Origin of the sequence: Halomonas sp. BN3-1, assembly GCF_003056325.1 — a bacterium.
GTDB lineage: Bacteria > Pseudomonadota > Gammaproteobacteria > Pseudomonadales > Halomonadaceae > Halomonas > Halomonas litopenaei.
The window spans coordinates 169611-227281 of record NZ_PYVV01000002.1; the positions used below are offsets into that span (position 1 = coordinate 169611).

General features: G+C 59.7%; 47 protein-coding genes and 2 pseudogenes (1 of these 49 only partly in view). 41 read left to right on the plus strand and 8 right to left on the minus strand.

The window, feature by feature from the left end:
* Positions 1-182 precede the first annotated feature (182 nt).
* Positions 183-770 (plus strand): glycerol-3-phosphate acyltransferase, encoded by a 588-nt coding sequence (locus tag C9F12_RS04180; protein WP_045991857.1) that lies wholly within the window; start codon positions 183-185, stop codon positions 768-770.
* Positions 771-849: 79 nt separating this feature from the next.
* Here the strand turns inward: C9F12_RS04180 and tsaD are convergent, their stop codons facing one another.
* On the minus strand, positions 850-1878 hold the full coding sequence (gene tsaD, locus C9F12_RS04185; protein ID WP_108448074.1) for a tRNA (adenosine(37)-N6)-threonylcarbamoyltransferase complex transferase subunit TsaD: 1029 nt from the start codon (positions 1876-1878) through the stop codon (positions 850-852).
* Positions 1879-2267: 389 nt separating this feature from the next.
* Here tsaD and rpsU point away from each other — a divergent pair, with 389 nt between their 5' ends.
* The 3 genes from rpsU to rpoD all read left to right on the plus strand — a co-directional run bounded on the left by rpsU (position 2268) and on the right by rpoD (position 6644).
* Positions 2268-2483 carry a 30S ribosomal protein S21 gene (rpsU, locus tag C9F12_RS04190; protein WP_013333229.1) on the plus strand — a complete coding sequence of 72 codons (216 nt, stop codon included), beginning with the start codon at positions 2268-2270 and terminating at the stop codon, positions 2481-2483.
* A 198-nt stretch (positions 2484-2681) separates the two neighbouring features.
* On the plus strand, positions 2682-4496 hold the full coding sequence (dnaG, locus tag C9F12_RS04195) for a DNA primase (protein ID WP_108448075.1): 1815 nt from the start codon (positions 2682-2684) through the stop codon (positions 4494-4496).
* 312 nt (positions 4497-4808) lie between these two features.
* Positions 4809-6644, plus strand: a complete 1836-nt coding sequence (rpoD, locus tag C9F12_RS04200; protein ID WP_108131339.1) for an RNA polymerase sigma factor RpoD — start codon at positions 4809-4811, stop codon at positions 6642-6644.
* Positions 6645-6860: 216 nt separating this feature from the next.
* On the opposite strand, the gene C9F12_RS04205 is transcribed toward rpoD, so the two are convergent.
* Positions 6861-7508 (minus strand): hypothetical protein, encoded by a 648-nt coding sequence (locus C9F12_RS04205; RefSeq protein WP_108448076.1) that lies wholly within the window; start codon positions 7506-7508, stop codon positions 6861-6863.
* A 179-nt stretch (positions 7509-7687) separates the two neighbouring features.
* Positions 7688-8611: a LysR substrate-binding domain-containing protein gene (locus C9F12_RS04210; RefSeq protein ID WP_108448077.1), complete on the minus strand. Its 924-nt coding sequence runs from the start codon at positions 8609-8611 to the stop codon at positions 7688-7690.
* A 239-nt stretch (positions 8612-8850) separates the two neighbouring features.
* On the opposite strand from C9F12_RS04210, the gene C9F12_RS04215 reads away from it, so the two are divergent.
* From C9F12_RS04215 to C9F12_RS04385, 36 genes are all read left to right on the plus strand, one after another.
* Positions 8851-10230 carry an L-serine ammonia-lyase gene (locus C9F12_RS04215; protein WP_108448078.1) on the plus strand — a complete coding sequence of 460 codons (1380 nt, stop codon included), beginning with the start codon at positions 8851-8853 and terminating at the stop codon, positions 10228-10230.
* Between the two features lie 335 nt (positions 10231-10565).
* Positions 10566-11342: an ABC transporter ATP-binding protein gene (locus tag C9F12_RS04220; protein WP_045991864.1), complete on the plus strand. Its 777-nt coding sequence runs from the start codon at positions 10566-10568 to the stop codon at positions 11340-11342.
* Positions 11339-12091, plus strand: coding sequence for an ABC transporter ATP-binding protein (locus tag C9F12_RS04225; RefSeq protein ID WP_045991865.1), 753 nt, complete (start codon positions 11339-11341; stop codon positions 12089-12091). The genes C9F12_RS04220 and C9F12_RS04225 overlap by 4 nt, the downstream gene beginning before the upstream one ends.
* A 139-nt stretch (positions 12092-12230) precedes the next feature.
* Complete coding sequence (locus C9F12_RS04230; RefSeq protein WP_108448079.1) at positions 12231-13478, plus strand: ABC transporter substrate-binding protein; 1248 nt, start codon at positions 12231-12233, stop codon at positions 13476-13478.
* Between the two features lie 70 nt (positions 13479-13548).
* Positions 13549-14436 (plus strand): branched-chain amino acid ABC transporter permease, encoded by an 888-nt coding sequence (locus C9F12_RS04235; protein ID WP_045991867.1) that lies wholly within the window; start codon positions 13549-13551, stop codon positions 14434-14436.
* 1 nt (position 14437) lies between these two features.
* Positions 14438-15424 carry a branched-chain amino acid ABC transporter permease gene (locus C9F12_RS04240; RefSeq protein ID WP_045991868.1) on the plus strand — a complete coding sequence of 329 codons (987 nt, stop codon included), beginning with the start codon at positions 14438-14440 and terminating at the stop codon, positions 15422-15424.
* Between the two features lie 894 nt (positions 15425-16318).
* Entirely contained in the window at positions 16319-16735 is a 417-nt protein-coding gene (locus C9F12_RS04245) for a hypothetical protein (protein ID WP_162816382.1), read from the plus strand.
* A gap of 142 nt (positions 16736-16877) precedes the next feature.
* Positions 16878-17630 carry a hypothetical protein gene (locus tag C9F12_RS04250; RefSeq protein ID WP_045991870.1) on the plus strand — a complete coding sequence of 251 codons (753 nt, stop codon included), beginning with the start codon at positions 16878-16880 and terminating at the stop codon, positions 17628-17630.
* Between the two features lie 45 nt (positions 17631-17675).
* A complete protein-coding gene (gene tssB / locus C9F12_RS04255) occupies positions 17676-18206 on the plus strand; it encodes a type VI secretion system contractile sheath small subunit (protein WP_108448081.1) in 531 nt (176 codons plus the stop codon).
* Positions 18207-18221: 15 nt separating this feature from the next.
* Positions 18222-19712, plus strand: a complete 1491-nt coding sequence (tssC, locus tag C9F12_RS04260; protein WP_045991872.1) for a type VI secretion system contractile sheath large subunit — start codon at positions 18222-18224, stop codon at positions 19710-19712.
* A gap of 94 nt (positions 19713-19806) precedes the next feature.
* Positions 19807-20268: a type VI secretion system baseplate subunit TssE gene (tssE, locus tag C9F12_RS04265; protein WP_240184164.1), complete on the plus strand. Its 462-nt coding sequence runs from the start codon at positions 19807-19809 to the stop codon at positions 20266-20268.
* Complete coding sequence (tssF, locus tag C9F12_RS04270) at positions 20268-22103, plus strand: type VI secretion system baseplate subunit TssF (protein WP_108448083.1); 1836 nt, start codon at positions 20268-20270, stop codon at positions 22101-22103. The genes tssE and tssF overlap by 1 nt, the downstream gene beginning before the upstream one ends.
* The gene (tssG, locus tag C9F12_RS04275) at positions 22067-23170 is read left to right on the plus strand and encodes a type VI secretion system baseplate subunit TssG (RefSeq protein WP_108448084.1); all 1104 of its coding nucleotides are present in this window, start codon (positions 22067-22069) and stop codon (positions 23168-23170) included. Before tssF ends, tssG begins: the two co-directional genes overlap by 37 nt.
* Positions 23167-25833 (plus strand): type VI secretion system ATPase TssH, encoded by a 2667-nt coding sequence (gene tssH / locus C9F12_RS04280; protein ID WP_108448085.1) that lies wholly within the window; start codon positions 23167-23169, stop codon positions 25831-25833. Before tssG ends, tssH begins: the two co-directional genes overlap by 4 nt.
* 10 nt (positions 25834-25843) lie before the next feature.
* On the plus strand, positions 25844-26452 hold the full coding sequence (gene tssJ, locus C9F12_RS04285; protein ID WP_045991877.1) for a type VI secretion system lipoprotein TssJ: 609 nt from the start codon (positions 25844-25846) through the stop codon (positions 26450-26452).
* Positions 26453-26471: 19 nt separating this feature from the next.
* Positions 26472-27815: a type VI secretion system baseplate subunit TssK gene (gene tssK, locus C9F12_RS04290; protein WP_108448086.1), complete on the plus strand. Its 1344-nt coding sequence runs from the start codon at positions 26472-26474 to the stop codon at positions 27813-27815.
* Positions 27812-28573 (plus strand): type IVB secretion system protein IcmH/DotU, encoded by a 762-nt coding sequence (gene icmH / locus C9F12_RS04295; protein WP_108448087.1) that lies wholly within the window; start codon positions 27812-27814, stop codon positions 28571-28573. Before tssK ends, icmH begins: the two co-directional genes overlap by 4 nt.
* Before the next feature lie 12 nt (positions 28574-28585).
* The gene (locus tag C9F12_RS04300; RefSeq protein WP_108448088.1) at positions 28586-32677 is read left to right on the plus strand and encodes a type VI secretion protein IcmF/TssM N-terminal domain-containing protein; all 4092 of its coding nucleotides are present in this window, start codon (positions 28586-28588) and stop codon (positions 32675-32677) included.
* Between the two features lie 31 nt (positions 32678-32708).
* On the plus strand, positions 32709-33674 hold the full coding sequence (gene tagF / locus C9F12_RS04305; protein WP_108448089.1) for a type VI secretion system-associated protein TagF: 966 nt from the start codon (positions 32709-32711) through the stop codon (positions 33672-33674).
* Positions 33671-36139 carry a type VI secretion system membrane subunit TssM gene (gene tssM, locus C9F12_RS04310; protein WP_240184165.1) on the plus strand — a complete coding sequence of 823 codons (2469 nt, stop codon included), beginning with the start codon at positions 33671-33673 and terminating at the stop codon, positions 36137-36139. The genes tagF and tssM overlap by 4 nt, the downstream gene beginning before the upstream one ends.
* Before the next feature lie 199 nt (positions 36140-36338).
* Positions 36339-36884, plus strand: coding sequence for a type VI secretion system tube protein Hcp (locus C9F12_RS04315; RefSeq protein WP_045991880.1), 546 nt, complete (start codon positions 36339-36341; stop codon positions 36882-36884).
* A gap of 71 nt (positions 36885-36955) precedes the next feature.
* Positions 36956-37222 (plus strand): hypothetical protein, encoded by a 267-nt coding sequence (locus C9F12_RS04320; protein ID WP_108448090.1) that lies wholly within the window; start codon positions 36956-36958, stop codon positions 37220-37222.
* Positions 37223-37246: 24 nt separating this feature from the next.
* Positions 37247-38365 (plus strand): type VI secretion system protein TssA, encoded by a 1119-nt coding sequence (gene tssA / locus C9F12_RS04325; RefSeq protein ID WP_108448091.1) that lies wholly within the window; start codon positions 37247-37249, stop codon positions 38363-38365.
* Positions 38362-39546 (plus strand): hypothetical protein, encoded by a 1185-nt coding sequence (locus C9F12_RS04330; protein WP_162816385.1) that lies wholly within the window; start codon positions 38362-38364, stop codon positions 39544-39546. The genes tssA and C9F12_RS04330 overlap by 4 nt, the downstream gene beginning before the upstream one ends.
* A gap of 11 nt (positions 39547-39557) precedes the next feature.
* Entirely contained in the window at positions 39558-39836 is a 279-nt protein-coding gene (locus C9F12_RS04335) for a PAAR domain-containing protein (RefSeq protein ID WP_108448093.1), read from the plus strand.
* Between the two features lie 70 nt (positions 39837-39906).
* Positions 39907-42570, plus strand: coding sequence for a type VI secretion system Vgr family protein (gene tssI, locus C9F12_RS04340; protein ID WP_108448094.1), 2664 nt, complete (start codon positions 39907-39909; stop codon positions 42568-42570).
* 3 nt (positions 42571-42573) lie between these two features.
* Positions 42574-43539, plus strand: coding sequence for a DUF4123 domain-containing protein (locus C9F12_RS04345; protein ID WP_108448095.1), 966 nt, complete (start codon positions 42574-42576; stop codon positions 43537-43539).
* Positions 43536-46913, plus strand: coding sequence for a T6SS effector BTH_I2691 family protein (locus tag C9F12_RS04350; protein WP_162816386.1), 3378 nt, complete (start codon positions 43536-43538; stop codon positions 46911-46913). The genes C9F12_RS04345 and C9F12_RS04350 overlap by 4 nt, the downstream gene beginning before the upstream one ends.
* A complete protein-coding gene (locus C9F12_RS04355) occupies positions 46913-47836 on the plus strand; it encodes a tetratricopeptide repeat protein (RefSeq protein WP_108448097.1) in 924 nt (307 codons plus the stop codon). Before C9F12_RS04350 ends, C9F12_RS04355 begins: the two co-directional genes overlap by 1 nt.
* Positions 47837-48183: 347 nt before the next feature.
* On the plus strand, positions 48184-48438 hold the full coding sequence (locus C9F12_RS04360) for a hypothetical protein (protein ID WP_108448098.1): 255 nt from the start codon (positions 48184-48186) through the stop codon (positions 48436-48438).
* 57 nt (positions 48439-48495) lie between these two features.
* Positions 48496-48858, plus strand: a complete 363-nt coding sequence (locus tag C9F12_RS22455; RefSeq protein WP_162816387.1) for a hypothetical protein — start codon at positions 48496-48498, stop codon at positions 48856-48858.
* Entirely contained in the window at positions 48851-49759 is a 909-nt protein-coding gene (locus tag C9F12_RS04365; protein WP_108448099.1) for a tetratricopeptide repeat protein, read from the plus strand. Before C9F12_RS22455 ends, C9F12_RS04365 begins: the two co-directional genes overlap by 8 nt.
* A gap of 381 nt (positions 49760-50140) precedes the next feature.
* Complete coding sequence (locus C9F12_RS04370) at positions 50141-50554, plus strand: hypothetical protein (protein WP_108448100.1); 414 nt, start codon at positions 50141-50143, stop codon at positions 50552-50554.
* Between the two features lie 228 nt (positions 50555-50782).
* Positions 50783-51715, plus strand: coding sequence for a tetratricopeptide repeat protein (locus C9F12_RS04375; protein ID WP_108448101.1), 933 nt, complete (start codon positions 50783-50785; stop codon positions 51713-51715).
* Positions 51716-52162: 447 nt separating this feature from the next.
* The gene (locus C9F12_RS04380) at positions 52163-53200 is read left to right on the plus strand and encodes a DUF6708 domain-containing protein (protein WP_108448102.1); all 1038 of its coding nucleotides are present in this window, start codon (positions 52163-52165) and stop codon (positions 53198-53200) included.
* A 376-nt stretch (positions 53201-53576) separates the two neighbouring features.
* Positions 53577-54626: a DUF6708 domain-containing protein gene (locus C9F12_RS04385; protein ID WP_162816388.1), complete on the plus strand. Its 1050-nt coding sequence runs from the start codon at positions 53577-53579 to the stop codon at positions 54624-54626.
* A 77-nt stretch (positions 54627-54703) separates the two neighbouring features.
* Here the strand turns inward: C9F12_RS04385 and C9F12_RS04390 are convergent.
* The 4 genes and pseudogenes from C9F12_RS04390 to C9F12_RS04405 form a co-directional block, all read right to left on the minus strand.
* Positions 54704-55031 (minus strand): annotated as a pseudogene (locus C9F12_RS04390) (IS30 family transposase); the annotation flags it as partial.
* A gap of 23 nt (positions 55032-55054) precedes the next feature.
* A complete protein-coding gene (locus C9F12_RS04395; protein WP_342586462.1) occupies positions 55055-55906 on the minus strand; it encodes an IS3 family transposase in 852 nt (283 codons plus the stop codon).
* The gene (locus C9F12_RS04400; protein ID WP_045995248.1) at positions 55870-56181 is read right to left on the minus strand and encodes a DUF1153 domain-containing protein; all 312 of its coding nucleotides are present in this window, start codon (positions 56179-56181) and stop codon (positions 55870-55872) included. The genes C9F12_RS04395 and C9F12_RS04400 overlap by 37 nt, the downstream gene beginning before the upstream one ends.
* Before the next feature lie 56 nt (positions 56182-56237).
* Positions 56238-56384 (minus strand): annotated as a pseudogene (locus C9F12_RS04405) (IS30 family transposase); the annotation flags it as partial.
* 188 nt (positions 56385-56572) lie between these two features.
* On the opposite strand from C9F12_RS04405, the gene C9F12_RS04410 reads away from it, so the two are divergent.
* Entirely contained in the window at positions 56573-57472 is a 900-nt protein-coding gene (locus C9F12_RS04410; protein ID WP_108448105.1) for a tetratricopeptide repeat protein, read from the plus strand.
* Between the two features lie 96 nt (positions 57473-57568).
* Here the strand turns inward: C9F12_RS04410 and C9F12_RS04415 are convergent, their stop codons facing one another.
* Positions 57569-57671, minus strand: the final stretch of a protein-coding gene (locus C9F12_RS04415; RefSeq protein ID WP_108448106.1) for a LysR family transcriptional regulator. The gene runs 827 nt beyond the window's last position; the window shows 103 of its 930 coding nt (coding positions 828-930); the start codon falls outside the window, past its right edge; it ends in the stop codon at positions 57569-57571.

Here is a 57671-nt window from a genome sequence, read left to right on the forward strand (position 1 = left end):
TCCCGGCCGCTAAGCAAGAACCGGGAAAAGCAGGTGTGACAAGGCGCCCGATTGTACTTGAGCCGCCCCCCGGGAAACAGGCCGCGGGTGACTCGCGAGTGCTCGTACTGGCAAACTACGACGGAATGCCCTTGAGTGTGGCATCTTTCGCCAGCACCGGTTGCGTCGGGTCAGGAGTCGCCATGGGTTCATCGTTGGAAGTGATACTGCCCTTGACCGCTCTTGCCTACCTGAGCGGCACCTGGCTGGGCGCCATCAGCGTCTGCCGCTGGGCCGGGCGCCCGGATCCGCGGCTCAGCGGCTCCTGCAATCCTGGCTTCTCCAATGTGCTTCGCCAGCACGGCGTGCCGCTGGCGCTGGCGACGCTGGCGATCGACGCCCTGAAAAGCTGGCCGGTGCTGCTGCTCGGCCTGTGGCTCGAACTGCCGCCCTGGGGGCTAGGCCTGGTAGGGCTCGGTGTGCTGCTGGGCCACTGCTACCCGGCGTGGTATCGCTTCCGTGGTGGCAAGGCGGTGGCCAGCGCCTTCGGCGTGATGCTGTTGTTGACCCCTGGGGTAGCCCTGGTCAGCGCCGTGATCTGGGCGCTGCTTGCCTGGTGGGCGCACACCGCGGCGGTGGCCTCATTGACCAGCGCCACCCTGGCCCCGCTGCTGAGCCTGTGGCTGGCGCCGGACTTTGTCTGGGTAGTGCTGGTATTCGCCGGTCTTGTGGTGGCCCGCCACGCCATCAATATCGGCCGGTTGCGCCAGGGCAAGGAGCCCCACCTGTAAAGCGACCGGCTCGATGGGGCAGGCAGGGCTCCTGGGCGTATAGAGAGCGCAATCATGGCCCTTTCTTCTTGCTAGTCGACTACGGCGCGCTGAGTTGATCCATCGGCCAGCGCGGCACCGCCTTCATCTGACCCACGGTATCGCGTTCTCCCGCCAGCAGGCGCTGAGCACCGGCATAAGCGATCATGGCCCCGTTGTCGGTGCAGAAGCGGCCGCGAGGGTAGTAGGCGCGAGCCCCCTGTTTTCGCGTCGCTTCTTCCAGCTTGGCGCGCAGGCGCACATTGGCACTGACACCGCCGGCCACCACCAGGCGGGTGAGCCCGGTCTGCTTGAGGGCCCGACGGCACTTGATCGCCAGGGTGTCGGCGACGGCTTCCTCGAAGGCCCTGGCGACGTCGGCGCGGGCCTGGTCGTCGAGCTGGCCAGCCTGTTCTAACTGACGAATGGCGGTCAGGGTGTGGGTCTTGAGCCCCGAAAAGCTGAAGTCGAGACCCGGGCGATCGGTCATCGGCCGGGGGAAGCGGAAGCGGCCCGGGTCGCCGCCCTCGGCCAGGGCAGCTACCCGCGGGCCGCCGGGGTAATCGAGGTCCAGCATCTTGGCAGCTTTGTCGAAGGCTTCGCCGGCGGCATCGTCCACCGATTCGCCCAGCAGTTGATAGCACCCGATGCCGTCAACCTGGACCAGCTGGGTGTGGCCGCCCGAGACCAGCAATGCCACGAAGGGAAAGGCCGGAGGCTCGTCCTCGAGCATGGGAGCGAGCAGGTGTCCTTCCATATGGTGAACGCCGAGCACCGGAATGCCGAGTGCGCGGGCCATGCCGTGGGCGGTGCTGGCGCCGACCATCAGCGCGCCGACCAGCCCGGGGCCTGCCGTGTAGGCGATGGCGTCCAGCTGGGTGCGTTCGAGCTGTGCTCCAGAGAGCACCTGGTCGATCAGCGGCAGCAGGCGCCGGGTATGGTCGCGAGAGGCGAGTTCCGGCACCACACCGCCGTAGTCCGCGTGCATCGCCACCTGGCTATGCAACGCATCGGCCAGCAAGCCGCGGTCGGTGTCGTAAAGGGCGACGCCGGTCTCGTCGCAGGAGGTTTCGATGCCTAGTACGCGCATGGATCGGGCTCGGGAAACGGTGAAAGGGGGGAGTATTCTACGCCGATTTGGCTTCCGCTGCATAAGCGACGGGCTCCCTTTCGGCGGCCGCGGCGCGCCTTGTGGCAGGCAAGCAGCGCTGGTGGCGGGTGCAGATTGAAGGGTGAGCGAGACGAAAGCATTTGCAAGAAAGCGGGATGGTCACTAAAATACTGTCCGCTGCAAGACTGGGTCGTGCATCCAGGGCTCGCTTCCCCCGTCTCTGTTCCGTTTCAGGTCATGCCCGCAGGGTTCCTGCGCTGAGCTGTTGTCAGCTCAAGGGTTGGCCGGACAAGGAGTGGTGCGGGGTATTGGCCTTGAAGGTGTGCGTACAAACCGAACTCAAGTTACCCAAGGTAGGTGAGTGCTTAATGCCTTCTGTCAAAGTACGTGATAACGAGCCGTTTGACGTCGCTCTGCGTCGCTTCAAGCGTTCCTGTGAAAAAGCCGGCGTTCTGTCCGAGGTTCGTCGTCGTGAGCAGTACGAGAAGCCGACTGCCGAGCGCAAGCGCAAGGCTGCTGCCGCTGTCAAGCGTCACGCCAAGAAGCTCCAGCGCGAGCGCAAGCGTTTCGAACGGCTCTATTGATCCGTACTTGAGTCGAGCGCGGTCCGCCGCCCTCGGTTCAGGAGGACGCCAAGCGGCCGCCATTGAGGTGGCCGCTTGTTTTTCTGACGTTTGTCGCCGACTCCCGCTTCGCTTCTCTTGCTCCTGCTAGTGCATTGTCTAGCGCGTTTCAGTCTAGACTAGCGCGCTTCAGTCGAGAGAGCTCCTGTCGAGCAGAATATGGCCGGTCAGATTCCCCAGCGTTTCATCGATGATCTCCTTGCCCGCGTCGACGTGGTCGAAGTGGTGGGAGAGCGCGTCAAGCTGAAAAAGGCCGGGCGCAACCATTCCGGTCTGTGCCCCTTCCACCAGGAAAAGAGCCCGTCTTTCACGGTCAGTGCGGACAAGCAGTTCTATCACTGCTTCGGCTGCGGCGCCCACGGCAACGCCCTGCGCTTTCTGATGGAGTACGACAAGCTGCGGTTTCCCGAAGCGGTGGAGCAGCTGGCCTCGCGGATGGGAATGGAAGTGCCGAGGGAAGGGGCGGACGACCCTCGCGCCCAGGCCCGCGAGAAGAAGCGCAAGGAAGGCGTCAACCTGCTGGAAATGTCGGCCAGCTATTTTCGCGAGCGGCTCAAGATGCCAGAAGGCAAGGCGGCGCGCGAATACCTCGAGGGTCGAGGGCTGTCCGATGAGGTGCGCGAGACCTTCGGCATCGGCTACGCGCCGGCCCAGTGGGAGGCGCTGAAGCGACACCTGGGCAGCCAGGGCGTCGATGAGTCGGTGCAGATCGAGTACGGCCTGCTGGTGCATCACGAGGACAGTGGCCGCAGCTACGACCGCTTCCGCGATCGGGTGGTCTTTCCGATCCGCGACATTCGCGGCAGGACGCTTGGCTTCGGCGGCCGAGTGATGGGCGACGCCAAGCCCAAGTACCTGAACTCTCCAGAGACGCCGGTGTTCCACAAGGGGCGCGAGCTCTACGGCCTCTATGAGGCACGTCAGGCCAATCATCGCCTGGAACGCCTGCTGATCGTCGAGGGCTACATGGACGTGGTGGCGCTGGCCCAGTTCGGCATCCGCAACGCGGTGGCGACGCTTGGCACCGCCACCACCGCCGATCACCTGCGTCGGCTGTTCCGTCTGGTCAGCGAAGTAGTGTTCTGCTTCGACGGCGACAAGGCGGGACGTCAGGCGGCGGCGCGGGCGCTGGAAACGGTGCTGCCGGAGATGATCGATGGTCGCCAGGCACGCTTCCTGTTCCTGCCGGAGGGAGAGGATCCCGACTCCCTGGTGCGCAAGGAGGGAACCGAGGCTTTCGAGGATCGGGTGACCTGCGCAAGCCCTCTGTCGGAGTTTCTGTTCGAGCACGCCGCCCAGGGGCGCGATCTGGCCCAGCTTGAATCGCGAGAGCGCTACGCCAGTCAGGTGCTGGCTGCGATCGAGAAGCTGCCGCAGGGGGTGCTCAAGTCGCTGATGCTGACCGAGCTCTCACGTCGCACCGGGGTCGAGCAGTCGCGCTTCGAGGCGCTGCTGGCGCCGGCGCCCGAGGACAACGACTTCGCGCCGGTCGATGAGTTTTTCGAACCCGTCGTCGAGGACGGCGAGCCGGCTCCACGGCCGCGCCGTTCCGGGGGCGCCCTTGGCCTGATGGCGCGAACCCTGCAATTGCTGGTTCACGAGCCCAGGCTGGTGGAGCGCTTGCCCGAATCGCTGGACTGGTGCGGGGGGCAGGATGAGGACGCCCGGTTGTGCCGGGAGGTCATTACCTTGCTTCGTGCTGGCGGCTATTCAAGCGCTCAGGTGCTGCTGATGCACTTCCACGGTAGCGAGGACGGTGAGCGGCTGGCGGCGCTGGCGCGACGGGAGTTGTTGATCCCGGTGGCAGCCAGGGCGGCGGAGCTCGATGGTCTGGTGAGCTATTTTCAGAGAGCCAGTCAGACCCCGTCCCGGCAGGAAGAGATCGACGCCTTGCTGAGGCGGCAACAGTTCGGCGAGCGGTTGTCGAGTGAAGAACGCGGGCGCTTGATGGAGTTGCTGGCGGCGGGGCGCTAGGTCGCTTGCGGGAGGGCGCGAGCGCTGTCACGACGGCAGGTTCGGCTACCACCAATGGTAAGAACCTGTGAGCGTTCGACGACAAATATGAGGTATGGATGCGGGTAGGGTTGAATTTTGTCCTACCATCACCATCTAAGGGATACGGCGCTGACAAGTGGCGCAACCAGATAAACTAACACACCTGAGACATCGCGCAAACACTCCAGACTGGCAGAAGTGGCCCCAAAACCGCTATACTGTCCGGCTTACCGAGTTTCTCCACCTTAGCGCTTCAGGTGCTTCATTCTTCTTCGTCGAGATAGGGTTTCTATGGCTGGAAATGCGCAGCAGCAGTCACGTCTGAAGGAGTTGATCGCGCGCGGCAAGGAACAGGGCTTCCTGACCTATGCCGAGGTCAACGACCACCTTCCCGAAGATATCGCCGACCCCGACCAGGTGGAAGATATCATCGGCATGATCAATGACATGGGTATTAACGTCGTCGAGGAAGCTCCCGACGAAGATACCCTGATGATGTCGGATCACTCAACCGATGAATCCGCGGCTGAAGAGGCAGTGGCGGCCCTGGCCGCGGTGGAAAGCGATGTCGGTCGCACCACGGACCCGGTGCGCATGTACATGCGCGAGATGGGCACCGTCGAGCTGTTGACTCGTGAAGGCGAGATCGAGATCGCCAAGCGCATCGAAGAAGGCACCCGTGAAGTCATGTCGGCGCTGGCCTATGTGCCGGGTGCCGTCGAGTCGATCCTCGATGCCTACGATGCCACCCAGGACGAGGAAGCGCCGGGACGTCTCTCTGATCTGTTTTCCGGCTTCATCGACCCCGACGAAGGCATCCCCGGCGTGGCCGAGGCAGAAGTGCCCGAGGTAGACGAGCAGGCTGCCAGCGACGACGACGAAGACGGCGAGGAAGAAGAGGACGACTCCGGTGGTGGCCCGGATCCGGAAGAGGCCCGTGCGCGTTTCGGGCAGATTCGCGAGCAGAGCCAGGCCGCCAACGCCGCCATCGAGACCCACGGTCGTCAGTCCCGTGAGGCTCAGGAAGAGCTGGCACGTCTGGCCGAGCTGTTCTCTCCGATCAAGCTGGTGCCCAAGCATTTCGAACGTCTGGTCGGACAGGTCCGCATCAGCGTCGAGCAGGTGCGTGCCCAGGAAAAGACGGTGATGCAGCTCCTGGTTAAGCAGGCCAAGGTGCCGCGCAAGGCCTTTATCAAGGCCTTCCCGAGCAACGAGTCCCGGCTCGACTGGCTCGACGACTTCATGGCCGACAACGCCCGCTACGCCGATCGTCTCGCGCCGCTCAAGGCCGATGTTCAGCGTGCCCAGCGCAAGATCGCCTTTGAGGAGGAGATGATCCAGCTGCCGGTGAGTGAGGTGAAGGAGGTCAATCGTCGCCTGTCCATCGGTGAGGCCAAGGCTCGCCGTGCCAAGAAGGAGATGGTCGAGGCCAACCTGCGTCTGGTCATCTCCATCGCCAAGAAGTACACCAATCGCGGCCTGCAGTTCCTCGACCTGATCCAGGAAGGCAACATCGGCCTGATGAAGGCGGTGGACAAGTTCGAATATCGTCGCGGCTACAAGTTCTCGACCTACGCCACCTGGTGGATTCGTCAGGCGATCACGCGTTCCATCGCCGACCAGGCGCGCACCATCCGTATTCCGGTGCACATGATCGAGACCATCAACAAGCTCAACCGCGTTTCGCGGCAGATGCTGCAGGAGATGGGTCGCGAGCCGACGCCTGAAGAACTGGGCGAGCGTCTCGAGATGCCGGAAGACAAGGTGCGCAAGGTGCTCAAGATCGCCAAGGAGCCGATCTCCATGGAGACGCCGATCGGTGACGACGACGATTCGCACCTGGGTGACTTCATCGAAGACTCCACCATGGTGCTGCCGATCGACTCGGCCACCGGCGAGGGTCTCGTCGAAGCCACGCGCAACGTGCTCGGTGGCCTGACCGCCCGCGAAGCCAAGGTGCTGCGGATGCGCTTCGGTATCGACATGAACACCGACCACACCCTTGAGGAGGTCGGCAAGCAGTTTGACGTGACCCGCGAGCGTATCCGTCAGATCGAGGCCAAGGCGCTGCGCAAGTTGCGCCATCCGACCCGCTCCGAACCGCTGCGCTCCTTCCTCGACGAGTAACGCCTGTCTCGACCGAGCAGGGCTTGTTTCGACAGCGAAGCAGTAGGGTGAGCACAGGACGCCCGTGGCGAAAGCCACGGGCGTTTTTTCATGTCATCGAATCAGGGTGAAGCGCTGCCGCAAGCGAGCGTTTCCGGCGAGCGAAGGCTGAAAGTGACAACGCCCGCGGTGATGGCCGCGGGCGTTGTCGTGTCACGACGCTGTGGTGGTCGCGAGCTATTGGCTGCTGGCCTGGCGCCGGCGGATCCACAGCACCAGTTCGACCATGGCGAACATCAGCAGGGTATAGCCGAACAGTTCCGTGACCTCTTCGGCGGCGTCCTTGAATACCCTGACGTAGCGTTCGGCGAGCAGGGCCTCCCACATCTCGCTGCGGCCGTAGAGCCGCGAGAAGGCAAAGGTGCAGAGGAAGCCTGCGGCAAACAGGCCAAACGCGAAGCTTTCGACGAACTCCTCGAACTCGCGTACGAAGGCGTGACGCTGGCGCAGCACGCAATAGAGAATGGGCAGCAGCAGCAGGGTCACCAGGGTCTGCCAGGCGCCGTCGAAGACGTAGGCGTCGAGAAAGGCGTCCTGCTCGCGAATCAGGGCGGCGCCGAGCAGGCCGAACATCAATAGCGTCACCCGTGGCAGGCCGCCCAGCACCTGGCGGGCGTAGATCAGCAAGAGGCAGCTGATCAGCAGCCACAGTGTCTGCATGCTCTCGGTAAAGCCGACTTCGCTGAAGCGAATCTTTTCGGGCAGGCCGGTCTCCCACAGCACGCCCTGCATCATCGCGCCGATGATCAGGATATAGAGCAAGGCTCTGGCGCAGGTCGCGCGAAAGCTGATGGCAGGCGTGATGGAAGGGGGGGTATTGAGCATCCCTCTCAATCTCCAGAAAAGGGGTGTATCTGGGCGTGATTATACCCGTCGAGCCGGGGGAGTGTCTGGGAATCCCAAAGGATTCTTCGCCAGTCTTCGCCATATGCTTATACAGCATAGGCAAGGCGCAAGACAGGTGCCCGATGACCTGGCCTGGGCCGCTCGTTCAGGCACGGGGGTTAGTGGTTTGTGCTGCGGCTGGCCTCCTCCACCAGCCAGTCGTGCACGGCCTTGACCCGGCGATCGTCGGTGGCGCCTGCCGCGTGGACGATGCCGTACTGCTTGCCACTGTCGACGCGGGCACGGAAGGGGGCGATCAGGGCGCCGCTCTTCAACTCGCTGGTGATCAGTGTTTCCCGGGCGATCGCCACGCCCATGCCGGCGATGGCGGCCTCCATGGTGAGGTGATTGCGGTTGAAGGTGTAGCCACGCTCCAGATTGATCGAAGGGGCGCCGATGGCGGACAGGTAGTGGCGCCACTCGCCATACTCCTGGCTGCCGCGCCAGGCGGTGATGTCATGCAGCAGCGGGTACCAGGCCAGGTCTTCGGGACGTCTGAGTGGTGGGCGGCCCTTCAGCAGGCCGGGTGAACAGACCGGGAAGATGCGTTCCTGCATCAGCGGGGTGATGGCAAGTCCCGGATAGTGGCCGTCGTTGAGGTCGAGCGCGAGGTCAAAGTCGCCGTCACGCAACGAGATGTTGCTGTCCTCGGCGGTGATATGCAGTTCGATATCGGGAAACCTGGCCTGCAGACGCGGCAGGCGGGGCATCAGCCACTTGTTGAGGAAGGAGGGCACCGAGCGCAGGCGGATGACCCCGCTCATTACCCCGCTGCGCAGGCGACTCACCTCGAGTCCCACCGCCTGGTAGGCGTCGTCCACCACGGCGGCCAGGCGCTTGCCTTCTTCGGTCAGTTCCAGGCGACGGGGCAGGCGTCGGAACAGCTTGAAGCCCAGCCGGTCCTCCAGTTGCTTGATCTGCTGGCTGACGGCGCCGGTGGTGACGTGCAGTTCCTCCGCCGCTCGGGTGAAGGACAGGTGGCGGGCGCTGACGGCGAACCCCTTCAGCCAGGCGTGGGTCTGGGCGTTGAGCAGTCGACTCATTGCGATGTGTTCCGACAAGAGGTCATGGTCTGGCCGTGGTATGGCGGTGGTTTAGGTATGGTTTAGCTGAGCTATAGTGAAGGCAAGATATTCTGCCTTGTCCATCGAAGCGATGGCAGCCAGCATAACGATATCCCGGAGGAACGACAGCCCTCGCTTTAGCGAAATTGACCTCGCAGGTCTCGGACCTCCGCCCCTCATGCCCCACACTTCGCGTCATTCGTACAAGAGGCAGCGCCATGGCTATCAGCGTATTCGACCTGTTCAAGATCGGGATCGGGCCGTCCAGCTCCCACACCGTGGGGCCGATGAAGGCCGCCTACGACTTCGTCGAGGCGCTGCGGTCGCAGGACCTGCTGGAGCGCGTCGCGGGGATCGAGATTCACCTCTACGGTTCGCTGTCGGCCACCGGCAAGGGCCACGCCTCCGATCGCGCCTGCGTGATGGGACTGATGGGTGAGCGTCCAGACCGCATCGATCCGGCCGTTGTTGGCCCCTGCATCGAAGAGCTGCTCGAGAGCCAGACCCTGTTGCTCGGTGGTCAGGTGGCGGTGCCTTTCCTGTGGGCCAGAGACCTGCAATGGCACGAGGAGAGCCTGCCCTATCACCCCAACGCCATGACGCTGGTGGCCAAGGGGCACAGCGAGGAGGTCAAGCGCGAGACCTACTACTCGGTCGGAGGTGGCTTCGTCATCGACGAGGCCCAGGCCCGGGACGGAGCGCTGGATTCCGACACCACCCCCTTGCCTTACGACTTCAACAGCGGCGCGGAACTGATGGCGCTGTGTCGTCTGCATGGCATGAGCATCAGCGAGCTGATGCTGGAAAACGAGAAGGCCTGGCGCAGCGAAGCCGAGGTGCGCTCCGGTCTGTGGGATATCTGGCAAGCCATGCAGGCCTGCGTCAACCGTGGTGTCGAGGGGGAAGGGGTGTTGCCTGGCGGGCTCAACGTCAAGCGTCGCGCCGCGTCACTGTATCGCCGTCTCGAGGCGATGGGCGATGACGCGGGGCTGATCGCCACGACGTTTTCGGCGATGGACTGGGTCAACGTCTACGCCCTGGCGGTCAACGAGGAAAATGCCGCCGGTGGGCGCATGGTCACCGCGCCCACCAATGGCGCCGCGGGGATCATTCCCGCCGTGCTGCACTACTACATGAAGTTTCAGCCCGGTGCCTGTGAGAAGGACGTGGTCAACTTCCTGCTGACCGCCGGCGCCGTCGGCATCCTGTGCAAGAAGAATGCCTCCATCTCCGGCGCCGAGGTGGGCTGTCAGGGTGAGGTGGGATCGGCCTGCGCCATGGCCGCGGCCGGACTCGCCGAAGTCATGGGGGCCAGCGTTCCCCAGGTCGAGAACGCCGCCGAGATTGGCCTCGAACACAACCTGGGGCTGACCTGCGATCCGGTCGGAGGCCTGGTCCAGGTGCCCTGCATCGAGCGCAATGCGATTGCCTCGGTCAAGGCCATCAACGCCGCCCTGATGGCCTGTCGCGGTGATGGTGAGCACTTCATCTCGCTGGACAAGGCCATCCGCACCATGCGCGACACCGGCGCCGACATGCAGGAGAAGTACAAGGAAACCTCCAAGGGGGGACTCGCCGTCAACGCCATCGAGTGCTGAGCAGGACGCGGGCGCTGGTCGTGGTGGTTGACCAGTCGCTCGACGAGGACCGAACCATTGGAGCCTCTTCTTTCAGGCCCCCGTCGCGCCAGCGCGACGGGGGCCTTGTGCTTTTCAGGGGGAAAACCTCGCGGGGCCAAGGTGTTGCCGGTTTGTCGTAAGCAACCTATTGAAATGCGGAGAATACATCTTTGGTCTTGTTCAACGCTTGGCCAATTGCGTCGGGCCTTTGACTCTTCTAGCTTACGTAAACGTAAAGTAGAGCGTCGCCATCGCGGCATCGAACAACCATAACAACCTCAAGCCAGGGACCCCGGTCCCGCAGAGGACGCCACATGACCCAGCAGTACGTGCTAGAGACCCGTGGCCTGACCAAGTCGTTTCGTGGCTTCACCGCCGTGGACGGCGTGGATCTCAAGATCACGGAAGGGCATATCCACGCCCTGATTGGCCCCAACGGCGCCGGCAAGACCACGGTCTTCAATCTGCTCACCAAGTTTCTTCCGCCGACCCGCGGCGAGATCCTCTATCGCGGCAAGCCGATCACCCGCATGCGGGCCAACGAGATCGCGCGGCTGGGGCTGGTGCGTTCGTTCCAGATATCCGCCGTGTTCGCCCACATGACCGCGCTCGAGAACGTGCGTGTGGCCCTGCAGCGCAATCTCGGCACCTCCTTCCATTTCTGGAAGTCAGAGCGCTCGCTGGAGCCACTCAACCAGCGTGCCATGGAACTGCTCGAGCAGGTGGGACTGGCCGACGTCGCCGATGTCCTCACCGTGGAGTTGCCCTACGGACGCAAGCGTGCGCTGGAGGTGGCCACCACCCTGGCGCTGGAGCCCACCGTGATGCTGCTCGACGAGCCCACCCAGGGCATGGGAGCCGAGGACGTCGACCGTATCGTCGAGCTGATTCGGCGGGTTTCTGCCGGGCGTACCGTGTTGATGGTCGAGCACAATCTGAGCGTCGTCAGTCGTCTTTGTGATCGCATCACCGTGCTGGCCCGGGGCTCGGTACTGGCCGAAGGCGACTATGCCAGCGTCTCGGCCGATCCGGCGGTGCGTGAAGCCTACATGGGCAGTGAAGCCAGCGTCGGTGAGGAGGCCAGCGCATGAACCAGACTCTCGACAGGCCAACTGCTTCACCGGCGGTCGGCGCCCATGGCGACGAGGCGCTCAGTCTAGCGGACGTCAACGCCTTCTACGGCGAGTCGCATATCCTGCATGGCGTGGAGCTGCGCGTGAAGCGGGGAGAGCTGGTGACCCTGCTGGGGCGCAACGGGGCCGGACGCAGCACCACCCTGAAGACCATCATGAACATGGTCGGTTCGCGCAGTGGCTCGATCAAGATCAACGGCCAGGAGACCCTGGCCATGAAGCCTCATCACATCCCGCGTCTGGGGGTCGGCTACTGCCCCGAGGAGCGTGGCATCTTCGCCAGTCTCGACGTCGAGGAGAACCTGCTGCTGCCGCCCACCGTGCGCTCGGGCGGAATGAGCCTGGATGACATCTACGCCATGTTCCCCAATCTCTACGAGCGGCGTCGCAGTCAGGGGACGCGGCTGTCCGGCGGCGAGCAGCAAATGCTGGCGATGGCCCGCATCCTGCGTACCGGGGCCGAGATCCTGCTGCTCGACGAGATCACCGAGGGGTTGGCACCGGTCATCAACCAGAAGCTCGCCGAGGTGCTGATTACCCTCAAGTCTCGGGGCATGACCATCGTGCTGGTGGAGCAGAACTTCCGCTTCGCCGCGCCCCTGGCCGATCGCCACTTCGTGATGGAACACGGTCGCATCATCGAGACCATCGAGGCGCGTGATCTGGATGCTCGTCGTGAGCACCTCAACAGCCTGCTCGGGGTCTAGTGTCCATGGCCGCTGTCTTCCAGGCTTTAGATAACCTTTGCATCGACCACAAGATGTCCGGCAGTAGCCGTTCAACAACCACTTTCTAAACAACAACCTATTCAACAACAACAAGGGCCGCTGGCCCCAGGAGCCTCCCATGACCAAGGTACACGCTTCCTCCCCCCGTCTTGCCCGCCGCCACCTGGCCCTGGCGGTCGCCGCCGCCACCGGCCTGGGCCTGGCATCGTCGGCCATGGCGCAGGACGCCATCAGCGATGGCGAGGTGCGTATCGGCTATCTGGCCGACATGTCCGGCACCTACCGTGACCTGGCCGGCCCCGGCGGCCTCGAAGCGCTGAAGATGGCGGTGGAGGACTTCGGCGGCGAAGTCGCCGGTGCCCCCATCGAGGTGTTCAGCGCCGACGATCGCAACAGCGCCGACGTGGGCGCCAACACCGTGCGCGGCTGGGTCGACCAGCAGAACGTCGACCTGGTGGCCGGCATGGTCGCCTCCTCGGTGTCCATCGCCGTGACCAAGGTGCTGGAGGAGGCCGGCGGTCTGGCCATCATTTCCGGCTCGGCGGCCTCGAGCATCACCAACGAACACTGCACCCCGAACCATATCCACTACGTCTATGACACCTATCCGCTGGCCAACGGTACCGCCAAGGCGGTGGTCGAGCAGGGCGGCGACAGCTGGTTCATGCTCACCGCCGACTACGCCTTCGGTCATGCCCTCGAGAGCGACGTGGAGAAGGTGGTCACCGACAACGGTGGCACGATCATCGATCGCGTTCGCCATCCGTTCCCGACCAGCGACTTCTCCTCCTACATCCTTCAGGCCCAGGGCTCCGGCGCCAAGATCGTCGGTCTGGCCAACGCCGGCTCCGACACCGTCAACGCGATCAAGACGGCCAGCCAGTTTGGCCTGACCCAGAGTGGCCAGCAGCTGGCCGGCCTGCTGATCTTCCTCAACGACGTCCATGCCATGGGCCTGGAGACGACTCAGGGCTTATTGTTGACCACCGGCTGGTACTGGGACATGGATGACGAGTCCCGCGAGTGGGCCGAGCGCTACTTCGAGCGGGTGGGCAAGATGCCGACCATGGTTCAGGCCGGCATCTACTCCAGCACCACCCAGTACCTGAAGGCGCTGGAAGAAGCCGGCACCGACGATCCTGCCACCGTCAGGGCCAAGCTGGGCGAGGCGCCGATCAACGACTTCTTCGCTCGCAATGGCCAGATTCGCGAGGATGGCCGCATGGTGCATGACATGTACCTGGCCGAGGTGAAGGCTCCCGCCGACTCCGAGGGCGAGTGGGACCTTTACGAGATCCAGGCCACGATTCCGGCCGAAGAGGCCTACCGTCCGCTGTCCGAGAGTTCCTGCAAGCTCGTCAACTGAGCCGCCCGCGCTCGATCTACGCCGGGGTCACCAGGGTGGTGCCCCGGCCTGATGCTCAAGGGAAATCATCATGACCATGATATTCGGCGTACCGCTGGCGGTGTTCATGGGCCAGCTGATGCTGGGGCTGATCAACGGCGCCTTCTATGCGCTGCTCAGCCTGGGGCTGGCGGTCATCTTCGGTCTGCTGAAGATCGTCAATTTCGCCCACGGCGCCCAGTACATGCTGGGTGCCTTTGCTGCACTGCTCGGGGCTCAGTACCTGGGCATCAACTACTGGCTGGCGCTGTTGCTGGTGCCGCTGGTGGTCGGCGCCTTCGGTGCTCTGCTCGAGCGTCTGGTGCTGCGGCGCATTGCCCATCTGGATCACCTCTATGGGCTGCTGCTGACCTTCGGCCTGGCGCTGATCTTCGAGGGTAGCCTGATCAACCTGTTCGGCGTGTCCGGGGCCAGCTACCCGATTCCCGAGGCGTTGAGCGGCGGCATCAAGCTGCCCTTCATGTTCCTGCCGACCTATCGCGGCTGGGTGCTGGTGGCGGCCCTGGTGGTATGCCTGGGCACCTGGTTCATCATCGAGCGCACCCGGCTTGGCGCCTACCTGCGGGCGGGCACCGAGAACCCCGCCTTGATGCAGGCCTTCGGCGTCAACGTGCCGCTGCTGGTCACCTTGACCTATGGCTTCGGGGTGGCCCTGGCGGCCTTCGCCGGGGTACTCGCCGCGCCCTTGTACCCGGTGTCACCGACCATGGGCTCGAGTCTGTTGATCGTGGTCTTCGCGGTGGTGGTGATCGGCGGCATGGGCTCGATCCTCGGTGCCATCCTGACCGGTCTTGCCATGGGGCTGATCGAGGGGCTGACCAAGGTGTACTACCCGGAGGCAGCCAACACCGTAATCTTCCTGGTGATGATCATGGTGCTGATGCTGAGGCCCGCCGGGCTGTTTGGAAAGGAGGCCTGAGATGTCCACAACCACTACTTCGCCGACACCGACTCAGACCCGGGCCCGCGCCGCGCGCCGACGCCAGGGCATGCTGATGATCGTGTTGCTGGCCATCGCCCTGGTCGCGCCGCTGTTTGCCTACCCGGTGTTCCTGATGAAGGTGCTGTGCTTCGCGCTGTTCGCCTGTGCCTTCAACCTGCTGCTGGGCTTCGCCGGGCTGCTGTCCTTCGGCCATGCCGCCTTTCTCGCCACCGGGGGCTACGTCACCGGCTTTCTGCTGTCGAGTTATCCGGGCCTGACGCCAGAACTCGGGATCGTCGTCGGCACCCTGGCGGCGGTGATCCTCGGCACCCTGTTCGGGGCGCTGGCGATTCGCCGTCAGGGCATCTACTTCGCCATGGTGACCCTGGCGCTGGCCCAGATGATGTTCTTCTTCTACATCCAGGCGCCCTTCACCGGGGGCGAGGATGGCCTGCACGGTGTGCCGCGGGGCAAGCTGCTGGGGCTGATCGACCTGTCCGACAACCTGGCGATGTACTACGTGGTGCTGGCGATCTTCGTGATCGGCTTCGCCATCATCCAGCGCACCGTGCACTCGCCCTTCGGTCAGGTGCTCAAGGCCATCCGCGAGAACGAGCCACGGGCGGTGTCACTGGGCTACAACGTCGACGCCTACAAGCTGGTGGCCTTCGTCATCTCGGCGGGACTTGCTGGCCTTGCCGGCGCGACCAAGACGGTGGTGTTCCAGCTTGCCTCGCTCACCGATGCCCACTGGCACATGTCCGGCGAGGTCATCCTGATGACCCTGGTCGGTGGTGTCGGCACCCTGTTCGGCCCGCTGGTCGGCGCTGGCCTGGTGGTCAGCCTGCAGACTCAGCTGGCGCAGTCGCCGCTGGGCAACTGGGTCAGTGTCATCCTGGGGTCCATCTTCGTGCTCTGCGTGCTGAGCTTTCGCAGCGGTATTGTCGGCGAGATCCAGAACATGGTGCGCAAGAACTTCAAGTAGTCATCCCTCCTCCGGTGTCCTTGACGCAATGCCCGGCCTTCAGGTCGGGCATTGTTGTTACCGGCATGTCTGCAGTGCTGCGGCCTTCCTGTTCTGGTGTCCCTGCACGGGTCTTGCCTGACCTGTAATACCTGACGTTGGTGTCTTCCCGGTTCATTTCCCTTCCGTGGTGGATGGGTGTGTGCGTTTATTCGGCAAGTTCCGGTTGATAAGTGACCAAGTTTTGCCATGTGAATTTCTGGCGATATTGGCACAGAGTTTGTTGTGGTGTTTTTTGTAGGATTTTGCCGTCTAACTATGACCGGTCCTGCAAAAAAATGGGTTTTTGCATAAGGTGACTTTAAGGCTGAACTTTGGGGGTTTTCTTAAACTATTGAAAGGACAGGGGGTTTTCGGTTTTTTACGGTGTTTGGTTTATTGTGGATGTTAGTTTTACCCCCTTATTTTTCAAACATAAGTACTTGTTGATAGGATATTTCTTACAAATTATTGGTCGTATGCCTACACCAAAAAGGTTTTATTTTGTGCGCCGCATCATTGGGGAGATGGTAGGATTCCTGACGTTGGCGTCATAATACTTACATAATTGCTAATGTGATTGTCGGTGAAGGTTGGTGTTAAACCACTTTGCTGTTTCATCATTGTATTGGTGGTTGGCAGTCAAACCATGATGGATGTCAGCTTTATTCACATTTTCGTGTGTTGATATGCCAAGGACCGAGGCGGAATTTTCGGGACAAGTACGTTTAAGTGGGTTGAAGGCTCCTCGCAGGGAGGCCGCACATCGTTATGCAAGAAGAAAAAACAGCAGTTCTATGCAATGTCGTGAATCTGCCGGTAGGTGTCCGACCTTGCATTGTCTCACGTTATCGCCTTTTCGGGGCGGTAGTGCCCGTGCTTCTGATTGCCTTGATCAGTGGGTGTTCGTCGTCTGACGTGATGGAGTCCAGTCCGCAGGAGGTGGTCGTCACCGAGCGCTTTGTCGGTGAGCTTCCCTGCATGGGATGTCGCCTGGTACGGGCGGATATCACGCTCAAGAGGGACGAAGAGAGCGGGCAGCCTGATGGCTTCTTCATGCACCGGACCCGAGTCGATGCGGCGGAGGGCAATGTGTCTTCGACGCTGTGGGGCGACTGGCGTCAGGAGCACCGGGATGATGCCACCTACTACTGCCTCGAAGCCCGCCCGCAAGAGATCACGTTTCAGCTGAGCGAAGAGGGCGATCGTCTCCTCTGGGTGCCACCGGATTCTGCCGGCGATGGCGATGAGCTGGTCGGCTTCGTCCTGCGTCAGGCAGAGCCACTGTTGTAGCTATTGGCCTCGCTACGAGCTGGACGTTCTGTCGATCCGTCCTGGCCTTTTTCGGTCAAGGGCAACGGCCTCTCGGCGTTGGAAACTATGCAGACTTTCAGACGAGCCAGGATGGGTGAGTCTTTCAAGCGGAGGAAGCCAGGTGGCGGATCCATCTTTTGATCTCGACGGGTTTATCAGGCTGAGAAAGCAGACCCGCGTCGTCGGCGACCTGCTCCAGGAACAGGCCACGGACTATCTGGCGACCCTGGCGCTGTTGATTCGGCCGCAGCGTATTTTCGGCGAATACCTGCTGGGCGCGCCAAAAGGTAATGGTCGCGATGCGCAGCATGCGTTCAAGGACTTCAAGGCGCTGTTCGAGGCGACGGCGGGGGCACAGCCGTTTCGCCTGATCCAGGAGCTGGAAGTCCCGCTGGATATTCTGAGCTCGACGCCACAGCTCTATCCGTACGAATACGACGTGACTCTGGAAGGCCGTGCCAGGCCGGTGAGAGTGACCAGTCCGGTCAAGTGGGTGGTGGGATACAGAGGGTTCGAGCTGCAGCGATTTCGCCAGATCATCAAGGACCCCAATCGCAGCACGGCGGAGCTTTTCAGGTTCGTGGCGCACTACCTGATGCTGTTTTTCTGCCTTAACCGTGAGCCCGGACTGGGACGACTGCTGCTCGGGCTTCGCTTCCCCGTCAGCTTTGAACGGCTGTCAGATTTCGGCGATATGCCGTTTTGCGTGATAGGTGCGCCGGTAGCGTCTCATCTGCCCGCCCACAGCATGATTCTGCGAAGTACCGAAGTCGCCGGCAACAACTCCTTCGAGGAGTTGGTCGAGCTGGGTGATATCGAAGCGATAGAAGACGGCATCAAGGAGCGCCTGTTGAAGGCGGTAGCAGCGATCTGAGCCCGACATCAGTTTATCAAACGCACATTCGAGGAAGTCGACGCCATGGCGGAAAAGGACAGTACACAGCACAAGCTGGGCCGTATTCGTGCCCCGCGCGTACACATCACCTATGACGTGGAGATCGGTGACAGCCAGGAACAGAAGGAGCTTCCCTTCGTTGCGGGTGTCATCGGTGACTACACCGGCAACCCACTGAGCCCTCCGCCGAAACTCAAGGACCGCAAGTTCGTTGCCATCGATCGTGACAACTTCGACAGCGTGCTCAAGGGCTTCAAGCCGCGGCTCGCCTACCGGGTCGACAACACCCTGTCCAAGGATGGCACCCAGCTACCGGTAGAACTCAACTTCAACGCGCTCGAGGACTTCGAGCCGCAGAACGTCGTCAAGCAGGTCGAACCCCTGCGCAAGTTGCTGGAGGTACGCAACAAACTGGCGGATCTGCGCAACAAGATGGGCGGCAACGACAAGCTCGAAGAGCTGTTGATGGACGTGCTGCAGAACAGCGAAAAGCTCAAGGCGCTCGGTGACGAGTTTGGCCGCGAGCAGGCCGTCAGCGACGACAACAACCTGTAGAGCCGGAGCCAGGACATGTCAGACAAGGAAATGCAGGCACAGCCTGAACAAAGCACCGTTTTCGCCCCGGAGTCCTCGCTGCTCGAGAGCATCATCTCCGAAAGCCGCGTGGCGCGTTCGGAGAATGAGCGCTCTCGCGCCAGGGATCTGATCGAGGAGCTGGTCGCCCAGGTGCTCGAAGGCGAAGTGCTGCCGAGCAAGGACCTGATCGCGGTGCTGGATGCGCGCATCGCCGAGATCGACGCCATGCTCTCCGAGCAGATGAACGAGATCATGCACGCCGGCGAGTTCCAGCAACTCGAGTCTTCCTGGCGTGGCTTGAAGTACCTGGTCGACCAGAGCGAGACCGGCGGCAACATGAAGATCCAGGTGCTTAACGCCACCAGAAAGGATCTCGTCCGCGACATGAAGTCGGCGCCGGAGTTTGACCAGAGTGCACTGTTCAAGAAGGTCTACGAGGAAGAATACGGCACCTTTGGCGGCGCTCCCTTCGGCATGCTGATCGGCGATTTCGAGTTTTCGCGCAGTCCCGAGGACATCTATCTGCTCGAGCAGGTGTCCCACGTGGCGGCAGCGGCTCACGCCCCCTTTATCTCGGCTGCCTCACCGGAATTGTTCGGCTGGGATTCGTTCACCGAGATGACCGGACCGCGGGATCTTTCCAAGGTGTTCGACACCGTCGAATACGCCAAGTGGAAGTCGTTTCGCAACTCCGAGGATGCTCGCTACGTCGGCCTGACTCTGCCCCACGTGCTGGGTCGCCTGCCCTACGGCCCGGAGACAGCGCCGGTGGAGGAGTTCAACTTCGTCGAGAGCGTCGATGGCCGTGACCACAACCAGTACCTGTGGATGAACGCCGCCTACGCGATGGGTGCGCGGGTGACCGACGCCTTCGCCAACTACGGCTGGTGTGTGGCCATTCGTGGTGTCGAGGGTGGCGGGCTGGTGGAGGATCTGCCGACTCACACCTTCCAGACCGATGACGGCGAGGTGGCGCTCAAGTGTCCGACCGAGATCGCCATCACCGACCGACGCGAGAAGGAACTGGCGGATCTGGGGTTCATTCCACTGGTGCACTGCAAGGGCACCGACTATGCCGCCTTCTTCGGGGTCCAGTCGGCGCAGAAGCAGAAGCAGTACAACACCGATGTCGCCAACGCCAATGCGCGTCTGTCGGCGCAGTTGCAGTACATCTTCGCGACCTCGCGGATCGCCCACTACATGAAGGCCATCATGCGCGACAAGGTCGGCAGTTTTGCCTCGCGTACCAGCGTCGAGCGCTATCTCAACGAGTGGTTGTCGCAGTACGTGCTGCTGGATGACAACGCCAGCCAGGAAGCCAAGGCCCAGTACCCGCTGCGCGAGGCTCACGTCGAGGTCGCCGAGGTGCCCGGCAAGCCCGGCGTCTACAAGGCGGTGACCTTCCTGCGCCCGCATTATCAGCTCGATGAGCTGACGGCGTCACTGCGCCTGGTGGCGGAACTGCCGCAGTCTTCACGCAACTGATCACGGCGGCGCTCGCGCCGGGCAGGAAGCAGGACGCGAGGAAGGTCGCTGACAGGGGAGGTCAGTCATGCAGGCAAGAGGCATAAGGATGGTGATGCCTACGCTCTGGAGCCGGCTGCTCGACGACGAGCCGCACCGGGTCGAGGACGCCGCCGGTCGCTGCTGGTGCACCCTGGAGGAGTACAAGTCGACGATCGTCGCCGACCTCGAAAACCTGGTGAACACGCGTCGAGAGCTGCTGGCCGAACACCTCCAAGGCTTTCCTCTGCTGCAGCAGTCGATGCTGGCTTATGGCCTGCCTGACTTCCTCGGTCGGGGCCTCAACAGCAGCGAGGACCGCCAGTACATCCAGCGCCAGCTGGCCTACGCCATCGAAGCCAATGACTGTCGTTTTCGTGATGTGAAGGTGCAACTACGTGAGCAGGATTCGCGGCAGCGGTTGCTGAAGTTTCGCCTCGAAGCCGTGCTGGTCCTTGTCGATAGCCACCACCAGGTGGCCTGCGAAGCGGTGCTGCAGGCCGAAACCCAACGCTACAAAGTGCAGAACCTGACCTGATGCTCGACGAACTCTTGCCCTACTACGAGAAGGAACTCTCTCACCTGCGCTTTCTGGGGCAGGAGTTCGCTCGCGAGTACCCCAAGGTCGCCTCCCGGCTGCAGCTGGAAGAAGACAACTGCGCCGATCCCCACACTGAGCGGCTGATCGAAGCCTTCGCCTTTCTGTCAGCCAGGGTCCACAAGAAGCTCGATGACGACCTGCCGGAAATCGTCGAGTCCTTTCTGGACGTCCTCTATCCGCACTATCTGAAACCGACGCCGTCACTGTCGGTGGTGCAGTTCGACCTGGGGGAAGACTCGGCCCTCGACAGCCGCTACCAGGTGGCTCGGCATACCGAGCTGTCGTCTCAGCCGGTAGCGGGCTGCGTGCTCAATTTTCGTACCTGTTATGACGTCACGGTATGGCCGTTGCGGGTAGAGGCGGCGCGATTCAGCCGGCAGGAGCGTTCGGCATTCAATGGCCGCGACGGTGACGCCGTGGCGCGACTCGATCTCGACCTTGGCGTCACCGGACAGCAGTCGCTTGGCAAGCTCGGCGTCGACCGGCTGCGCTTCTTTCTCGACGGCGAGGGGGCCTTGATGCACCCGCTGTACGAGCTTCTGTTCAACAACCTCTGTCGCCTGAGCGTCAGCGTGGAAGAAGGGGGCCGCAGGCGCGAGATCGGCCTGCCGCTGGAGGCCATCGAGCCGGTCGGTTTCGGCACCGAAGAGGGGCTGATGGACTACTCGGAGCGTTCCTTCCTGGGTTACCGCCTGCTGCACGAGTACTTCACCTTTCCCGAGAAGTTCATGTTCTTCGACATCGTGGGCCTCGATCGAGCGCTGGCGAAGGTCCAGGGGCACCGGATACGTCTAAGCCTGCTGTTCGGCGACTACGACCAGAGCGATCGGCTGGAGCGACTGGCCCAGAATATCGCTCGTAATCATTTTCGCCTCGGCTGCACCCCGATCATCAACCTGTTCGAGCGAATGGCCGAGCCGATTCAGCTGACCCACACCCGCCACGAGTACCCGGTGGCTGCCGACGTGCGTCATCCGTTCGGCGTCGAGATCCTGTCGGTTCACGACGTCAAGCGTGTCCGCAAGGCCGCCGACACCAACGAGGTGCGCGTCTGTCATCCCTTCTTCGAACCCCGGGGGCAGCGGGTGAACCGGGGAGACTGCTACTGGGTCGCCAAGCGGGTCCCCTCGGAGCGCCATCGCGACCAGGGAACCGACGTGCTGCTGCGGCTGGTGGATCGCGAGTTGACCCTGGTGGACAGCGTCACCGATACCCTGAGTCTCAGGGTCACCTGCAGCAATCGAGACCTTCCCCAGCAGCTCAATTTCGGCAACCCCCAGGGGGATCTCTTTCTGCCCAGCGAGCAGGTGGTCAAGGCCATTCGCTGTCTGCGCAAGCCCACCAGTGCCGTTCGGCCACCACTGGGCAAGGGCACGATCTGGCGTCTGGTGTCGCACCTGTCACTCAACCATCTGTCGCTGGTGTCCCAAGGGCGCGAGGCCCTGCTGGAGATCCTGTCGCTCTACAACTATCGCGACGCTGACGCCGCCCGCCGCCAGATCAATGGCATCACCGCCATCGACACCAGCGTCGCCATGACGCGCATTGGTCATCCTCGTCCGGCCTTTGTGCGCGGCCTCGGTATCCGTCTGGAACTCGACGAACGTCAGTTCATCGGCAGCGGTATCTATCTCTTTGGCACGGTGCTCGACCATTTTTTCGGTCAGTACTGTTCGATCAACAGCTTCAGCCAGCTGACCCTGGTTAGCCAGCAGCGCGAAAAGGAGGTGGTCACATGGCCGCCCAGAACCGGCACTCAGCCCCTGGTCTGATCGACCAGGCGCGGGCTGAGCCGTACCGGTTCAGCTTCTTTCAGCTCGTGAGGCTGTTGCGCCTGCACTACAGCCACCAGGGGCGGCTCGATCCCGAGTCGCGTCCCCACGAGGACCCGCTGCGCTTTCGCACCCGGCTGTCGCTGGACTTCCCCGCCAGCGAGATCAGTGACCTGTCGTTCGAGAGCGGCAAGCGGCTGTCGCCGCTGGAACAACCCTTGACCGAGATGCAGGTGACCTTTCTCGGACTGGTGGGGCCGTCGGGGGTCTTGCCCAGGCCCTATACCGAGACCCTGATCGATCGTCATATCCAGCTGCGTGACGACGCCGCCCACGCCTTTCTCGATCTGTTTTCCCATCGCATGACGGCGATGTTCTATCAGGCCTGGCAGAAGTATCGCTTTCACATCGAGCACGAGCGCAAGGGACAGGCCGACTTTCAGCGCCAGCTTCTGTCGCTGGTCGGCTTGAGTGACCAGACCCGCCACTTCGTCGCCGAGGTCGACGGCAGCATCGGCGATGACCCGGCAAAGGACGATGCGCGACTGCCTGGCCACCTTTTCAGCTACTTCGCCGGCCTCTTGACCCAGCGTCCACGCAATGGCGCCAACCTCGAGGCGATGCTCGCCTTCACCTTCGGGGTGAGCTGCAGGGTCAAGCCCTTCGCCGGTCGTTGGCTGACGCTTCCCGGGCGAGAGCGGACGCGCCTTGGGCAGCGTAACGCGCGACTTGGCCAATCGGCGGTCACCGGCTCACGGGTGTGGGACTACCAGTCCTGCGTGCGGGTGGTGCTCTCGCCGCTGAGCCTTGACGATTTCGCGCGCTTTCTGCCCGAGCAGGCCGACCACCGGCGGCTGGTGGCGGCGACCCGCTTCTACCTGGGGGCAGAGCTCGACTTCGAGCTGGAGCTTGGCCTGCGCGCCGATGAGGTGCCGCCGGCCGCGCTTGGCGGACAGGGCGGGCCAGGCGGGGTAGCCCTCGGTCGTCTGGGCTGGCTGGGCAAGCGCACCCGCCGCCGCGATGGCCAGGTGATTTTTCGTATTCCTTTTGAGGGAGCCAGGACGTGAGTCTCAAGACGCTGTTTGCCAAGTTGGATGAAGTGAGTCGCAAGGCCATGGAAGAGGCAGCGGGATTGTGCCTGGCCAAGCGGCAGTACGAGGTGGATGTCGAGCACCTGCTGCTGAAGTTGCTGGAGGGTGACGACAACGATGTGGTGCGCGTCGCGCGCCACTTCGAGCTGGCACTGGATCGTCTGGCCGATCAACTGGACCGTTCCACCGAGTCGTTCAAGACCGGCTGCACCCGCACGCCGGCGCTGTCGCCGCATATCACGCGTTTGATCGAGCGCGCCTGGATGATCGCCTCCATCGAGCAGGCCGCCAGCCGAATTCGTAGCGGCCACCTGCTGCTGGCACTGCTCGACGATCAGGAGCTGCGTCGGGTGGTGGTCGAGAGTGCACCGGAGCTCGAGCGTGTGGACGCCGACGAGCTGCGCCTTCACTTCGATGACCTGCTGGCGGCAAGCCCGGAACACGGCACCAGCGGTGACGACAGTGGGGCGGCTGCCGGTGCACCGCCATCACGCTCGGGCAAGACCCCGGCACTCGATCGCTACACCATCGACCTGACCGCCAACGCCCGGGCCAGGCGTATCGATCCGGTGCTCGGGCGCGATGGCGAGATTCGTCAGATGATCGACATCCTCACCCGCCGGCGTCAGAACAATCCGATCCTCACCGGCGAGGCCGGCGTCGGCAAGACCGCGGTCGTCGAAGGGCTGGCGCTGAAGATCGTCGAGGGGCGGGTGCCCCAGGCACTGGCCAATGTCGAACTGCGCACCCTGGATCTGGGCCTGTTGCAGGCCGGTGCCGGTGTGAAGGGCGAGTTCGAGCAGCGGCTCAAGGATGTGATCGAGGAGGTCAAGCGCAGCCTGCACCCGATCATCCTGTTTATCGATGAGGCGCACACCCTGATCGGCAGCGGCGGTCAGGCGGGGCAGGGGGATGCCGCCAACCTGCTCAAGCCGGCGCTGGCCAGGGGGGAGCTGCGCACCATCGCCGCCACCACCTGGGCGGAGTACAAGAAGTACTTCGAGAAGGATGCCGCCCTGGCCCGCCGCTTCCAGGTGATCAAGGTCGACGAGCCCAGCGAAGAAGTCGCGATCGGCATGCTGCGCGGCCTCGCCGATCGCATGCGTGAACACCATGGGGTCGAGGTGCTTGATGACGCCGTGGTGCAAGCGGTGCGCCTGTCCCATCGCTATATCAGCGGGCGCCAGCTGCCGGACAAGGCGGTTAGTGTGCTGGATACCGCCTGCGCCCGGGTGGCCCTGGGCCAGGCGGTGGTACCCGCCGAACTCGAGGATGCCCAGCAGCGCCTGCGCGATCTCGACAGCGAACGCCAGACGCTGGCGGCGGAGCGCGAGCGCGGTGGCGATCATGCCACCCGGCTGGCGGAGCTCGATGAGCGGATCGCGGACGTGCAGGGCGAGATCGGAGGGCTCGAGGCCGCCTGGCAGTGCCAGCGCGAGGCACTCGATGGCCTGCGCGAGGCCCAGCAGGCGCTGGCCGATGCCGCCGATGACGAGAAGGGGCCTGAGCGTGAAGCTGCCCTTGAGGTGCTGAAGGCCAGACGTCGAGATTTCGAACAGGCGGCCGGTGACAGCGTGCTGGTCCACCCCTGCGTCGACGGCAATGCCATTGGCGCGGTGGTCTCCGCCTGGACCGGTATTCCACTGACCAAGATGCAGCGTGACGAGATCGACACCGTGCGTCAGTTGCCGGCACTGCTGTCGAGCCGGGTGATCGGCCAGGACCACGCGCTTGAAGAGATCGGCAAGCGTATCAGCCTGTCGCGGGCCAAGCTCGAGGACCCGAGCAAGCCGGTGGGAGTGTTTCTGTTGCTGGGGCCAAGTGGCGTCGGCAAGACCGAAACCGCGTTGGCGCTGGCCGATACCCTCTATGGCGGTGAGCGCAATCTCATCACCATCAACATGTCGGAGTACCAGGAGGCCCACACGGTGTCCTCGCTCAAGGGCTCGCCTCCCGGCTATGTCGGCTATGGCGAGGGCGGCGTGCTGACCGAGGCGGTGCGCCGCAAGCCCTACAGCGTGGTGCTGCTTGATGAGGTCGAGAAGGCCCACCCCGATGTGCTCGAGCTGTTCTTCCAGGTGTTCGACAAGGGCGTCATGGAGGACGGCGAAGGCCGCGAGATCGATTTCCGCCACAGCGTCATCCTGCTGACCTCCAACGTCGGTACCGACTGGATCATGCAGCGTTGTCTGGAGGCCGAGGCGCGACCGGCACCCGAGGCACTGGTGGGGGAGATGACCGACACCCTTAACCGAGTGTTCAAGCCGGCCTTTCTTGGCCGCCTCAAGATCGTGCCCTACTACCCGGTGACCGGGGACATCCTCACCCGCATCGTCGATCTCAAGCTGGCCCGTCTGGCCCGGCGCTTTGAGGACCATCACGGCGCCCGCCTGAGCTTCGACGAGGCCCTGGCCGCGCGCATCGCCGAACGCTGCACCCAGACCGATAGCGGCGCACGCAGCATCGACCACCTGTTGACCAGCAGCCTGATGCCGGCACTCGCCGAGCGCGTGCTCGGTTGTATGGCCGAGGATCGCGAGGTCGTCGACCTGGTGATCGGTATCGACGATCAGGACCGATTCAGCTATCACCCGGCGATGGTCGAGTCGGCCGACGACGCCTGTCTGGTGCAGGGCTAAGGAGATCGTGATGAACATGCATGCTCCCCGACCGGCACCGACGCGGCGGCTCGCCTTCACGCTGCTGGTACTGGCGACGCTGGCGCTTGCCGGCTGTGGCGTCAGCGACCGGCTTGGCAAACAGATGGACGGCACGGTCGGGGACATCCTGTTCGACCAGCAGGAGCGGGTGATCGTGGCGCTCAAGGGTGATGAGTCGCTCAACCCCGACGCCGAGGGCAATCCACTGTCGGTGGTGGTGCGTATCTATCAGCTCGACGCCTTGACTGCCTTCAATGCGGCCAACAGTGAAGCGCTGTGGGCCAGCGCCAGCGACAGCCTGGGCGACAGCCTGCTTGGCGAACGCGAGGTGGTGGTTCTGCCGGGACGCACCCAGGTGGAAGTGGCCCCGATGGCCCCGGGCACCCGGTATGTGGCGGTGGTGGCCTTCTTCCGCCAGATCGAGGGGGAGGGTTGGCGACTGGTGTTCGATGCCGAAGCCATGCGCAAGGACGGCATCCTGACCTCGCCGGATGGTGTGGTGCTGACCCTCGAGGGTAGTCGCATCACCCCCATGGACGAAGACAGCGCCGAGCTGGTGGCCACCGCCGGCAGCCTGGCCCGGGCCTTTGCGCCCTGACACGACAAGGAAGCCAGCCGTGAGCAAACACAATCGGGTGATGTGGTCGGAGGGGATGTTTCTCCAGCCCCAGCACTTTCAGTATCAGGATGAGTTTCACCAGCACCAGTTGGGCGAGGCCAGTACACGCTCGGGGCCCTTCAACTGGGGGGTCCAGGTACTCGAGGTCGACCTGGACGAGCTCGCTCATGGTCGCCTCAAGCTGTCGCGTCTGAAGATGGTGTTTGCCGACGGCACCCTGTTCGACGCGCCTCAGCACGATCCTCTGCCACCGGCGCGTGATCTCGGGGAGCTGAGCGGGGTGGCCGAGTGCAAGGTCTTTGCCGCCCTGCGCCAGGTGACGCCGTTCTCGCCCAATGTGGTCGATGACGCCCACCGCCGCGGCCACGACCGTCGCTTCCGCCAGCGCTTCGAGACCCTGCCGGACCTGCTGGAGGGCGAGCTGGAAAACGAGCTGGCACTGCTGGAGTTGAATGTGGCACTGCTGCTTGACGGCGATGAGCTCAAGGGCAGCAGCCACTGCCCGATCCTGCGTCTGAAGCGCAACACCGCCGGCGAGTTCGCCCTCGACAGCGGCTTTATCCCGCCCTGCCTGCACCTGAGTGCCAGCCCGGTCCTGCTGACTCTGGTTCAGCGCCTGATCGGCGTGTTGCAGGCCAAGAACGACGCCCTGTCGAGTCGGCGCAGGGAGCGCGCGGACAAGGTCGCCGAGTTCGGCTCCAGCGACGTGACCCTGTTCTGGCTCTTGTACACCGTCAACCGCGCCTATCCGCACCTGTCGCACCTGCTGGCGCATCCGCGGCTGTCCCCGGTGGAGCTGTTTCGCTTCCTGTCGGACCTGGTCGCCAGCCTGATGACCTTCTCGACCGCTCATCGTCTTGATGAGCTACCGAGCTACCAGCATCTGGATGCCGCAGCGTCACTGTTCACGCTCGAGACCCGGGCTCGCGAGCTGCTCGATACGGTGGTGCCGAACGAGTACATCCCGATCGCCCTCGAGCAGACCAAGCCCTCCTATTACGTCGGTCGACTACACGATCCGCGCCTTGGCGACGCCGACTTCTACGTCTGCGTCCACGCCGATATGCCCGGCGCCAAGCTGATCGAGCTGGTTCCACGCGCCTTCAAGGTCGGCTCCCCCGAAGACATCGAGGTGGTGGTCAACAGCGCCATGCCAGGCGGCACCCTGGTCCACGCCGCGCGCCTGCCGGTGGCGATTCCGGTGCGCCTGGACAACCACTACTTCGCGCTGGAGCCCAGGGGGCGCATGTACGAGCGAATGATGTCGGCCGAGGCCATCGCTTTCTACGTTCCAAGCGGTTTCACCAATCTCAAGATTGAACTGATGGCGGTGTTGAAATGAACCAGACCTCCGTAGCACAGCAGGGAACTTCACGCTGGGAGCCCGTCTCCACCACAGCGTCACAAGGGGGCGATACAGGGCAACAGGCGCAGCGGCTGAGCGAACTGGCCCAGGACTTCTTCTCGATGGTGCTGTTGGTGCGTCGCGGCAGCGAGGCTCCCAGCGTCGAGGCCTTCCTCTCGAGGGTCGAAGCCTTCTTCAACGAGATGGAAGCCCGGGCGCTGGCCCGCGGCTACTCCCTCGAGCAGTTTCGTGACGCCCAGTACGCGCTCTGCGCCTTTCTCGACGAGAGCGTGCTGGCCGCCGGTGAAAGCAAGATGCGCGAGTACATCGAACTTCACCCGCTGCAGTACAAGTTCTTCGGCGTGCATCTGGCCGGCGAGGGCTTCTTCGAACGTCTCGACAGCCTGCGCAGCGATCTCAAGGGCAACCTGGATGTGCTCGAGGTCTACCACCTGTGCCTGGCGCTGGGATTCGAGGGCAAGTTTCGCCTCGAGCACCGCGACCAGCTGCGCTACATCGCCAACACCCTGGGCCAGGATCTGGCGCGCTATCGCCCTTTGCCCGCCGAGCTTTCACCCAGCTGGCGCTTGCCGGATCAGGTCGGACAGTTGTTGCGCTACGAGATTCCCGTGTGGGTCTACCTGTTGCTGATCGTGCTGGTCTGCGGCGTCACCTTTCTGGTGCTGGACGGGCTGCTCGATGCTCGTGTCGAGGCGCTGATCGAGCGCCTGCCGTCTCTGTTCACGACTTCTTGAGGGAGCACCGTCATGCGCCGACTGCTGCGAGTTCTCAAGAGTTTCTGGCTGATCTCTCTGCTGCTGTGGGGACTGGGCGTGCTGGCATGCCTGTGGTGGATCCCCCGTCTCGGTGGTGGACTCGAGCGGTTGGGAGTTGCGGTCGCCATCCTTACCGCGCTGTGGCTGTTGGCCGTGGTCCTGCGCAAGTACCGCAAGCTGCGCAACGAACGCGGCCTTGAAAGCCTGCTTCAGCTCGAGGTCGATCGCGAAGCCGCCAGCAGTGACGCCGGCGACTACGACGTCCTGCGCGAGCGTCTGAAGACGGCGCTTGGGGTGCTGAAGGCGCGTGGTGGGCGGCGCACCCATCTGAGCGAGCTGCCCTGGTACCTGGTGGTGGGGTTGAGCGCCTCGGGCAAGACCTCGCTGCTCAGCCGCTCTGGGCTCGACTCCAGCGTCGCCGCCTTGTCGGGGGACGCCGGCACCCAGTACTGCGACTGGTACTTCGGCAGCGACGCCGTGATGATCGACACCGCCGGGCGCTATATCACCGAGGACCAGCCCGCACGTGCCTTTGCCGACTTCCTGCGACTGCTGGCCAAACGGCGCAAGCGTCGTCCGATCAATGGCCTGGTGGTGGTGGTTGACCTGCCGCAGCTGCTGGAGGCATCGCGTGAGCGCAATCACGCCCTGGCCGAGCAGTTGATTGAGCGGATCAACACCTACTATCACGCGCTGGGCGCCACCCCCCCGGTCTATCTGTGCTTCAGCAAGGTCGACCTGCTGCCTGGCTTCAACGAGACCTTCGACAGCCTCGATGAACAGGCGCGGCGTCGCCCCTGGGGCATGACCTTTTCGATATCGGAGATCCGCGGCAAGGGGGTCGGTGCACTGTTTCAGCAGCGGCTGGCCGGCATGAGCCAGGCGTTGAGGCACCGTCTGGCGCAGCGTCTGCGGAGTGAAGAGGTCGAGGTCGACAACGCGCTGTTGCGCTTCCCCGACTACATCGCCGAAATACAGGGGCGTCTTCAGGACTTCCTCGATCCCTTCGACCTGACCATCAGCGGGACCACGGCACCACTGACGCGGGGCGTCTACTTCACCAGTGCGCTGCAGCAAGGTGAGCGCCTGCTACCGATCTTCGATGATCAGGTGAAAGAAGACTTCGCCCTGGGCCCGTTCAGGCCGGTGTCGGAGCAATCACTTGCCCAGGATAGGGGCCCAAGGCTCGACAAGGCGCAGGCGCAGCCGGTCGACATCCAGGAGCCGGCCCCCGTTGCCCAGCGCAGCTACTTTATCCAGGGGCTATTCAAGGACGTCGTCATCGCCGACCGCAATCTGGTCGAGCACTACAGCCGTCATGGTCGGCGGCGCAACGCGACGCTGTGGGTCTCCTCTCTGGCCGCGGTGACCGGGGTCGCCCTGCTGGGGTATCTCGGCTACGGCTACTGGACTCAGCGCGAGGGCCTGGTGGCGTTGCAGGGGCAGGTCGATGATGCCGTGGCCGAGCCTCCCGGTGTGCGGCTTACGCTGCTGCATGACGAACTAATCGCACTCAAACGGACGGACGCGCAGGGCCGGCCTTTCTGGCAAGGCGACGTCTTCGCCGTGCATCGTTCGCTCGAACCCGGCGTGGAACACGCCTACCTGACGATGCTTGAAGCCCAGGCGCTCAAGCCGGTCCTGGCCACCCTGCGCAACCGGTTCGAGGCGATCGGGGTGATGGCCGACGACGTTGGCCTGGAGACCCATATCGACAGCGCGGCGGTGCTTGGTCAATTGCCCGGTGTCGCCAGTGGCGAGGGGACGACTGCCGACTCGGCTGGTGAGGAGGGCTCGTTGCTGGCAGACGGGCGGGAAGCGCTGGACGATCGGCGCGACAGTATCCGCGACCGCCTGACCTCGCGCCCGTCCCTTGGCAGTGTGCCGCGCTCGCCGGGGGAACTGGCCAGCCGCTTGCGAGGAGAAGTCGACTATCGCCTGCGCGGCAGCGTCTCCGATGCGTACTGGGGGGCGCGCATGCAGGGCCGGGATGCCCTGCGCGAAGGCGCTCGCAATGCCTGGCGCGATGGTCTGGAAGGTCTTGATGATCTGGCTCACAGCGGTCCCGCGCTGGGCCAGGGCGGTTCGGCGATCTCTCAGGCGGCGGTCAATCGCCTGGCGCCGTCCCAGGTGGCCCAGCTGATCGAAGGCTATGACGCCCTCAAGCTTTACCTGGTGTTGACCGGGCCCCAGCAGCATCCCGAGGCCGACTTCGTTCGAGTGGCGCTGTATCAGGCGTGGTTGGCACTTGCCGAGGGTGGCGAGGTCGAGCACAAGGACCCGCTCATCCGCGACAACGTCGAGTTGTACGCCAGCTACCTCGAGGCCGGCGCGGCGCCGGCTCTGGCACGTGACGAGCTGCTGGTCGCCCAGGCCCGTGCCGACCTCAAGGCCTTCCTGATCGATAACTCGCCTGCCGACCGCGAGTACCTGCGGCTGCGCCTGGCGGCTCAAGCCCAGTTCCCGCCGCTGACGCTTGCCGCCATTCTGCCCCAGGACACCCAGGAACTGATGTATGCCAGCGAGTCGGTGCCGGCGTTCTTTACCTATCGAGTGTGGCGCGAGTTCGTGCTGCCCGAGCTCAAGGACACCCTGGCGTCGGAAATCAAACAGGAGCGGGACTGGGTGCTGGATGGCGAGAACGAACAGGACGCGGAGATCGCCAAGGCGCGCTTCGCCGATGCCATCCTGCGGCGCTACAAGCGGGACTACCTGTTCGCCTGGGAGCGCTTCCTGGCCAGCGTCGGCATTCGTCGCTTCGAAGGGCTCGACGTCTCCCGTCAGCAGCTGACCCGACTCAGTGACTATCAGCGCTCACCGATCAAGCAGGTATTGCAGGCGGTGGACGCCAACACTCGCTGGGACAGCCCGAGCGTCGAGCAGCGACTGGCGGCGGCGTCAGCGGACGTCGCGGCCAGCACCATAGATGGCGACGGCGACATCCAAGGCAGTGCCACAGGCGAGGGAGGCGAAGGCGACGGCCCCGGGGTGTGGCGGCGCACCGTCGACTGGATCAGCCAGGACGGCAGTGACACGGCCCTGGCGGCGCTGGACTCGACGGACCTGCTGGCTGTCCATGATGGCGTGCTGGCGAGCTACTTCAGCCCGGTGGGCAAGCTGTTCGACAGCGATCCGGCCGATGGCAATGACGCCTCCCAGATGGATCGCTACCTGCTGCTGTTGCGCCAGTTGAAGGTGCGCCTGGACAGCATCCAGCGTGGTGATCCCGGCAAGCGTACCAAGTTGCTGGTGCAGGAGGTGATCGACGATCGCCCCAACGAGGTCACCGCACTGCGCAACTACGTCTCGGCCAATATCGATACCTCCCAGGACGAGCTGGTGCAGGCATTGTTGCGGCTGTTCCGTGACCCGGTGTCATTTTCTGTCGACAGCCTCAACGGGCCCATCGCCGGTTATCTGGCGGTGGCCTGGGGTGACCAGATTGCCACTCCCTGGAACAGCATGGTGAGGGGGCGTTATCCGGTCAATGACTCCGCCAATGAGGCCTCGGTGCGTGATCTTCGCCTGTTTGTTGACCCCGAGACGGGGCTGTTCACCCAGTTCGAGCAGGCCGAGGTCGGCAATCTTGGCGAGGCCTGGCAGGGGGACGAGCCGCTGGTGGATCCGCGGATCACCGAGACCATTGCCGGTGGCACCCAGGTGGGCGATGTGCTGGCGAGCCTCGGCGATGTCGAGAACGGCTTCGAGATCATGATCCAGCCGGCCCCCAACCTGACCTCGATCAGCCTGACCATCGATGGCCAGGAACAGGTCTACCGCAATGGCCAGCAGACCTGGCAGCGCTTCACCTGGCCCGGCGAACCGCGCCGTGCCGGGGCCAAGCTGGACGTGGTGACCTACAGCGGCATGCACGTGAACGTCTTCGACTTTCCGTCGCGCTGGGGGCTTCTGCGGATGATCGACTCCGCCGACGTCACCAACCTCGACGGCGTGCGCCAGCGTTTCACCTGGTACACCGGCGCGGGTCCGGTCAGCTTCGTTGCGCGCAACTTCGGCGGGGTCAAGCTCACCGACCTGAAGAAGGTACGCCAACTGCGCGTACCGACCCTGGGGGCCCGATGATGAGCACCACCACCGCCGGGGAGAGCCAGGCATGATCGGATTCTTCGGCAAGGCACCGAGCAGCGCCGATTTCGTGGCCAGCAACGCCACCCACAAGGACGTGCGCGAACTGGACGAATGGGTCCAGGGCGCGCTGTTCCGCCTGGCCGAGAGCGAGCCGGAGTGGGAGGCCCTGTGCGATGCCATGCCGGCCTGCTTCTTCCACTTCCGGGCGAGCAACGGCTACTGGCTGCTCGGGGGTATCCGCATGTCCGGCGACGCCAGCGGCCGGCGCTACCCGCTGTTGATCTTCCAGCGTCTGGCGGTCGCGCCGGAAGCCGAAGGCAGCGTCGGCGTACACACCCTGAGCGAAGTGTTCTGCAACCAGATCCGTGCGTTGTTGCAGTGCGTTGCCAGCGGCGTCGCCGACGTTCAGGTGTTGCACCAGCACCTCGCCGAATGGCGCGGACTACGCGAGGCCGACCTCAAGCTGCACCAGCGTCTGCTCGAACGTTACCTCCAGGACGTGCGTTACCGCGATCTGTGCGAGGCCCTGTCACCGGCCTTTCCCGAGTTCGCCGGCAACGCCTTCGCCCTGCGCATGCAGGCCCTTCGCGAGGGGATCAAGCACGGCGAGCCACTGCAGGCGGTGATGCCGCTGCCGGCGGAGCGCGCGCTCAAGCGGCCTGCGGCGGATCTGTGGCTGCACTGGCTGGAAGGGAGCCATCAGCGTGACAGCGCCGGCAAGGGCAGGCACCAGGCCAAGGCCAGTCTGCTGGTGGATGACTTCTTGCGTCCAAGACTCTGGCGCTTTGCCACGGCGGATCGCGATGCCCTGCGGATGGTGATGAATCTGGCGCCAAGGCTGTCGCGGCTGGACATGCTGGAACCGATCGAGGCGTTCACTCCTGTCCAGCCTGCCGACAGCGTTCCCGCAGCGACGCTCGACATGAAGACCTTTTTGGCACGCCTTCCCGATGGGAACGGTGCCAGTGAACTGGATGGGACCCCGTTGTGATCAAGCGACTGTCACTGTTACTGCGCAAGTACCGCACCTACGCCATGGCGCTGGCCTTTTTCGCGATGATCTTCGTGATCTGGGGACTGGGCGTGTGGTGGGGGTTCTCCTCTCTGGGCAGCGTGCTGGCTGGCATCCTGTTCTTTCTGGTGGCCTCGGCACTGTATCTGCTGCTGCTCTACCGCGGCGTGGAGCGCCAGGACGAGGTGGAATCCGCGCTGATCCAGAGCGCCGATGACGCCGTGCTGGGCGCCTCGCCAGAGGACCGCGAAGAGGTCAGCCTGTTGCGCGAGCGGTTGCTGGAAGCGCTGGAGCGAATGAAGAAGGGGGACGGTGGCAAGGGGCGCAAGCGCGATCTGCTCTATCGGCTGCCGTGGTATCTGGTCATCGGCCAGCCGGCGGTGGGCAAGAGCACCCTGGTCTACCGCTCCGGTCTCGATTTTCCCTTCGCCGACCGCGAGCACGCGCGGATCGCCGGCGTCGGCGGCACCCGACACTGTGACTGGTTCTTCAGCAGCGAGGCGGTGCTGCTCGACTCGGCCGGACGCTACACCGCCTCTGAAGAGGACGCCTCGCGCTGGCGGGCCTTTCTTGGCCTGCTGCGCCAGCATCGCCCGCGGCGGCCGCTCAATGGCCTGATCGTGGCGGTCAGCATCGACGAGTTGATCGGTCGTCCTGCCCCCGAGCGTGAGTCGCTGGTGCTGAGGCTGCGCGAGCGCCTGCAGGAGACCTACGATCAGCTCGGGACCGTGGTGCCGATCTACCTGGTGTTTACCAAGAGCGACCTGATTCCTGGTTTTCGCCAGTTCCACCGCCAGCTGGCACCAACAGAGCGTGACGAGGTGCTGGGCTGGACCTTTGCCCACCAGGACTTCGAGACGGCTAACTGGGCCGGGCGTTTCGGCGAAGCCCTTGATGGCCTGGTGAAGCGCTGTCGCACCATCGGCGAGCAGCGCCTGGTCGAGGGCGACATGATCCACACCCGTGACGACCCTGCGGCGCTTGAGTTCCCGCTGGAGCTGCGCGCCCTGGCGCCGTTGCTATCCAGCTTTGCCGGGTCCCTGCTCAAGGCCAACCCCTATCAGAGCTCACCGCTGCTCAGAGGCTTCTACTTCACCAGTGCGCTGGCTGATGGTCAGCCCGCCATGGGCGAGCATGCCCGGGCGGTGGAGAGTCGCTTTGGGCTTGCCGCCAGTCGCGGTGTCACGGCTCCCCAGGACGGCAAGAGCCTGTTCGTGACCGGCCTGTTCTCCCAGGTGATCCTGCCTGACCAGCACCTGGTCGGACTCTACAGCGGTCCCAATCGGGAGCGTCGGCGCCAGCTACGCTGGTGCTGGGTGGCGCTGGCGCTGGCGGCGGTGATGGTCAGCGGCTGGGCGCTGTCGTTCTCGCGTAACGCCGACGAACTCGCCGCCATCGACACCAGCCTGGCCGAGGCGCGAGTGGCCGATGGCCAGCACCTCGACGGCTACACCCGCTGGGAAGCGCTGGACGCCCTGCGTGTCGGCGTCGCCCACTACGTCGAACGCGATGGGCAAGGCGCACCCTGGTCACTGGGGATGGGCTTGTACCACGGCGATGACATCTCGCCGGCGCTGCGCAAGGCCTACTTCGACGAGATCGAGCGCAGCATGCTGCGCCCGGTGGCCGACAACCTGGGCCAGGCGCTCTACACCCTGCCGACCATTCCGGTGTATCGCTCGGGGGAATCCGAACGCATCACGGCGATCGACCTGCCCAATGTCGAGCCCAACGCGCGTCCTGCCGACAACAGTCCTCAGGCGCTGGCCGACTTCGGCAATGCGGCCCTCGGCACCTACGTGGAGCTGTCGCGTACCCCAAGGTCCAAGGTCTCCGAGGCGCTGCTGCGCCAGCGCCTGCCGGACTACTGGTACCCAGCGATCAGCGCCCATGACACAGGCGAGCGCGATCCTCGAGATCTCGACTTTGCCAGTCGTCAGATCGCCTTCTATGCACGCCAGATACAGGCACCGGACGTGCCACGCATCGACGACAACTCGTTTCTGATCTCGTCGAGCCGCAACTATATCGACGGCCTGCTGGATCACTCCTTGCGCACGCTGGAGACCATCACCCTGGAGTCGGACACCTTGTTCTCCTTTGGTCGTGCCGACTTTGCCGGTCTGCAGGCGGCGGGGCAGCAGCAGCTCAACCGGATCGCCGAACGCCTGGTCAACACCCCCGGTATCGGGCGCATCACCATCACCGGACACGCCGATCAGATCGGTACTGCGCAGACCAACAAGCGTCTATCGCTCGAGCGCGCCCAGACCGTGCGCACCTACCTGATCGGCAAGGGAGTCACACCCGAGATGGTCGAGGCCGTCGGTGCCGGCAGCGAGCGCCCCCTGGTGCAGTGCGAATCACAACTTGGCCGCAGCGAACGGATTCGTTGTCTGGCCCCCAATCGTCGGGTGGAGATCGCCGTGCGTGCCTCGAGCTGAGCACGCGGGATCTTCCGTTCCGTCGGCAAGACGGCATCGCTTCCCTCACGGGCAATAGAGGGGGTGGGTCGCAAGGGCAGCAACAGAAGCCAGGATGCTTCTGGCGGTAGCGTGCCCGGTCACAGGCCCGTGGAGGCGATCAGCGATCGTCGCCCGCAACGCCTGATTTTCACCATCGCAATCAAAAGGAAGACAACACATGGCATTTGATGCATACCTCAAGGTCGACGGTATCCCCGGTGAAAGCCTGGATTCCAACCACACCGACTGGATCGAACTGCTCAGCTTCGAGTTCGGCGCCAGTCAGTCCACCTCGGCCACCGCCAGTTCCGCCGGTGGTGCCTCAGCCGAGCGCGTCAATCTCAGCGAGTTCGCCATCAAGAAGTTCATCGACAAGGCGTCTCCGAAGCTGTTCGAAGCCTGCTGCCGCGGCCAGCACATCAAGGAAGTGGTGCTGCAGGTGCACCGTGCCGGTGGTGAGCAGGTGCGCTACGCCGAAGTCCGGCTGGAGGAAGTGATCGTCTCCTCCACCGAGATGGAAGGCATGTCGGGCTTCTCTGACACCGGCAGCGGCGGTGGCACGGACTCCGTGCATGACTCCCGTCACGACCTGCCGACCGAGGAGATCAAGTTCAACTACTCGCGAATCAAGGTCACCTACACCCAGCAGAAGCGTCAGGACGGCCAGGGTGGCGGCAACATCGCCGGTGGCTGGGACCGTACCCGCAACCGCGTGTACTCCTGATCAACGCTTGGGAACCCCTGACATCTGCTGGTTGAAGAGACGTCGGGCGGGTTACGGCCATGGGGCAACCCATGGCCGTGCTTCCTGGTCAGCCCCTCGAGCCCGTGGTGTTATCTCCGGGGGCTGACCAGGAAGCCAGGCCAGAAGGCCAAGGAAAGCAAGCCAAGGAAAGCAAGCCAGACCACAAGGCCGGACCAGAACGCCTGAAGTACACCGCAGAACCCGGCTGCCTGGGATCGATCATCGATGACGACACCTCCTGGTGGACGCCGGTGACGGCCACCAGTGACGACTACCAGAATCACAAGCGCCCGGGGCAAGGGATGCCCCCGGTGTGACCTTAGATGCAGGAGACAACGCCCATGGTCGATGAATGGAATCGCGAGGCCCTGCTCGCGCCGATCGGTGAGCAGGGAGTAGGGGAGGACCTGAGCTTTTCGCTGGTGGTCGACGAGATCAAGGAAGCACGGCGAGCCGACCCCAGCTATCTAAGCCAGGGTGACTGGCAGTCGGACCTCAAGCGCGCCGACTGGAATGCGGTGATCGCGCTGTCGTCTCAGGCCCTGGCCGAGCAAAGCAAGGACCTGATGCTGGCCGGCTGGCTGTGCGAAGGACTGGCCCACCGTGACGGCTTTGCAGGCCTGGCCTTTGGGTTGGAGCTGGTGGCGGCCCTGTGCGAGACCTACTGGGGGGTGCTCTATCCCACCCTGGAAGAGGGTGAGGAAGAACGCCTGGGGCGCTTCACCTGGCTGGACGACACCCTGGCGTCGATGGTCGGCAGCATCGCCCTGCTCGATGGTCAGGGCGGGGCTCATAGCAGTGATCACGGCTATGGCCTGGATCGCTATGAAGAGTCACGCCAGGTCGAGAACCTGGCGCGCAATGACCCCACCGTCATGGACGAAGCGCTCAAGGAAGGCAAGATCAATGCCGAGATATTCCAGCGTTCGGTGGTGCTGTCAGACCCCGAACGACTGATCGAGCGCTACCGCCATATCGAAGCCTGCCTGCACGCGCTTTCGGCGCTGGACGACGTGCTGGTCGCCCGGCTCGGAGACCTGGCGCCGAGCTTCAGCCGACTTTCGACGGTACTCAGGGAGTGTCTTGGCTTGATCGAGCGCCTGCTGGGTGACAAGGGCGTTCGTCTCGACGTCGTCGAGGATCCAGCACAAGACGACAGCATCCCGGAAGACTCGCCCACACCGCAGGCCAGCACCCCGGCGCGATCTCAACGTCCAAGCGGCGCGCTTCGCACCACCCCGGAGACCCGCGAAGAAGCCTTTGCCATGCTCGGTGCGGTAGCCCAGTACTTCAAGGCCGCCGAGCCCCACAGCCCGGTACCTTATCTGGTCGAACGAGCGGTGCGCTGGGGGCGGATGCCGCTGGAAGACTGGCTGCGTGACGTGATTCGCGAGGACAACGTCGTCGACAGCATCCGCGAAACCCTGGGCACCCAGACCAGAGACGAGCACAGCTCATGAACCGAGGGGACAGGGATTCAAGCAGGGCGTCGCTGTACGACCGCCTCAGGCCACGGCAATCGACCCTCGAGCAGATGGCCAGGCAGCAGGCAACGCCAGCACCGGAACGGCGCTACGACCCTGACCGGCTGAGGGTGCTCGATGGCGTGGCGCTGACCTCGGCGGGACTGGTGGGGTGGGGGAATATGCCGGACAAGCAGGCTGCCGTCGTGGATACGTCCCTGGCGGCCAGTGAAAGTCTGCTGGTGCATCGAATCGACTGCCAGTTCGGAACGCTCGGCGAGCCCCTGGCCCTTCAGGGTGACAGGGCGCGCCGCCTGTATGAGCTCGCCCGGGCGCTGGTCGGCGAGGCCATGACCCTGCTGGAGCGGCTGCCAACGGAGGCCGGCTTCGAAGTAGTGGTGAGCATGCCGGTCGAGGGGCACACGACAGTGCTGCGAGACATGCTGGACGTCAGCCTGCGCGGGTCACTGGCGTACCCCCGCATGACGGGACTGCGACTGGTGCCAGACCATCAGGACCTCCATGACACCCTCGCGACACCTGCCACCGGGGGGGCTGGGCATGTGCTGTGGCTCAGTATCGATTGTGTCCTTCACGCCCACGGCATCGGCCAGTTGCGCGCCCGACAGCAGCTTGCGACCACGCGCAATCCCCAGGGCATCAAACCTTCAGAAGCCGCAGCCGCCCTAGTGATCCAGCGGATAGCTGAGGACGGATACGGAGGCGGTGACAGCTATCTGCTGAAGCGCGGGATCATGCTTGAGCACACCAGGCGCACGGACCTGACACGACGCCAGCGCCACCAGTCCCTGGCAGAGATCTTGGCCAGGGTCTGGCCTGACGAAGGGGCAACCGCAGGCAACGCTCCTGGCGTCGTGGTCGCCGACAGTCTGGACCTGCCGGGGCGACGTGCCGACCTCGCAGGCGCCTTGCTGACGCTCTGGCCCGAGCTCGATCTCGGCGAAGAATGCCGGTGTATCGACTATCACTTCGGCTGGCCAGGCACGGCGCTGATCGCGCTGCAACTGGTCGTCGCCCTGGTGGGCGATCGCAGTCGCAGCGGAGCGGTGTTGCTGCAATTAAGCGACGACCACAGCAGTCGCGCCCTGGCCCTTCTGCCGGAAAGTCTCGACAGCGCTGCCCAGGCGCGTCTCGAGTCCCACTACACCACCACCTGAGGAGGCTACCCATGTTCGGTTCTGGAGACGGCATCATCGTCCTGGGCGATACCACCAGCCACGGCGGCACCGTGGTCAGCGCCCAGTCCAACTACCTGCTCAACGGCACCCCGGTAGCGGTGGTCGGGGACATGGTGGCCTGCCCGCAGAAGGGCCATGGCGTCTGCCCCATCGTCGAAGGCCACCCCACCATCACCCTCAACGGCAAGAGCGTGGCCTTTCACGGCTGCCACACCGCCTGCGGCGCGAGCCTGATCTCGGCTTGTGGTGGCGTCCACGGACTCGGCTGACAACGCCTCTTTTCGCTCGCCGTCGTCGCCATGGAAGGCCCTTCGGGCATCGCAGCAAAGGACAAAGGCAATGAATGACTCATCGTGGTTGGACAAGATGCTGGCGTCGTTCGACGTCAGCCTGTCGCAGCACCAGCGGCTAGTTACCCTGGCGCTGGAGGGTGTCGAGCTGATCCCCCATCGTCTGGTCGGCGAAGAGCGTGTCTCGCGGCCGTTTCGTTACCGCCTCGACGCCATCTCCCAGTCCGGCAACATCGAGCTCAAATCGCTGATGGCCAGACCCGCGACGCTGTCGATACGTCAGGCCGATGGCCAGTATCGGCAACTCTCGGCGCTGGTGGAGTCCGCTGCGCTGCTGGGCGAGGACGGCGGCGTCTACTACTACCAGTTGAGCCTGGTGCCCTGGCTGACCATGCTCGAGCTTGGCCGCGACAGTCGCATCTTTCAGGATCTGAGCGCCATCGAGGTGATCGAGCGGGTGTTTCAGGGCCATGAGGTGGCCCACGGCGGCTGGCGCTTCGACCTGAGACGCGAGTACCCGGCGCGCAGCTACTGCGTCCAGTACCGGGAAAGCGATTACCACTTCGTCAATCGCCTGATGGAGCAGGAGGGCCTGTTATATTACTTCGAGCACCTGGGCAACCCGGAAAATGACGGTAAGACCGCGAGCGAGAACGCGGCGACTGGCGCTGAGGGTGTCGGTCATCGGCTGGTGATCACCGATGACGTGGCGACCTGCGATGCGGTCGCCCCTCACCAGATTCGCTTCCACCGCCAGGACGCCACCGAGACCGAGGACGCCATTACCCAGTGGGGCGGACGGCGCCAACAGCAACCCAACCGGGTCAGCCTTGGCACCTTCGACTACAAGCAGCCAAGGCTGATCAAGCGAACCTCGCTGGACACCCTGCACCATCAGGGCAACCTGACCGACCAGGAGGTCTACGACAGCCCTGGCGAGTACTACTATCGCGACCACTTTCGCGGCGAACGTCTGACCGCCAACCGGCTCGAAGCGCTGGAATCAAAGGCCAAGCGCTTCTTCGGTGCTGGTGGTGCCCGCCAGCTTCAGGTAGGACGTCACTTCGAGCTGACCCAGCACGAACGCCACCAGCACGGCGACAGCGATGAGCGGACCTTTCTGGTGCTGGGCCTTAGCGTGCACGCCGAGAACGCTCTGCCGGTGTCGGCCCACCTGACCACCCTGCCGGGCAGTCTGCAGCAGGAGCTTGATCATGCCCGCCGGGCCCACGGCCTGGAAGACGAGAGCCTCCACCGCGACGACTATCAGCGTGCCGGCACCGGCCACTACCTGGTCGACTTCGAAGCCCAGCGCTTGAGCCAGCCCTACCGTTCGTCGCTCGATCACCCGCGTCCGGTGGTCGGCGGCCCCCAGACCGCCATCGTGGTCGGCCCCGAAGGTGAAGAGATCCACACCGACCGGCTCAATCGGGTCAAGGTGCAGTTCCACTGGGACAGGCTGGGTCGCCATGACGCCCAATCGAGCTGCTGGCTCAGGGTCGCCCAGCCCAACGCCAGCGCCGGCTGGGGTGGTGTGTTCGTGCCGCGCATCGGCCAGGAGGTGATCGTCGACTTCCTGGAGGGTGACCCGGATCGCCCGCTGGTTACCGGGCGGGTCTACAACGGTGACCAGCGTCCCGAATGGCACTCCAACGGCCTGCTGTCGGGCTTCAAGTCCAAGACCTACCGGGGCGGCAAGTACAACGAACTGGTGTTTGACGATGCCACCGATCAGGAGCGGGTGCGCCTCAACTCCGAGCACGCCAAGAGCCAACTGAACCTGGGCTACCTGATCCACCAGCAGGGCAACACCAGGGGCGCCTTTCGTGGCACCGGCTTCGAGCTGCGCACCGACGCCTACGGCGCGGTACGCGCCAACGCCGGCCTGCTGCTGACCAGTTGGGGGCAGCTCGGTGCCAGCGGCGAACAGCTCGCGCTGTCCCCGGTCTACCGTGAACTCGACAGCGCCTGGCAGCTTGCCGATACCCTCAGCCAGAGCGCCGCAGAACACGACGCCGAAGCGCTGGAGGTGCGCGGCGACATCAAGCGGGCCAGCGAAGACGCCAAGGCCACCTACGGTGAGTCCAGCGGTGCAGCGTCTGGCCAGGACGTTGACCAGTCCGCCGACCAGTCCACCGCCAAAGGCGCAAGCCTGGCAGGGCGGGGCGAGGCCGGGCGGCTCGAGAGCCCCTGGTTGCACCTGGCCTCACCCGCCGGCATTGCCATGAGCACCCCGCAGTCGACCCATTTCGCCCAGGACAAGTCGCTGACGGTGACCAGCGGCGAGGACATCAACCTGGCCGCCGGCAAGAGCCTGGTCGCTACCATGGGCCAGAAGCTCTCGCTGTTCGTGCAGCGTGCCGGGATCAAGCTGTTCGCCGCCCAGGGCAAGGTCGAGGTGCAGGCCCAGAGTGACGCGATGGCCCTGACCGCCGAGAAGACCCTGAGCGTGACCTCCACCGAGGACAGCGTGGAAGTCAGCGCCGCCAAGGAGATCCTGCTCACCTGCGCCGGCGCATACGTGCGGCTCAAGGACGGCAATATCGAAGTGCACGCCCCGGGCAAGATCGACATCAAGGGTGCCCAGCACAACTTTGCAGGCCCCGCGAGTCTGAGTACAGAGCTTACCGACCTGCCTGAATTCACCGACGTCATCTGCGAGCGCACCAACGAAAAAGGTGCCGCGGGCGGTGATGGCATCGTGGAGGGCTAGCTCATGCACGACAACCACCTTCCCGGCGATATGCCTCTTCAACAAGCGGCAGCCCATCGTCTGACTCCTGGTACCCGGGCGATGATCGAGGCGATTCAGGCGCTGGGTGCCCAGGGCGGCGGATGCCTGTATCGGCTGGTGGACCCCGATGGCAGCCCCGGCAGGGGACTCGGAGACAGCGCCAGGCGCGATTGCGGTCAGATCAAGCACCCCTTCGTCGCCCAGAAGCCCGAACAGCGGCTTTACCTACAACCTGTCGGACTTGCGGGGCAGGCGCTGACCGACGGGCTTGCCGCCGAGCTTGAAGCGGAAGTCGCGCAGGAAATCGAACGTACGCCCGACTCGCACCTCGACCCGGTGCCCTTCTGTGCCTGGGTCTACAGCCGCGCTTCGCTTGCGCACATCGTCAACCACCTGTACCAGCAGCGCGTCATCCGCAGTACAGGTCCCAAGCCTGCGCTGTTTCGCTACCAGGACCCCCGCGTCTTCGAGCGTCTGTTGGAGATTCTCTTGCCCCAGCAGCTCAACCACCTGCTTGGCCCGATTGACGCCTGGTGGTTCCTCGACCACCAGCGACAGTTGCAAGGCGTGCAGATGCCCCCGCTCTCCACGCCGTTGCCTCGTACCTCCCTGGCCCCTCACCAATGGCAGGCGGTCAAGCGCATTGGGCAGGTCAATGCCTGCCTGGAAGGATGGCGTCGCCTCAAGCGCGCCGACAAGCGCCACGTCACCCCAGCCGAGATGGACGAACTGCTGGTCAAGGCCGAAGCCCATGGCCTGAAAGACGCCAAGGATCAGCGCCTGTTTGTTACCCATGGCCTGCTGACCCCCGGCTTTTACCGCCACCCCGCGATTCAGCGCCTGCTGCCCAGTGGCGGAGAGACCGAACCCTTCACCCTGGCGATCAGACGAATCAGCGACCCGGACTGGGACAGCATCAAACACGATTTGGAGCACCGACTAACATGAGCAATGGACTGTCAAACGTCGTCGATGACCTGGGAGAGCAGGACCGGGAGCGCGAGTGCGAAGGCCGCACTGGGCGATGCCCGCAGTGCGAACGCGAGGGGTTTCCGATCCTGCCCGTGCGCTATGCGGTGTGCAAGAACATTGAAAGCAATGAAGATATTCCAGAGCTACCTTCAGATAGAGTAGGACATTTTACCAAGATAAACCTGCGCGAAACTCTGGAGGATGGTCAACCAAGGAATAAACGTGTTTATAGCAGAATATTACACCATGAGCATAGTCATCCAAGGGCTCAGGTGAGCAAGTATATTCTACGCCAGCTTCGGCCCGGGTATTTCTATGTTTTCGATCAGCAAAATCATCCCTACTACTGGTACGCCTATGTCGTTAGCGAAGAAGGCATGTTCCACCAATATAGCGTCAGAGACACGCCACCCACCACGCAAAATGCCTCGTTTTCCTGTCTAAACGCTCCTGAGGATGAAAGACGCCGTAAGGCACTGAGCGCGTCCATCGTGACCTTGCCCAGGGTCGAGAAAGGCGATGTCTTCTACTACGCCTACACTGAGCACCCTTGGTCCCGCGACCACCTGTCGATGATTGAAGGCGATTCTCAGTGGCGCGAGGATCACATGCAAAAATTTACGATCACAGGGAAGTCCAGCGAGAAAAAAGAAGAAGATGTAAACACTGAGTTAGTTAATGGTGAAACTAAGAATACATTTTCTATAGATGAATTGGAGATGGTCGCCGAATTCTGCGATAGCGCACCAGATCGTAGAGATTTTTTCTGGCCGCCAGGAAGTGAGAGACAGCTCTTCAGTCGCGAAGAAATGAAAGAGAATATGCGCGACCGACTGTCCGAATACGCGTCCTGGCTGCAAGGGCAAGAGCTTATTATTGCGGTCAATGATGAAGTGGGAATCATTGACGAGCTGAACTCCTATCGTCTCGAACCTTTGGCAGAGCTAAAAGAGTTTGTAGATGTTGGCGACAATAAGCGCATGTTAGGGATTATGCAGGCGCTGGATGCTTTTAGAGAAAATTTTATAAACGGACAGAGAAAGGCATTGGAGGAGAAGTACGGAGAACAAGGTCGTAGTAATCGTGAGAAAGACCTCAGACGAGACCTTGACGAAATGAAGTCCCACCTGACTAAACCTCTTGTCGAAGAGAATAGGCGATATATAGAGGGCGTAATAGAAACGCTGGAAGCGCAAATAGAGGAAGAAGTCCAGAAGCGACGAAATAAGCTAGAAGAAGAGGCTGAATATATAGGTGACTTGGTGGAGGAGCGTGAAGATCAATTGGAAGATTTTTATGATGGAAATAAAGAGGCAGTAGATGAATTTAGGGGAAGATACAATAAAAAATTAGAAATAGCTGAGTATATGACGCAGTACTACGATGCGGACTATGCTTTCTGGGTGCGCGATCATCTTCAGGATGCGTTGGACCGGTACAGTCAAAGTGATTATATTGCGGGATTGGAGGCATCCGGCGTAATGGTGTCCCTTCTAGCCGGGGGGATTCTATCTCCTTCCTCTTTTAGTGCCTGGAAGGCATTGGCCGAAAAAATGTCATCTGCAGAGTCAGTTCTAACAAGATCGCTGTTTGCCAATCATGGTGAGCTGGTCGAGGCGGCGCTAAACGATGCTTCCCTTCCTGATTCCGATGATTATTTATCAGTTGTTAGGCTAGCAGTTTGGCAGCAGCGATTTAATGCAGTGTGGGAAGATTATGACTCCTCTATGAAGAGCGAACTCGAAAAGCAGTGGCAGACGACAATCCCCTATTTGATCACCACGATAGGAAACGCAATTTCTGCCATCAGTATGCAATCGCAAGAGAGTGATACCGTACCCATCATGATGTTTGCACGGGTGGCGCAGATCCTTTATTGTTCCGACCCGGCGGTGAAACGCGGTGAACTACCGCCTCTTGAAATGCTGCGTGTAGAGGCCAATGTCGAAACCTACCGTCGGTGGCTATTGCATGTTGCAAAAGACAATGACGAAAGAAGGCAACCACGGCCTCGGTCTCCAGTAGTTGATGATGCGATTCAGTTCCCAGGCGGTGAGGGAGGAAATATCGCAGTCGTTCCCGCGGAAGACAGCGGAGCTTATAGTCTATCGTTCAGGTTGCCGATGGTGAACGGTGATGCGGCAAATATTGATGGATTTGATCGGGAAGATTTTGAAAAATTGGAAGACGATAATACCTGGGGGAATGTAGGGTTATCGAAATCACTGGTGAACCTGGGCACCATGCAGATGGTGTCGAGCTGCGTGTTGTCCGAGAATATGGGTAAGTCGATTGTATCCGTCATTTCGATTGTCGAGGCTGTCAAAACTATTTTAGAGAAGGGGCCATTTTCGTCCGGTGACAAAGAAAGCACTGATGACGCAATGTTGTTCGCGGCTATTGGTTCCTTGGTCAAATCCAGCGTAGAACTAAAGAACAGTATTCAGGCAATTCGGACTTTCTTCGATACCGGAGAAATTGCTACTGCTGCAACCGGGTTCTGGAGAATACGGCCAGAGAAGTTGACGTTACTAAATGTCATAGGTGCTGGTGGTGATGTGCTGGCAATATACGATGGGTTCAACAAGATGTCGGAGGCTGGTCGGGCCAGCAAGTCGGGGCTATCGGATGAGATGGTTGCGGCACGCCATGTCCAAGGCGGATTGTCAATTTTGAGTGGCAGCCTTGGGCTGATGACCCTGTTCATCGCAGGTGGTCCCCTCACTGTTGCAGCACTTCTAGTAAGTATCACTGTTCTCGTTCTCGCCTGGATATTTGTTGAACTGGTAGTAAAAGCGGTCTATATGTGGGTAGACCTTAGCTTGATCGGGAACCATAAAGGGCAGATCGAACCGTTCCGCAGTGCTGAAGAAGAGTTGGCCTCGCTTGATCTGGTGTTCAAGGGGCTGACTGTGGATATTCAGTGGGAAAACGTCATCATTTATGAGAGAAGTGATGGGGAGTTGGTTGTCGAAAAGCCAGTTGTAGATGGTTACATGGGGGCGAATATTACAAATGGGAAAAGATTTTTTATAAATTCCACCATTCCCGATTTAAGAGAAATGAGAGTTGAATTTGATCTTTTTAGTGGTGGGCTGATCAGTGCTCCGGCAAGATTGCTATTAGCTAGTTATGAGAAGTTTGCTGACAAAGATACATTGGAAAGAGAAGGAACGTCTCTAACGGAGGGGGATAGTGTTTTCAATAAAGAAGAAGGGATTTATTCAATAAGTGATATTTATTCTTATTTTGATTCTGACATGATCTCTAACCAAGTAAATTTACGTATTAGGTTTGTCAATGGTGACTCAAGCGCATCAAGCTCCGCACTTTTTGTAGTGAGGTGGTAATGAAAAAAAATAGAGTTTTTTTGGTTTTTTTTGTTTTTTTAACTCTGAGCGCCTGCGATAAACAGGATGTGAGTGGTGAGGAAGAGAGATTTGTCTCGATGGAGGGAGATTCTGTAATTTATAATAAAAATGGTGATGCATTCTTTTTGACCAAGTACTATAGAAATAACGATATTGACTGTTTTGGTTCTCCTAGAGATGTGGACAAACAGTTCTGTGTGTATCTTGTAGGGCGGTCTTACCTTGAAAATATACCAGGAGTAGATGTAGAAGTTAATCCTTCTCTTGCGCGGCGCAAGTTAATAGATGCCTGGCGGTTAGGAGTGGTAGATGCAGGTTTTTATCTTTACGAAGCGTATCTGCATGGTGATAGTGGAATAATAAGTTTAGAGCTGGCGGGCGATTACTTGAAGGCCTCCGCAAATCTTGGGTTTTTAAGATCTGAGCAAAAATTGGGTTTTCTATATAGTGGGTATAGTCCGAAGGGGGTCGTGAATGAAGAATTTTCCAAGGCTGTTTTTTGGTTTACAAGAGCTGCCGAGAAGGGGGATAAAGTTTCCGCAGTTTCTTTGGCATGGATTTACTATGAAGGTTTAGGAGTCGAGCAAAGCGATGACATGACTTTTAAATGGCTCTTGGAAGCTGAAAGTTTACCTTACGGAAACGAATTTGAAGGTTTCTCTGGGCTTGCTAAAGCCTATGAAGAAGGTATAGGTACGGAAGTTGATCTTGTGCAGGCTTACAAGTACTATGATCTTCTCTCTCCAGGACGGTCTCAAGAAAGGGCCCGTATCGAAGCACAAATGACCTCCGAGCAGATCCGTGAGGCCATCCGTCTTTCCCGGCAGTGGCAGGAAGAACACAATATCTTTGTTCCCAGCTACTACGGCCTGGAGTATCAGGAGGATGGGTCCTTTCAGTGATGCACTGCCCTACAGCAGCATTTAGAATTCTAAATTAGCAGGCCCTCTGCCACGTCGGCATTGAGGGCCTGCTTTTTTGAGGCCGCAATAAAATAGCTCCGTTACCATCACCGATGCTTTGGCAACCTACTCTCCGGCTGTCCTCGAATCGGGTTTTGGAGGATTTGGTCGGAGAAGTTGACGTCGCTGAACGTCATTGATGCTGGTAGTAATATTCTAGCGATATACGATGTTTCCACAATATGTCGGAGGCTGGTCGGGCCAGCAAGGCGGGGCTATCGGATGAGAGGGTTGCCGCACGCCATGTCCAAGGCGGATTGTCTATTTTGAGTGGCAGCCTAGGATTGATGAGCCTATTCATTGCAGGTGGCCCGCTTGCCATCGCAGCGCTTTTGGTAAGTATCGCTGTTCTCATTCTTGCCTGGATGTTTGTTGAACTGGTAGCAAAAGCGGTCTATATGTGGGTAGACCTTAGCTTGATCGGGAACCATAAGGGACAGATTGAACCGTTCCGCAGCGCTGAAGAAGAGTTGGCCTCGCTTGATCTGGTGTTCAAGGGGCTGACTGTGGATATTCAGTGGGAAGAGGTTGAGATTAGATAGGGGCTTTTTGGTGGGACAGTTGTAGAAACAAAGCCAAACTCAAACTCGAGGTTGGGAGTGGTTTTTAATCCTAATGGGAAGAGACTGTCTGTTAACGTTGTTGTTCCTAAGTCAGAAAATATTACGTTGAATCTATCGCTAACAACCGAAAAAGAAGGGAAAGTCTTTTTTCTCTCGCAACATGAGTTCATTAACTCTGCTGCGTCGAGTGAAGATCTAGAAGAGAAAGTTGATTTAATTGGTGAAGGTAATGTGAGTGTTGTTTCAGTTTCTCGACTTGAGAACGATGCGCATTGCATAGACTATGAAGAATGTTTTTATAACAATGAGTTGGGTGAAAAAGGGATATTTAATGTGAAGTTTAGGTCATCTCAAGGGATTGGTGATAGTAATTTTATTTTGAGAAACTTTAATGAATAATCGAGTTTTTTTTCTGTTTTTTCCAGTGGCCGTTATCGGTTGTGGTGAATCAACACAGCAAGCTATGCCAGACGAATTTTTGGCGATGGAAAAGCCTCCTTTTATTGTAAATGTTGATCCGGGGAAGTACTCTTTAAATTCACTGTATGATGATGGTACCGTGAGCCAGTTATTAAGAAGTGTGGATGAGGGGGATTATAGGTCAAAATATTTGCTTGGGGTTTTGTTAAACAATGATATATCCATTGTTCAGTTAGAAGACAGTATCTATGATGGAAGGTCACTTTTGCTGGATAGTTGGAAGAATGGCGTTGTAGATGCTGGATATTCTCTATACTTGATTTATAGATCTTCTGGTGATAGCGATAGTTTAGCTCTTGAATATCTTGCATCGTCTGCTGAGTATGGGTATGTTAAATCACAGCGTAGTCTTGGTTATTGTTATAGCGGTGTTGTCATAGATGATTTGTGTGAAGTGGATTACTCAAAATCTATGTATTGGTTTAGAAAGGCTGCTGAAGAGGGGGATGCCCTATCTGCACTAAGTCTGTCAGGTATGTATGAACATGGGCAAGCTGGGGAAAAGAATTATTCAGAAGCGTTTTATTGGGCTTTTTTATCAAAAGATATGATGTATGATAGTAATTCCTTTTCTTTTAATAGACTGGCAAGGTACTATGAAGAAGGTATCGGTACAGACATAGACCTCGTCCAAGCCTATAAATATTACGACCTTCTCTCCCCCGGCAGTGCCCCAGATAAAGCCCGCCTGGAAGCACAAATGACACCTGAGCAGATCCAAGAAGCTATCCGTCTATCCCGCCAATGGCAGGACGAGCATAATATCTTTGTTCCCAGCTACTACGGCCTCGAGTATCAGGAGGATGGGTCCTTTCAGTGATGCACTTCCCTAAAGCGATATTTAGGATTCTAAATTAGCAGGCCCTCCGCCATATCTGTGCTGAGGGCCTGAATTTTTGAGGCCGAAATAAAATAGCTCCGTTGCCATCACCGATGCTCCGGCAACCTACTCTCCGGCTGTCCTCGAATCGGGTTTTGGAGGATTTGGTCGGAGAAGTTGACGTCGCTGAACGTCATTGATGCTGGTAGTAATATTCTAGCGATATACGATGTTTCCACAATATGTCGGAGGCTGGTCGGGCCAGCAAGGCGGGGCTATCGGATGAGACGGTTGCCGCACGCCATGTCCAAGGCGGATTGTCAATTTTGAGTGGCAGCCTTGGGCTGATGACCCTGTTCATCGCAGGTGCTCCCCTCACTGTTGCAGCACCTGGTAAGTATCACCGTTCTCGTTCTCGCTTGGGTATTTGTTGAACTGGTAGCAAAAGCGGTCTATATGCGGGTAGATCTTAGTCTGATCGGGAACCATAAAGGACAGATTGAACCGTTCCGAAGCGCTGAAGAAGAGTTAGCGTCGCTTGATCTGGTGTTCAAGGGGCTGATGGTGGATATTCAGTGGGAAGGGGTTGAGATCAGAGAGGGGATTTTTGGTGGTATCGTTGGTGAAACAAAGCCAATTCCCAATTCGATGTTGGGAGTGGTTTTTAATCTTAATGGGAAGAAGTTTAAAGTAAGACTATTGGTGCCAAAGTTAGAAGGTTTAAGGTTAACCGCTGAGTTGGTTAGCGATGGGATCGAGTTTTCGGAAACACTTTCATCTTATATTTTTTGTTAGCGAGTGATGCTGAAAATTTAGAGGTGGGATCTACAGGAAGGCAGAGTCTTGTATCCGCCGAGCCTCAGGGAGTAAGCGTGGAAAAAATGGCGATTGGTATGAAATTTTCTATGATATTGTGGCCAAAGATGAAGAAATACTAGGTGCTGTCGATTTTTATGTTTCATTTTCTTCATCTGTAGGTCGTGGTGACACCGGGAGAAGTGTGTTTAGAATTAAGGTGTGAATATGAAAGTGGTTAATAATTTTTTAGTGGTGTTGATTGTGTGTCTTATTTTTTTATTGGTTTCTTCTTGTGTGGAAGATTTTGATAGCGCTATAGGGGTGTCTTATATGGATATTGAGGGCGTTCCTAATATTCTTAACAATAATCCTGGGCCCCATTCTGTTGGTAGACTCTTTGAGGGTTATTCATTAGATGAATTAGAAAGTTTGTCTAAGGATTTTCCTGATGCAATGTATTTGATGGCCTTGGTAAAATTTGGGAATATTCCAAAGATGAAGGTTTCCCCTGATCCTGTGGCTGGGCGTCATCTGTTAGAGGAGGCATGGCGCCTTGGTATTGTGGATGCAGGATATAGCCTGTACGAAGTATATAGTAAGGGAGTTGGTGTTGAAGTTGATAATGCTCGTGCATTTAGCTACTTAGAGTCTTCTGCTGAACTGGGATACATAAAGTCTCAGCAAACATTGGGTTTTGTTTTGTCCGGGAGAAGAATGAACGATTTTTTGGAAATTGATTTTTCTTTGGCGAGGGATTGGTTTGAACAAGCCGCAAAACAGGGCGATGCCATATCTGCGCTTAATCTAGCTGGCCTCTATAGAGCGGGAAAAGGGGGGGAGGCTGATTTGGCCAGGGCGTATTATTGGGCATCCAGTGCTGAAAATATGCGTTATGGTGATGCGGTTTATTCCTTTAGAACATTGGCAAAATACAATGAAGAGGGCGTTGGCACAGATATCGACCTCGTCCAAGCTTATAAATATTACGACCTTCTCTCCCCCGGCAGCGCTCCCGATAAAACCCGCCTTGAAGCACAAATGACCCCTGAGCAGATCCGTGAGGCCATCCGCCTTTCCCGGCAGTGGCAGGAAGAACACAATATCTTTGTCTCAAGCTACTACGGCCTCGAGTATCAGGAGGATGGGACCTTTCATTGATGCACTTCCCTAAAGCGATATTTATAATTCTAAATTAACAGCCCCCCCGCCGCATCAGTATTGAAGGCTTACTTTGTTTTCGAGACTGCAATCAAATAACTCGGTTGCCATTTTCCGACGATGTGGCAATCTAGTCGCCGGATGCCCACCAGATCGAAGTAGCGTATCTTCAAGCTGACCCAGCTTGAACTCAACCAGCACGGTGACAGCGCCGAACGGAGCTTTCGTAAGCGATTCACATACCCCATCTCGGGCCTGATTACTTCCTATCGCACTGGTTTCTTCCTAGAGAGGAGAACACCATGATCGAACTGGCTGCCTCGTTTGTATGACGAAAGCTCCTGAACCTAGTGTTTGAATCTGATTTATATTCAACTGAGTTGATTGTTGACTCAAGCTGTAACTGCTGGATTCATAAAAGCAAGAGCGCTGTAACTGGAGGGTCATATGGATTTCATGGGGTTGTCAAACGGGAAGTTTCATGCATTTCCAGTGAGCAGGAAACTGCGGCAGGAGGAGATAGATTCAAAAATTGAGAATTATTGTGGTAATGATACGTCGGCAAAAGATCTGATATCTGTTATAAAGATAAATAATTGTTATATGGAGATGGTGGATCGATGGTATGCCCATAAGGGGGAGGCAGTGTTCGCAGGCTTCATTTCGATGATGATTGCAGGTCTTGGTTTTGGGGTGATGGGAACGACCACTTTTCTGGCTGGGGATTGGCCATTCTTTATATTCGTGACATTGTTGTGCGCTGGTCCTGCTGCCCTTGGCTGGGTGTTGTTTCGCCTTGAGGCTTTTCAGTTGACGCATTATCCGGTTCGCCTAAACAGAAAGAATAGAATGGTTTATGCTATTCTGCCTAGAGGGGATATGGTTAAAGTGAAGTGGGATAATCTTTTTGTCTATTTGGCAGAAAACAAAATCGCATGGTTTCCAAAGCCGTTCTACGAGATTAGGGCGCATGTTCTCTCTGACGATAGAGAAAACGTATTGAAAACTTTTTCTCTAGGCTACCCGACTTGGGGAGAAAAAGAGCTTACCTTAGGTAAGTGGGAATTTGTTCGTCGCTACATGGAAGATTCTGATGGCTATGAAAAAAACTCGGAATTGATTGAGCTTTGCATGCCATTAGATGGAGTAAAAGAGAGTTTGTCATTTTGTATAATTAGAGGCATGGGGCCACTGTCGGGTTCTTTTTTAGGTCAATTGTTCCTGTCTCCGATATATGTTTTAGGCGTGTGGGGGAGAATGGTGGCGATATACACGAGTAAGATTCCTCGGTGGCCGGAGGATATTGAAGCGAAGTGCCATGTTTCGAAAGACGACCCCTACGCTAAGACTGCTGATGATAATGCGCCATTTACTTTCGTCGAAGGAACTTGGCCTATCATCTGTTTCTGCATTGGTAGTTTAATTACCTTTTTAGGGGTTGTCTGGGCGGCCTATACTTATGTAATGATGTTTGTCAATGGATAGTAGAGAAGCATAACATTTTTAATGTTATGCACATGGCAGCGCCTCATTTTGCCGACCTTTAGGTACGTCGTGATTATCCTGCATTAGAGCGTGTCTGCATAAGTTTTCTTCAAAAAATCGACGCGTCCGGGTCGCTATCTGACAAGCATGTAGCGCTTGGTCAAAAACTAAGGACCTCCTCTTACTGTTACGTCGATCTGAGTGGGGAGCTGTGGGACTTTGGTGCGGATGAACTGGGCTACAGTGAATTATTTATGAAGTTTGATGTCCACAACTACGCTTTAGAATGAACTGATGAAGAAGTTCTCGATCGGATATTAAAGGATAGCTTCTTTTCGTCAACTGAACGTCCGAGAAACTAAAGGTAGATGCTGAGATGGATTACCAAGGGTTGGCAAGGATAGGGAAGCTACCTTTCCCTGTGGACAGGGAGTTAATGGATGCTGAAATTTCAAATGAGATTGGGAAAATCGATACCTGGGGATGTTCTCCTAGAGACGAGCTTTCAGTTATAAAAATCAACAGTTGTTTCATGGAGTTAGTGGATAGATGGTATTCTCATAAAGGTCATGCAATATTTTATTCATGTGGTCCATTTGTGATTGGAAGTCTATTTATTGTCGTGGTGGCGATGCTTGCTTTCGAGATGAATGAAGTTGATATTTGGTGGGTGTTTTTATTGTCCTTCGTGATGGGAGGGGGGTTGTTACTATTTGGGTGGACAATGTTCAGGTGTGAGGCGTTTCAGTTGACTCACTATCCTGTGCGTTTTAATAGAAAAAACCGCATGGTATATGCGATTCTTCCTCATGGCGGGATTGCTAAGGCTAAGTGGGATGATTTATTTATCTATTTGGCGACGAATAGGGTGTCATTTTTCCGTAGACCTTTTTATGAAATACGAGCCCATGTGCTTGCCGATGATCGAAAAACCGTCTTGCAGACCTTTTCCTTGGCATACCCCATCTGGGGAGAGCGTGATCATGCTCTAGGAATGTGGGAGTTTATCCGTCGCTATATGGACGAGCCTACCGGCTACAAGCGGAATTCTGAGCTGGTAGAACTATGCATGCCCATCGACAAGAAGCGTGAGAGGCTATCGTTTTGTATTATCCGGGGCATGGCGATTTTTGCATCCTCTCAGGCGATACAGTTGATTATGTCGCCACTTTTTGTTCTTGTTATCTGGGGACGAATGGTCGCCATCTATACCAGCAAGGTACCTGAGTGGCCGGCCGATATCGCTTCACAGTGTCATGCGCCTAAAAATGATCCCTATGCCAAGACTGGAGAGGATAATACCCCCTTTACCTTTTTCGAAGGGACATGGCCAATCATCTGTTTCTGTATGGGTAGTTTGATTTCGATTTCCATCATTACATGGGCGGCTTACACCTATGCAGGTATGATTATGGCGTTATTTTAGTGTTCTTCGTCGCAGGGTTTGGAGTTTTAACTCCCTTTGGTTAGAGAGGGCTGATGCAGCTTCTGAGTGCAACATCGTCAATGCGTTGATGACGGAGCTTCATGGTACTGCGCCATCAGTTCGCTCATCGTTTCAATGGGGCACTTGAAATCCAAGCGCTTTCGCGGATGCATGTTCAGTTCAAGCGCGATTTCATCTAGTTCTTGCTGGCTATAGACCGATGGGTCCGTTCCCTTGGGCAGATATTGCCGGAAGCCTATTGATATTTTCGTTGGCACCTCTCTGCCACGGGCTATGCGGGTCACAGAAATAGATGGCAACACCGATATTCTGAGTAATCTGGGCATGCTTTATCATCTAGCGTCCCTGGTCATACGTCATGCTCTTCCGTGCAGCCAATTGTAATGACCCCCTAGTTTCTGCACACCCTACGCAGCTAATGCAGGGTGTGCTTGGGGTGCCACATAGCCCAGAGACTGATGTGGCCGTTCTTCGTTGTAGTACCGGATCCAGTGATTGATCACTGCCCTGGCTTGTCCCAGCGACTCGAACCGATGCAGCCAGATACACTCCTCCTTCAGGGAGCGGAAGAAGCGCTCTACGAGCCCGTTCTGTTCCGGCGTGTACGGTGTCGTGAACTCCTGGGTGAGTCCGTAGGCCTTCACCGTGCCCGTGTAGTGGCGACTGCTGAAGACCAGGCCGTTATCGGACCGCAGTGCCAAGGGGTGATGAATTCGGCCCAAGGCGCCGAATCGATGCACCAGGGCCTCTTCCAACGCGGCCTCGGCGGTCTTGCTACTGCCATTGTCCGATAATCGCCAGCCGAGGATCTCCCGAGTGCAACAGTCGATAATCACCGCCAAGCTGGCTCGTCGATCCTTTCCACACCACACGTGAGTCAGATCAGTTGCCCATCGCTCATCAGGTCTTGAAGCGACTGACGGCAAGCTCCTGGCACGTGGCCGGAAGCCTTGGGGTCGTTTGCGCACCTGCCAGCCCTTCAACTGCAGGATGCGTTGGATAGGCTTGCGGTTCTCTCCCAACACGCACGCCAGACGACGATAACCATAGGTAGGGAACCGTTCCAGAGTCAGCTTCACCCTGCTAGCCAGCTCGGTATTGATCACACGGCGCCGCGGCTTGGGCCGGTAATACAGGCTTCGCCGGGGGAGTCCCAACCAGCGGCAGAGCTTGACGAGCGATACCACATGACCTTCCTCGGCCAGTTGCGCCTGCAGCGACCTTACGAGTTCTCGTCCTCGTCGAGCAGGCGCTTGAATTTTTTTAGTGCATAGATCTGCAGATGGGCTTCGCCCAGTGCCTCCTTGGTCTCCCGGAGCTCGGACTCGTACTGCTCACGGATGTCCTTGGGGCGGGCTTTGAACCCGTTCTCCATGTTGCGTTGGGCCTCATCGATCCAGCCTTCGACCTCGGAGACGGTGAGGTCATACTGGCGAGCCACTTCAGCGACGGTTGTCTTGCCCTTGAAGATGTCCATGACCACGGCGGCTTTGCGCTTCGCGGTCCATCGCTTGATGGGGTTGTCGTCGTTCATCCTGTCCTCCTGATGGCTGCACTATAGCCTGTGCAGCTCTGGAGGGGGTCACTTCACAATGGCATTCGGTTCAGCGCAGCGCTAGAGCCTTCCACGGCAGCGGTGGCGGTTGCGGTTGCATCGTTCCTCCTCGCCAGAATCAGGTAACCGCTTTTCAATTCGACGAGGGTGCCGACAGCCGATGCATTGCCCTTGCCTTTGAGTGGGCGGACGTGCTGGTTTAGCAGAAATTCCTGCTGAAGTGTCAGATAATAATGGGTGCTATACGATTCATTTTGACGAGTCATATAGTAATCTTTACGTTGGTGAATCGATTTTGGTGCGAGTCTCGGTGCGTAATGTTGATATTCCGTGGAGTAGTTCTGAGAATTTCATAGTAAGGTTTTAAATAATGCAAAAAATTCTTTCTTTTGTGTTTTTTGTTTTTATATCTGCATGTGATAATAAAGAGACAAGTGGTACTGAGAGGTTAGCGCTTGGAGAGTCTGCATTCATAGTGAACAATGATAGTGGCCCATTTTCGATGGCACCTTTTTTAAAAGATATTGATTTGTCAGACATTATAGAAAAACATCAAGGAGGCGATGCTAAGTCAGAATATTTTTTAGGTGTCTCTTTGATGTATGGGTATGATGTTGGGATGAATAAAGAGGAAGGCGTTAGGATTTTAGAGTCAGCGTGGAAAGGTGGTGTCGTAGATGCTGGTTATGATTTATATGAGGCTTATTATTATGGAGGCGGTGCTTCGGTCGATTTTGTAAAAGCTCTTTATTATCTTATAGTCTCTGCTGAAAATGGTTATATTAACTCCCAGAGAGAAATCGCCTTTGCTTATAAAGGGAAAATGCCAGTTGATCTGGTGGAAGTTGATTATGAGGCGGCTCTTAGATGGTTTATCGAAGCGGCTAATGGTGGTGATAAGATTTCTGCTTCTAATGTTGCTCAAATGTTTTATGATGGTGATGGTGTTTCTCAAGACGAAGAAAAGGTCTTTGAATGGATGTCTAAAATCGAAGGGCTTCCATATGGTAATCCGATGGATGGCTTTTCTGGCTTGGCAAAAGTCTACGAAGAAGGGATAGGTACGGATATCGACCTCGTCCAAGCCTATAAATATTACGACCTTCTCTCACCTGGCAGCGCCCCCGATAAAGCCCGCCTTGAAGAACAAATGACCCCCGAGCAGATCCGTGAGGCCATCCGCCTTTCTCGGGAGTGGCAGGAAGAACATAATATCTTTGTGCCCAGCTACTACGGCCTCGAGTATCAGGAGGATGGGTCTTTTCAATAGTCACAGATGGCAGGCAATAGGAGGCAAGCCTTTTGGTGACCAGATGTCGAAGGCCCTCGATACGAAAGCGTATCGAGGGCCTTTTTGTCGCTGGGGTTAGTCGGATGGCGCTGGCTCGTCGGTGCCTCGCCTGTCGCGATATCGCGGTGGCAGGCGCTCTGCGAGGTGTTCGGCGAGGTAGTCGATGACCACGCGGACC

Bases quoted from the DNA above. Each gene is read 5' to 3' on its own strand.
- C9F12_RS04380 (WP_108448102.1), top strand. From the start codon at position 52,163: ATGGATTTCATGGGGTTGTCAAACGGGAAGTTTCATGCATTTCCAGTG.
- C9F12_RS04400 (WP_045995248.1), bottom strand. From the start codon at position 56,181: ATGAACGACGACAACCCCATCAAGCGATGGACCGCGAAGCGCAAAGCC.
- rpsU (WP_013333229.1), top strand. From the start codon at position 2,268: ATGCCTTCTGTCAAAGTACGTGATAACGAGCCGTTTGACGTCGCTCTG.
- C9F12_RS04220 (WP_045991864.1), top strand. From the start codon at position 10,566: ATGACCCAGCAGTACGTGCTAGAGACCCGTGGCCTGACCAAGTCGTTT.
- rpoD (WP_108131339.1), top strand. From the start codon at position 4,809: ATGGCTGGAAATGCGCAGCAGCAGTCACGTCTGAAGGAGTTGATCGCG.
- C9F12_RS04375 (WP_108448101.1), top strand. From the start codon at position 50,783: ATGAAAGTGGTTAATAATTTTTTAGTGGTGTTGATTGTGTGTCTTATT.
- C9F12_RS04410 (WP_108448105.1), top strand. From the start codon at position 56,573: ATGCAAAAAATTCTTTCTTTTGTGTTTTTTGTTTTTATATCTGCATGT.
- C9F12_RS04320 (WP_108448090.1), top strand. From the start codon at position 36,956: ATGGCCGTGCTTCCTGGTCAGCCCCTCGAGCCCGTGGTGTTATCTCCG.
- C9F12_RS04335 (WP_108448093.1), top strand. From the start codon at position 39,558: ATGTTCGGTTCTGGAGACGGCATCATCGTCCTGGGCGATACCACCAGC.
- C9F12_RS04350 (WP_162816386.1), top strand. From the start codon at position 43,536: ATGAGCAATGGACTGTCAAACGTCGTCGATGACCTGGGAGAGCAGGAC.
- C9F12_RS04210 (WP_108448077.1), bottom strand. From the start codon at position 8,611: ATGAGTCGACTGCTCAACGCCCAGACCCACGCCTGGCTGAAGGGGTTC.
- tssA (WP_108448091.1), top strand. From the start codon at position 37,247: ATGGTCGATGAATGGAATCGCGAGGCCCTGCTCGCGCCGATCGGTGAG.
- tssJ (WP_045991877.1), top strand. From the start codon at position 25,844: ATGAACATGCATGCTCCCCGACCGGCACCGACGCGGCGGCTCGCCTTC.
- tsaD (WP_108448074.1), bottom strand. From the start codon at position 1,878: ATGCGCGTACTAGGCATCGAAACCTCCTGCGACGAGACCGGCGTCGCC.
- tssG (WP_108448084.1), top strand. From the start codon at position 22,067: ATGGCCGCCCAGAACCGGCACTCAGCCCCTGGTCTGATCGACCAGGCG.
- C9F12_RS04230 (WP_108448079.1), top strand. From the start codon at position 12,231: ATGACCAAGGTACACGCTTCCTCCCCCCGTCTTGCCCGCCGCCACCTG.
- C9F12_RS04215 (WP_108448078.1), top strand. From the start codon at position 8,851: ATGGCTATCAGCGTATTCGACCTGTTCAAGATCGGGATCGGGCCGTCC.
- C9F12_RS04360 (WP_108448098.1), top strand. From the start codon at position 48,184: ATGAGCCTATTCATTGCAGGTGGCCCGCTTGCCATCGCAGCGCTTTTG.
- C9F12_RS04355 (WP_108448097.1), top strand. From the start codon at position 46,913: ATGAAAAAAAATAGAGTTTTTTTGGTTTTTTTTGTTTTTTTAACTCTG.
- C9F12_RS04225 (WP_045991865.1), top strand. From the start codon at position 11,339: ATGAACCAGACTCTCGACAGGCCAACTGCTTCACCGGCGGTCGGCGCC.
- C9F12_RS04330 (WP_162816385.1), top strand. From the start codon at position 38,362: ATGAACCGAGGGGACAGGGATTCAAGCAGGGCGTCGCTGTACGACCGC.
- C9F12_RS04365 (WP_108448099.1), top strand. From the start codon at position 48,851: ATGAATAATCGAGTTTTTTTTCTGTTTTTTCCAGTGGCCGTTATCGGT.
- tssB (WP_108448081.1), top strand. From the start codon at position 17,676: ATGGCGGAAAAGGACAGTACACAGCACAAGCTGGGCCGTATTCGTGCC.
- tagF (WP_108448089.1), top strand. From the start codon at position 32,709: ATGATCGGATTCTTCGGCAAGGCACCGAGCAGCGCCGATTTCGTGGCC.
- C9F12_RS04345 (WP_108448095.1), top strand. From the start codon at position 42,574: ATGCACGACAACCACCTTCCCGGCGATATGCCTCTTCAACAAGCGGCA.
- C9F12_RS04300 (WP_108448088.1), top strand. From the start codon at position 28,586: ATGCGCCGACTGCTGCGAGTTCTCAAGAGTTTCTGGCTGATCTCTCTG.
- tssE (WP_240184164.1), top strand. From the start codon at position 19,807: ATGCCTACGCTCTGGAGCCGGCTGCTCGACGACGAGCCGCACCGGGTC.
- C9F12_RS04205 (WP_108448076.1), bottom strand. From the start codon at position 7,508: ATGCTCAATACCCCCCCTTCCATCACGCCTGCCATCAGCTTTCGCGCG.
- icmH (WP_108448087.1), top strand. From the start codon at position 27,812: ATGAACCAGACCTCCGTAGCACAGCAGGGAACTTCACGCTGGGAGCCC.
- tssF (WP_108448083.1), top strand. From the start codon at position 20,268: ATGCTCGACGAACTCTTGCCCTACTACGAGAAGGAACTCTCTCACCTG.
- C9F12_RS04240 (WP_045991868.1), top strand. From the start codon at position 14,438: ATGTCCACAACCACTACTTCGCCGACACCGACTCAGACCCGGGCCCGC.
- tssC (WP_045991872.1), top strand. From the start codon at position 18,222: ATGTCAGACAAGGAAATGCAGGCACAGCCTGAACAAAGCACCGTTTTC.
- C9F12_RS04180 (WP_045991857.1), top strand. From the start codon at position 183: ATGGGTTCATCGTTGGAAGTGATACTGCCCTTGACCGCTCTTGCCTAC.
- tssI (WP_108448094.1), top strand. From the start codon at position 39,907: ATGAATGACTCATCGTGGTTGGACAAGATGCTGGCGTCGTTCGACGTC.
- dnaG (WP_108448075.1), top strand. From the start codon at position 2,682: ATGGCCGGTCAGATTCCCCAGCGTTTCATCGATGATCTCCTTGCCCGC.
- C9F12_RS04315 (WP_045991880.1), top strand. From the start codon at position 36,339: ATGGCATTTGATGCATACCTCAAGGTCGACGGTATCCCCGGTGAAAGC.
- C9F12_RS04235 (WP_045991867.1), top strand. From the start codon at position 13,549: ATGACCATGATATTCGGCGTACCGCTGGCGGTGTTCATGGGCCAGCTG.
- C9F12_RS04385 (WP_162816388.1), top strand. From the start codon at position 53,577: ATGGATTACCAAGGGTTGGCAAGGATAGGGAAGCTACCTTTCCCTGTG.